This is a genomic window from Kitasatospora sp. NPDC015120 (assembly GCF_043080305.1).
Classification (GTDB): domain Bacteria; phylum Actinomycetota; class Actinomycetes; order Streptomycetales; family Streptomycetaceae; genus Kitasatospora.
This window is the reverse complement of sequence record NZ_JBIBVJ010000005.1, coordinates 389417-445547: the sequence shown is the minus strand read 5'-3', so window position 1 is coordinate 445547 and position 56131 is coordinate 389417. Positions and strand designations below refer to the sequence as shown.

Here is a 56131-nt window from a genome sequence, read left to right as displayed (position 1 = left end):
CGCCGAACTCGCCCTCCACGAACTGTTCGTGAATGCCTGGAAGCACGCGGGGACCCAGGCGCCCCATGTCATCGCCGCCCTCTGCCCCCGCACCCTGCGGGTCTCGGTCTGCGACGACAGCCCGGACCTGCCCGAACTGCGCACCTGCACCGACCCCTACGCTGTCACCGGCCGGGGGCTCCACCTCGTCCAGGCCCTCACCGACCGCTTCGGCGCCGAGCCCGCGAAGCACGGCAAGGTGGTCTGGTTCGAGCTGGAGGCCACCGCGTGAACGCCCCGCTCGAACCCCACGACAGGATCCTGCGCACCTACACCGAGCCCGAGGTCACTGCCCTGCTCCGTGAACTCCACGAGCGCGGAAAGCCGTTCGGCATCCAATGGGGATCCGCCGCCGTCAACGGCTCGACCATCGACGGCCGGCTCCTCGTCTCCTTCGGCGACACCTCCGTCGCCACCCTGCTCAACCTGCTTGCCCTCCTCCGCGAGGGGCTCAGGACCTCGTGAACTTCTTCATCGGCGCGGCCTTCGCCATCCTCCTCGCCCTCGCCGTCGCCACCGTCATCACCGGTGTCATCACCGCGCTCAAGGTCCACGGCAACGAGGAGAACGAGCACAACTGCTGAACGTTACGGCGGCTGCCGCCCCAGCCGCCGTCACCACACAAACAGGAGCAGTGTTGCTACTCCTACCCTGCTGCCCCCGGCCGGGGTACTGCGGGGCCGCGGGGTGCGAGGGGGCGGCTCAGGACCAGATGGGTCGTGGTGTTCCCCAACTGCGCCAACTCGTCGACGATCTCCTCCAGATGCCCCAGCGACGTGGTCGCGATCTTCAGCGCATAGCAGTCGTCCCCCGTGGTCCGCAGACACTCCAGGATCTCCGACCGCTCCTCCAGCAACCGCCGCAGCGGCTCGTGCCGCACCGCCGGCCCCGGGTACTTCAACCGCACGACCGCCGTCACCGGATACCCCGTGCGCTCCAGGTCCACCTCGGCCCGGTACCCCGTGATCACTCCCGCCGCTTCCAGCCGCCGCACCCGCTCCGTCGTCGCCGACGCGCTCAGGTTCACCCGCCGCGCCAACTCCGTGAAAGCGATCCGCCCGTCCTCCTGGAGCTCGGCCAGGATCGCCCAGTCCGTCGCGTCAAGAATCTCGGTCATGCGCCCAGATTGCCGGTGATTCCACGGCTGAACAACCCCCCGACCGGTAGATGTCACACCAGTCAATCCAGCCGACATCGCCGCTTGCCCCTGCCCCAAGGACAGGGAGCAGAGTGGCCCCCGTGCACGAGGACCTGATCACCATCGGCGAGCTCGCCGCCCTCACCCGGCTCAGCCCCAAAGCCCTGCGCCTCTACGGCGACCGCGGCCTGCTCCCACCCGCCGACGTCGACCCCCGCACCGGGTTCCGCCGCTACGGCCGCGCCCAGGTCGAACGGGCCCGCCGGATCGCGCTGTTGCGCGCCGTCGGCATGCCGCTCGCCCGGATCGCGGTCGTACTCGACGCGGACGGCGACGACGCGCCCCGCCTGCTCGACGCCTACTGGCGCGAGCAGGAACGCGCGCACACCGCCCGCCGCGAGGCGGCGGGCTACGCCCGCACCGTACTCACCGGAAGGACCCCCAGCATGTACGAGATCGCCGAACGCGAAGTCCCCGAGCAGAAGGTGCTGTTCACCCGGCGCCACGTCACCCTCGCCGAGCTGCCCGCCTTCCTCGGCGAGGCGAGCGAACAACTCCTCGCCCACCTGCGGAGCACGGATGCGTGCCCGTCCGGCCCCCTCTTCGCGATCTACCACGGCGTGGTCAGCGAGGACTCCGACGGCCCGGTCGAGGTCTGCGCACCGACGGCCGCCACCGTCGAACCGGCCGGCCCGATCGGCGTCCGCATCGAGCCCGCCCACCGCGAGGCGTACACCGAACTCACCAGGTCCCACCCCGGCTTCGGCGCGATGGCGACCGTCCACGACGCCGTCGTCGCCTGGCTCGGCGAGCACGGCCACGCCCGAAGCGCGTCCAACCGCGAGGTGTACTACCCGAACCACCTGACGGCCGCCGATCACGAGCACATCGCCGACGTGGCCGTCCCGTTCACGCCCCGTCCCACCGCGTAGCGGCTACGCCCCCGCCTCGTGCAGCCGCCCGAGCAGCGTCATCAACTGCCGCTGCTCATCGGGGTTGAGCGGCGCCAGCAGCTCCGCGTTGGCCGCCTCCGCCAGCTCCGCGCAGCGGGCGAGCACGGCGACGCCCTCCTCGGTGACGGTGACGGCGTTCTTGCGCCGGTCGACCGGATCCGGCGCGCGCAGCACGTAGCCGGACCGCTGGAGGTGGTTGAGCACGCCGACCATGTCCTTGGGGTCGACGGCCAGGCGGCGCCCCAACTCCGCCTGGGCCACGGGCCCGTACTCGGCGACACCGGCGAGCACGGCGTGCTGGAGGAGCTTCAGCCCCTCCGCCGCGATCGCGTCGGCGACCAGGCCCCGGCCGCGCGCCGCGACACGGCCGGTGAGCCAGCTCGGCAGGGTCTGGATGTGCTGGAGGGGCGTGGTCATGGGCCCAGCCTACTCCGATTTCCATTGGACAGCCCAACGGTTCCCGCCATACCGTTGGGCTGTCCAATGGATCCACCGGATCGGGGAGGTCCTGTGCTGCGCGTCCGCCATGAGGTCGACGGCTCGCCCGAACTGCTGCGCACCGAGGAGGCACCGGTGCCCGAGGCCGGCGCCGGGGAGCTGCTCGTCCGGGTGCAGGCCATCGGCGTCACCCTGCCCACCGTCCGCAGGCTCCGCGACAGCCGTGAGCCCCTCCCCCTCGGCGGCGAGATCGCCGGCCGCGTCGTCGCCACCGGCCCCGGCGCCACCGGCTTCGCGACCGGCGACCGCGTCACCGGGCTCTGCTTCACCGATGCCTACGCCGAGTACGCCGTGCTTCCCGTCGCGATGGCCTCCCGTGTCCCGGACGACGCCACCGCCGTCGAGGCCGTCGCCCTGGTCCGCAGCGGCCTCGTCGCGCGCGGCGCCCACGAGGCGGCGCGCGTCGGGCCCGGCGAGTCCGTCCTGGTCACGGCCGCCGCGAGCGGGGTCGGCACGCTCGCCCTCCAGTACGCCGGGGCCGGCGGCGCGGGCCGTGTCGTCGCCGCTGTCGGCAACGGGGCCAAGGCCGGCTTCGTCCGCTCCCTCGGCGCCGACGAGGTCGTGCTCTACCGGGACCTCGACCGGAGCGGCCCGTACGACGCGATCCTCGACGGCGTCGGCGGCGACCTCCTCCCGAGCGCCGTGCGCGCCCTCGCCACCGGCGGCCGACTGGTCGCCTACGGCTCCGGCGGCGGCACCGTCGAGGCGTACGAGCTCCTCCTGCGCGGCGCCTCGGTGACCGGCTTCCAGATCCGCGCGATCGCCACCGGCCGCCCCGACCTCTACGCCCGCTGGCGCGACGACCTCTGGCGCCGCCGCGCCGCCGGCACCCTGCGCGCCGCCGTCCACGCCGAGCTCCCCCTCACCGCTGCCGCCCACGCCCACGCCGTCATCGAGCAGCGCCGCAACCTCGGCAAGGTGGTCCTGGTGCCCTGACCCACCCGGGGCACCCCGCAGAACAGAAAGTCGGCCCCACCGACTTCCCACTCCACAGGCCCCACACGACGACCCCGCCACCCCCACCCCGGCAACCCTCCCCGCACCCGACACCCCGCAGAACAGAAAGTCGAACCCGCCGACTTCCCACTCCGCCACCCCAGCGCCCCGCCACCTCCGCACCCCTCCCGGCACGGGGCACCCCGAACACCGAACGCCCCCACAACACGAAAAGTCGGCCCCACCGACTTCCCACTCCACAGGCCCCGCACGACGACCCCGCCACCCCGACCCCGGCAACCCTCCCCCGCACGCGACACCCCGCAGAACAGGAAGTCGGGCCCGCCGACGCCACGGGCCCCACCCACACGAGGCACCCCACAACACGAAAAGTCGGCCCCGCCGACTTCCCACTCCGCCACCCCAGCGCCCCGCCACCTCCGCACCCCTCCCGGCACGGGCACCCCGAACACCGAACGCCCACAACACGAAAAGTCGGCCCCACCGACTTCCCACTCCACCGGCCCCGCAATCTCCGGGCCGACCCTGAGCGGAACCCTGAGAGCCGTCATGCCTGCTCAGGAGCAGGCTCGGGGGCGGGATCGACTTGTGGGCTGAGGCTTTCGACGGCGCGACGGCGCAGCATGGAAGTACGCCAGCCGGAGGGACCGGCCAACGGCTTCACCACAGCAACGGAGTTCGCCATGAGCCGCCTCGCCCGCCCCCGCCACAACCGCGTCATCGCCGGCGTCTGCGCCGGGCTCGCCGAGCGCTTCGGGCTCACGCCGTGGACCATGCGCGTGATCTTCCTGGCCTCCTGCCTGCTGCCCGGCCCGCAGTTCCTCATCTACCTGGCGCTCTGGCTGCTGCTGCCCCAGGAGCCGTGACGCCGGACCACGTCGGCAGGCGCCGCAAAGCCGCCGAAGGGGCCGCCCCTCCCCCTGCGGGAGCGGGCGGCCCCTCCGGCCGTGCTGCGGACCTGCCGCGGGCGGCGGGCCGGTCAGCCGGTGAGGCCCGGCAGCGGGAGGGTCTGGGTGAGCCCGCCGAGCGGGGTCTTGTCCAGGCCCGGCACGTTCGGCAGGGCGGCCCGGTTGCTGGTGACGCCGGCGAGCGGGGCGGCCGGCTGGCCCGCGGTGGGGGCGAGGCTGCCGAGGGTGCTGCTGACCTTGTCGGCAACCGGCAGCTTGCCCGCGGCGTCGGTGAGGGCGTTGGTGGCGGCCGGGTTGGTCAGCAGGCTGGTCGGAAGCCCCAGCCCCCCGGCGGCGGCGGCCGGAGCGGCGGACGCGCCGCCGGCGCCGACCGCGGCGATCGCGAGGCCGAGCGCGGCGGTGCCGGCGGCCTTGAGAGTGGCCTGCTTCATGTGGTTCCCCTTGGATCCTCGTCCGGTGGCCGACACGCGCGGCCGACGCGACGGGGCCCGCCGCCACGGCCTGTCAGCAGTGACGCGCACACCGTAGTGAGGGAATCGGGCGGGATTCAACGCGATTCACCCGCCCGAGCGAGAAGTCGGATGAACGCCAACTCCCTTGGCGGCACGTGGCGTTCATCCGACCCCGACCGGAACGGCCGCGCTCAGCCGCCGGCGCTGAACAGCCACTCGGCCTTGAGCTCGGCGTAGCCCGGCTTGATCACGTCGTTGATCATCGCGAGCCGCTCGTCGAACGGGAGGAAGGCCGACTTCATCGCGTTCACGGTGAACCACTCCAGGTCCCCCAGCGTGTAGCCGAAGGCCTCGACCAGGTGCGCGAACTCGCGGCTCATGCTGGTGCCGCTCATCAGCCGGTTGTCGGTGTTCACGGTGACCCGGAACTTCAGCCGGCTGAGCAGCCCGATCGGGTGCTCGGCATACGAAGTGGCCGCACCGGTCTGCAGGTTGGAGGTCGGGCACATCTCCAGCGGGATGCGCTTGTCGCGCACGTACGCGGCCAGGCGGCCCAGCTTGACGGTGCCGTCGTCCTCGACCGTGATGTCGTCGACGATCCGCACGCCGTGGCCGAGGCGGTCGGCGCCGCAGCACTGCAGCGCCTCCCAGATCGACGGCAGGCCGAAGGCCTCGCCCGCGTGGATGGTGAAGTGGTTGTTCTCGCCCTTGAGGTAGTCGAAGGCGGCCTGGTGGCGGGTGGGCGGGAAGCCCGCCTCGGCACCGGCGATGTCGAAGCCGACCACACCGGCGTCGCGGTGACGGTTGGCCAGCTCGGCGATCTCGGACGAGCGCGCGGCGTGCCGCATCGCGGTGATCAGGGTGCCGATCCGGATCCGGCGGCCGGCGGCGCGGGCGTTGGCCTCGCCGAGCCGGAAGCCCTCCTGGACGGCCTCGACGACCTCGTCCAGGGTCAGGCCGCGCTCCAGGTGCTGCTCGGGGGCGTAGCGGACCTCGGCGTAGACGACGCCGTCGGCGGCGAGGTCCTCGGCACAGTCGGCGGCGACCTTGATCAGGGCCTCGCGGGTCTGCATGACGGCGCAGGTGTGGGCGAAGGTCTCCAGGTAGCGGACCAGCGAGCCGGAGTCGGCGGCCTCGCGGAACCAGTCGCCGAGCTCCTCGGGGTCGGTGGTGGGGAGGCCCTCGTAGCCGACGGCCGCGGCCAGCTCGACCACGGTCTCGGGGCGCAGGCCGCCGTCGAGGTGGTCGTGCAGGAGCACCTTCGGCGCGCGGGCGATCTGGTCGGGGGTGGGGATCCGGGGGCCGGTGCCCGCGGTGGTGACGGGGATCTGCTTCTCCATTGCGGGAGTGTAGCTCCTACGCGCGTAGACAGGCCACCGCCCGCAGGGCGAATCGTCCAATGTCCACCGGGAATTCCACCAAAGGGATGATCCGGGCAACCTCTCCGCCCATCACCCCCCCGGGCCGCCCCCGCCCGCGCGCCGACGTTCCCCGGCGGCTCCCCCGCCCCCGGCCGTCAGTCGTGCGCCAGCAGCCGCCCCCGCCGCGACAGCACGAAGTCCCGGAACGCCGCCGCCGGAGGGGTCAGCGGCCGCCCCGCCGCCCACGCCAGCCCGATCGCCCGCCGGGTGCGCGGGGCCGTCACCTCCAGCTCGACCACCCCCGGCCGCGGCACCAGCGCCGGCGGCAGCAGCGCCACCCCCAGCCCCGCCGCCACCAGCCCGCGCAGCGTCTCCGTCTCCTCCCCCTCGAACGCGATCCGCGGCACGAACCCGGCCTCCGCGCAGAAGCCGTCCGTGATCGCCCGCATCCCGTAGCCGGGCTCCAGCCCGACGAACGGCTCCTCCGCCACCTCCGCCAGCCGGATCCGGCGGCGCCCGGCCAGCCGGTGGTCCGCCGGGACGACCAGGTGCAGCCGCTGCTCGTCCAGCCGGCGGGCGGCCAGCGCCGGGTCGTCGTCCGGGACCGGCGCGACCAGGCACAGGTCCAGCTCCCCCGCGCGCAGCCGGTCCAGCATCGCGCCCACGTAGTCCTGCACCAGCTGGAACCGCACCAGCGGGTACGCCGCCCGGAAGTCCCGCAGCAGGGCCGGCACCGCGTCCGTCCCCATGGTGTGCAGGAAGCCGAACGCCACCCGGCCGGTCTCCGGGTCGGCCTCCGCGCGCGCCGCCTCGGCGCCGCGCTCGATCTCGGCCAGCGCCCGTTCCACCGAGGCCAGCAGCAGCCGGCCGGCCCGGGTCAGCCGGACCGTCCGGCCCTGACGCGCGAGCAGGTCGACCCCCAGCTCCGCCTCCAGCCGGGCCACCGCCCGGGACAGCGTCGGCTGCGGCATCGCCAGCAGCGCCGCCGCCTGCGTCACGTGCTCCAGCCGGGCCACCGCGGCGAACTGCGCCAGCAACGGCGCGAGTTGCACCGCGGGAAGCTCCGGCCCCAGCTCCGCGAGCCGGCCCGGCTCCGCACCGGCCTCCATCCTGCCCTCCTGTCACCGCCGCACGCTCGGCTCATACGTTCACGCATGGATTATGGACGGTTGATGCATTGGACGCATCAGCCGGGCGGTTCTAACGTCGACGTCATGCAGCCCTCCAGTACCAGGGCGTCCGCGCCCACGCCGGACGCCCTCACCCAGCCGATGCCGCACCGCGACGACCGCCACCGCCCCGGGCAGCGCTCCTTCCGCCGCGCCAACCTCGCCCTGTTCGCGGCCGGCATCGCGACCTTCGTCCTCCTCTACTCCACCCAGGGCCTGCTGCCGGTCCTCTCCGACGACCTCGGCCTCACCCCCGGCCAGGCCAGCTGGACGGCCTCCGCCGCCACCCTCGGCCTCGCCCTCGCCCTGCTCCCCGCGAGCGCGCTCTCCGACCGGTACGGCCGCACCGCCGTGATGACGGCCTCCACCCTCGGCGCCGCCGCCCTCGCGCTCGCCCTGCCGTTCGCGCCGGACCTCACCACCCTGGTCGTGCTCCGGGTCCTCCAGGGCGCCGTGCTCGCCGGGCTCCCCGCCACCGCGATGGCCTACCTCGCCGAGGAGGTCCACCCCTCCGCGCTGGCCTCCGCGATGGGCCTGTACGTGGCGGGCAACAGCATCGGCGGCATGGGCGGACGGCTGCTCTCCGGCTGGGTCGCGGCGGGCCTCGGCTGGCGCTGGGGGCTCGCCGCCTCCGCCGCCCTCGCCCTGCTCGCCACCCTCGCGTTCCGGCTGCTGATCCCCGCCGCCCGGCACTTCACCCCCGCCCCGGTGGACGCCCGCGCCCTCGCCCGCACCGTCGGCCGGCACCTGCGCAACCCGCTGCTGCTGCGGCTGTACGCGCTGGGGCTGCTGTTCATGGCCGTGTTCGGCGCGGTCTACAACACCGTCGGCTACCGGCTGATCGCCGCGCCCTTCCACCTGCCGGAGTCGGTCGCCGCCTCGATCTTCGTGGTGTACCTGGTCGGCACCGGCACCTCCGCCGCCGCGGGCCGGCTGGCCGCCCGGCTCGGCCGCCGGGGCGCCCTGTACGTCGCGATCGGCACCACCGCCCTCGGGCTGCTGCTCTCCCTCGCCGACTCCCTGGTCCTCGCCCTGCTCGGACTGGTGCTGATCACCGCCGGCTTCTTCGCCGGCCACGCCACCGCCTCCTCGGCCGTCGGCCGCACCGCCACCGAGGGCCGCGCCCAGGCCTCCGCGCTCTACCTGATCGCCTACTACCTGGGCAACAGCCTCGGCGGCACCCTCGGCGCCGACGCCTACCACGCCACCGGCTGGCCCGGTGCCGCCGCCCTCGGCCTCACCGCCATGGCCCTGGCCGCCGCCGTCACCCTCTACGCCACCCGCCGGGCCCACACCACCCGTCGGGCCGACCGCCTGCCGGGCAGGCTCTCCGCGCGGTAGCTTCCCCCCGTGGAGGATCAGGGGTCGGCCTCCGCGGCTCCGGAGGACCAGAGATGGTTCTGGAGTCCGGCCCGGCAGCGCGAGGAGGCCGAGACCGACCGGGCCCTCCGCCGGGGAGAACGCGGCGAGGTGTTCCGGAACGGCGAGGAGTTCCTTCGATCGCTCGCCGACGAGGCCGGACTGGACGTGCGGGAGATCAAGCGACGCGCGGACGATCGCGGGCCGGCGGATGCCTGACGCCCGACTGTCGGCCGCCGTCGCTAGACTCCGGAACATGAGCGTCGATCCTGCCGTGTACGACCGGTTGCGCGAGATCGCCAGTCAGCTGCCGCAGATCCCCGGGATAGGGAAGATCGAGATCGCCGACGGCGAGATCGTCATGATGATGTCGCCCGTGAAGCGCCACGAACTCGCCGTACTCCGCATCGCCCGGCAGCTCAACGCCCAATTGCCGGCCACGCACCCGGGCCACATCGCCTATCACGGCGCGGACCTGGAGGACGCCGGGCTCGGCCGGCTGCGCAACCCGGATCTGATGGTCTTCCCCGAGTCCACCTTGGAGGGCGAGCAGTCGGCGGTCCTCCCGCACGAGGTGCTGCTCGTCGTGGAGATCGTCTCCAAGTCCAACCCCGAGAACGACTACCGGGACAAGGTCCACGACTACTCGACGATGGGCATCCCGTTCTATCTGATCATCGACCCCCGCACGGGTACCGGCATCGTTCACAGCGAGCCCGGCTACACCTCCCGCAAGGAGTTCGCCTTCGGTGACACCGTCGCCGTCGGCCCGTGGACGATCGACACCGGCGGGCTGCTCACGTACGCCTGAGCCGGCGTACGTGAGCAGACCCCCGCAAGCCGTCAGGCGATGCGGTCCAGGACGATCGGGGCCGGGGTGAACGCCGTGCCCGCCGGGGCGACCTCGATGCCGCCGGCGAGCGCCTCGATCGCGTAGTCGAAACGCTCGGGGGTGTCGGTGTGCAGGGTCAGCAGGGGCTGGCCCGCCACCACGGTGTCGCCGGGCTTGGCGTGCATCTCGACGCCCGCGCCGGCCTGCACCGGGTCCTCCTTGCGGGCGCGGCCGGCGCCGAGGCGCCAGGCGCAGACGCCCACCGCGTAGGCGTCGAGGGTGGTGAGGACGCCGGAGGCGGGGGCGGGAACGACGTGCTGCTCGCGGGCGACCGGCAGCGGGGCGTCGACGTCGCCGCCCTGGGCGGCGATCATGCGGCGCCAGTGGTCCATCGCGGAGCCGTCGCGCAGCGCGTCGGCCGGGTCCTTGCCGTGCACGCCCGCGGCGGCCAGCATCTCGCGGGCCAGCGCGAGGGTGAGCTCGACGACGTCGGCCGGGCCGCCGCCGGCCAGCACCTCGACCGACTCGCGGACCTCCAGCGCGTTGCCGGCGGTGCGGCCGAGCGGGGTGGACATGCCGGTGAGCAGGGCAACGGTGTTGACGCCCGCCGAGGTGCCGAGGCCGACCATGGTGCGGGCCAGCTCACGGGCGTCGTCGATGTTCTTCATGAAGGCGCCGGAGCCGACCTTCACGTCGAGGACGAGCGCGCCGGTGCCCTCGGCGATCTTCTTGGACATGATCGAGGAGGCGATCAGCGGGATCGCCTCGACGGTGCCGGTGACGTCGCGCAGCGCGTAGAGCTTCTTGTCGGCCGGGGCGAGGCCGTCGCCGGCCGCGCAGATGACCGCGCCGGTGTCCCGGAGCACCTGCAGCATCTCCTCGTTGGAGAGCAGGGCGCGCCAGCCGGGGATGGACTCCAGCTTGTCGAGGGTGCCGCCGGTGTGGCCGAGGCCGCGGCCGGACAGCTGCGGGACGGCCGCGCCGCAGGCGGCGACCAGCGGGGCGAGCGGCAGGGTGATCTTGTCGCCGACACCGCCGGTGGAGTGCTTGTCGCTGGTGGGCTGCGCCAGCGAGGAGAAGTCCATCCGGACGCCGGAGCGGATCATGGCGTCCGTCCAGCGGCTGATCTCGTGCGGGTTCATGCCGTTCAGCAGGATGGCCATGGCCAGGGCGGACATCTGCTCGTCGGCGACCTCGCCGCGGGTGTAGGCGTCGATGACCCAGTCGATCTGAGCGTCGCTCAGCTCTCCGCGGTCGCGCTTGGTCCTGATGACGGAGATGGCGTCCATGGTTGCTCCATTGCTCCCGGATGGGTTTCGGAAAAGCGAAGAGTGTCGCGAAGCGGGGGCGGAAACCCCCCGCTCGCGACACTCTACGCGCGTAACAAACGCGAGTGCTAGAGCCGCTCGGGCCCGAACGCGTCAGGCAGCACGTCACTCATCGGACGCACGCCGGACGGCAGCTCGATCAGCAGATCGGGGCCGCCGTGCTCGTACAGCAGCTGGCGGCACCGGCCGCACGGCATCAGCAACGCCCCGGCGCCGTCCACACAGGTGAACGCGGTCAGCCGGCCGCCGCCGCTCGCGTGCAGCGCGGAGACCAGGCCGCACTCGGCGCACAGCCCGAGCCCGTACGAGGCGTTCTCCACGTTGCACCCGGTGACCACCCGCCCGTCGTCCACCAGCGCGGCGGCACCGACCGGGAACCTGCTGTACGGCGCGTACGCGTGAGTCATCGCCTCGCGCGCCGCCGTCCGCAGCGCGGCCCAGTCCACCGCCTCGGCGGGGGCCGTCACTTGCCCTGCCCCTTGCGGTAGATCTGGCCGTCGGCCTTCGGCGGCCGCAGCCGCTGCGAGGCCAGCGAGAGCACCACCAGGGTGATCACGTACGGCGTGGCGACGATCAGCGGACGCTGCACCTCGTCGGTGGTGAAGTACCAGGCGAACAGGCCGCCGGAGACCACCACGGAGATCAGCGCCGGCGTCGGCTTGCGGCGGTACGCCTGCCACGCCGCCAGCAGCACCATCGCGATGGCGACCACCAGGATCAGCACGTGGACCGACTCCGGGTCACGCAGCTGGAGGCTGTCGGTGAAGCCGAACAGGCCGGCGCCGACGGCGAGGCCGCCCGGCATCCAGTTGCCGAAGATCATCGCGGCGAGGCCGATGAAGCCCCGGCCCAGGGTCTGGCCGTCCTTGTAGAAGTGCGCGGCGACCAGCGAGAGGTACGCGCCGCCGAGGCCCGCGAAGGCGCCCGAGGCGATGACCGCCAGGTACTTGTACTTGTAGACGTTGACGCCCAGCGACTCGGCGGCCGTCGGGTTCTCGCCGCAGGAGCGCAGCCGCAGGCCGAAGACGGTCCGCCAGAGCGCGAAGTAGCTGGCGACGATCAGCACACCGGCCAGGATGACGACGACCGACAGGTTGGTGACCAGACCGCCGAGCACGCCGGCGACGTCGGAGACCAGGAACCAGTGGTGGGACTCGATGTCCTTCAGCCAGGAGGACAGGCCGGGCACGGTCAGGTACGGCAGCGGATCGGCCGGCGGGGACTGGTTCGCACCGGCGCCGAAGGCGATGTAGTCCTTGTAGTAGATCCGGTTGACGTACGCGCAGATGCCGGGGATCAGCAGGTTGATGCCGACGCCGGAGACGATGTGGTCGACGCCGAAGGTCACCGTGATGACCGCATGCAGCAGACCGCCGAGCGCACCGCCGAGCATGCCGGCCAGCAGGCCGAACCAGGGGTTGACCAGGTAGCCGCCCCAGGCCCCGGCGAAGGTGCCGGCGACCATCATGCCTTCGAGACCGATGTTGACGACACCGGCCCGCTCGGACCAGAGACCGCCGAGACCGGCCATGCCGATCGGGACCGCCGCGCCCAGCGCCGCGGTGATCTGACCGGAGGAGGTCAGCGCGTGGTTGTCGGTGATCATGCCGACGGCGGAGAACAGGACGAGGGCGCCGGCGATCAGCAGCAGCACCACCGGCCAGGACATCTTGCGCTTCCCGGCGGGCGCGCCGCCGGGCGTCTTCGCGCGAACAGCGGTGGCCGTACTCACGCCGACACCTCCTTCTTCTGGGCGGCCGCGGCGGCAGCCTGGGCGGCGAGCTCGGCGCCGACCTTCTGCTGCTGGCGCTTCAGGCCGTAGCGGCGCACCAGCTCGTAGGCGACGACGACGCAGATGACGATGGTGCCCTTCATGACGTCGACGATCTCGAACGGGAACTCACCGTTCTGCGGCAGCGGGAGCTGCGAGCCGGTGGCGTCGAGGAAGGCGAAGAGCAGGGCGGCGAAGACCATGCCGACCGGGCTGTTGCGGCCGAGCAGGGCGACCGAGATGCCCAGGAAGCCGAGGCCGGCCTGGAAGCTCTGGCCGAAGTAGTAGGAATTCTGCATCAGCTCCGGCAGGCCGATGAGGCCGGCCAGCGCGCCGGAGACCACCATCGAGGTGACCACCATGCGCTTGACGTTGACGCCGGACGCGGTGGCCGCGCTCTCCGAGCGGCCGGTGGCGCGCAGGTCGAAGCCGAAGCGGGTGCGGTTCAGGGTGAACTGGAAGGCCACGCCGACCACGATCGCGATGACCACGAAGCCCCAGAGCGGGCCGCCGTCGGTGTCGATCGAGAAGAACCGGCTGGACTCCGAGATCGGGTCGGTCTGGATCGAGTTGCTGGTGGTGCCCTTCTCCGGCGCGAAGATGCCGGGGACGAGCAGCAGACCGACCACCGCGGTGGCGATCGAGTTCAGCATGATGGTCGAGATGACCTCGCTGACGCCGCGGTAGACCTTCAGCAGGCCGGCCACGGCCGCCCACATGCCGCCGACCAGCATCGCGGTCAGCAGCAGCAGCGGGATCTGGATGACCGCCGGGAGGTCCAGCCGGCTGCCGACGAACGCGGCGAACAGCGCGGCGAGCTTGTACTGGCCCTCGACACCGATGTTGAAGAGGTTCATGCGGAAGCCGAAGGCGGCGGCCGCGGCGGCGAGGTAGTAGGTGGTGGACCGGTTGAGGATGGCCACCTGGCCGTCCGACTTGGTGCCGTACGTGATCATCACGTTCCAGGCGTCGAACGGGTTCTTGCCGGAGGTCGCCAGCAGCAGCGAGCAGATGACGACGGACAGCACGACGGCGAGCACCGGCGCCGCGAGGGCGAGCACGATCTTCTCGCCGCTGAACCGCTGCGCCAGGCCGCCCTTGGCGGCGGCCGCGGGCGCGGCGGGAGCGGGCTTGGGACTGGTCATGTGGCTACTCCCCCGCCTGCTGGTCGTCGGCGGTGTCGGTGGGGGTGTCGGACGGCGCGGCCTCGGTGCCCTCGGCCGCGAGGGCCTGCGCCCGGGCGACCGCCTCCGGCTCGGACTCGATGTGGCCGCTGGCGGCGCCGGTCATCGCGGTGCCGAGGTCCTCGGCGGTCACGGTCTCCGGGTCGGCGTCGGCGACCAGCCGGCCGCGGTAGATCACCCGGATGGTGTCGGAGAGGCCGATCAGCTCGTCCAGGTCGGCCGAGATCAGCAGCACGGCGAGGCCGGCCCGCTGGGCGGTCCTGATGTGCTCCCAGATCTGTGCCTGGGCACCGACGTCCACGCCGCGGGTGGGGTGGGCGGCGATCAGCAGCTTGGGGTCGTGGCTCATCTCGCGGCCGATGATCAGCTTCTGCTGGTTGCCGCCGGAGAGGGAGGCCGCGGTGACCTCGATGCCGGGGGTGCGGACGTCGTACTCCTCGACGATCCGCTGGGTGTCCCTGCGGGCGGCGGCCGGGTCGAGCAGCACGCCCCTGGAGTTGGGGCGCTCGGTGACGTGCCCGAGGATCCGGTTCTCCCAGAGCGGGGCCTCCAGCAGCAGGCCGTGCCGGTGACGGTCCTCGGGGATGTAGCCGATGCCGGCCTCGCGGCGGGCCCGGGTGAGGGTGCCGGAGAGGTCCTTGCCGTCCAGCGTGACGCTGCCGGCGTCCAGCGGGAGCATGCCCATGATGGCCTCGACCAGTTCGGCCTGGCCGTTGCCCTCGACACCGGCGATGCCGAGGATCTCGCCCTTGTGGATGCGCAGCGAGATGTCGTCCAGGACGACGCGCTCGATGCCCTCGGCGTCGGTCTTGGCGATCCGCAGGCCGTCCACGCGCAGCATCTCGGTGGTGGTGACGGTCGACTCGCGGCTCTCCGGGGAGGGCAGCTCGGTGCCGACCATCAGCTCGGCGAGCCGGGGGGCGGTGACCTGCTTCGGGTCGGCGTCGCCGACGGTGGTGCCGCGGCGGATGACGCTGATCGCGTCGGCCACCGAGAGCACCTCGTGCAGCTTGTGCGAGATGAAGATGACGGTGACGCCCTCGGACTTCAGCTCCCGCAGGTTGTCGAACAGGGCGTCGACCTCCTGCGGGACGAGCACGGCCGTGGGCTCGTCGAGGATGAGGATCTTGGCGCCGCGGTAGAGCACCTTGAGGATCTCGACGCGCTGGCGGTCGGCGACTCCGAGGTCCTCGACCAGCGCGTCCGGGCGCACGCCCAGGCCGTACTGCTCGGAGATCTGCGCGATCTTCTCCTTGGCCCTGGCCCCGATGCCGTACAGGTGCTCGCCGCCGAGGACGACGTTCTCCAGGACGGTGAGGTTGTCGGCGAGCATGAAGTGCTGGTGCACCATGCCGATGCCGCGCGCGATGGCGTCGCCCGGGGTGTTGAACTCGCACAGGTCGCCGTTGATCGCGATGGTGCCCTCGTCCGGCTTCTGCATGCCGTAGAGGATCTTCATCAGCGTCGACTTCCCGGCGCCGTTCTCGCCCATGAGGGCGTGCACGGTGCCGGTGCGGACGGTGAGGTTGATGTCGCGGTTGGCCACGACGCCGGGGAAGCGCTTGGTGATGCCGCGCAGTTCGACGGCCGGTGTCGCCGTCCCCGCGCTGGGGTTACCGCCCGTCGTCGGGGCGGGGTCGGATGCGGTGATGGCGGTCTCCTGGTGGTCTGGAGGCGCGTCGTTGCGCTGGAGGGCCAAAGCGGGAAGGGGGGAGAGACGGGACGGGGCCCGGGGGTACGCACTGAGCGCACCCTTCCGGGCCCCTCCCTGAGTTGCGTCCATCATGGCGTCGCCGGGCAGGCGGCAGCGGCAATGACGTCCGTCGAGCCCGGGAGCCTTACAGCTTCGACGGGTCGGTCGGGATGGTGGTCTGGCCGCTCTTGATGGTGTTGGCGGCCTCGTCGAGCTTGCCCTTGATGTCGTCGATCTTGCCGCCGGTGGTGGCGAGCGAGACACCGTCGACCTTGAGGTCGAAGTTCTTCACACCGGTGAAGGGCTGGCCGTTCTTGACCGACTCGATGTAGGCGAAGACCGCCTTGTCGACGTTCTTGACCATCGAGGTCATGATGCTGTTCTTGTACTTCGCCAGGGCCGGCTGGGCGGCCTGGTCGGAGTCGACGCCGATGGCCAGGGCGCCCTGCTTGTTGGCGACGGCCTCGATGGCGCCGTTGCCGGAGGAGCCGGCGGCCGTGTAGATGACGTCCGCGCCCTTGTCGAGCTGGCCCTGCGCGGCCTCCTTGCCCTTGTCGGGGGCGGCGAAGCCGGTGAAGTCCGGCGGGGTGGTCAGGTAGGTGACCTCGACCGGCATCTGCGGGTCGACGGACTTGACGCCCGCGCGGTAGCCGGCCTCGAACTTCTTGATCAGCTCGGACTGCACACCGCCGATGAAGCCGACGTGCTTGGACTTCGACTTGTTGGCGGCGGCGACACCGGCCAGGTAGGAGCCCTCCTGCTCGGCGAAGAGCAGCGAGGTGACGTTCGAGGGCTGCTCGGCGTCGGTGGAGTCGATGATCGCGAACTTGACGTTCGGGTTCTCCTTGGCGATCTTGTTGACCGCCGGCTGGTAGACGAACCCGACCGCGATGATCGGGTTGTAACCCGCGGAGACCAGGTTCTTGAGGCGGGTCTCCTTGTCGGCCTCCGCCTCACCGGTCTTGGCGTCGGCCTCGGTGACGGCGACACCCAGCTTGCTCTTGGCCTCGTCGAGGCCGCGGGCGGCGGAGTCGTTGAAGGACTGGTCGCCACGGCCGCCGATGTCGTAGGCCATGCCGACCTTCAGGCCGCCCTCGGAGGAGCCGGAGGAGGCGGTGGTGTCGTTGCTCTTTGCGCCGCAAGCGGCGAGCGAGGCGATGCCCAGGGAACCCGAGAGCACAACCGCGGCGAGCTTAGTGGAACGGCGCAAGGGAGTTTCTCCTTCTCACACGCAACCGATTTAGCGTGGTCGGACGCCACCGTAACGCGCGTAGAACACGGTTGTGTTACGGGCCGCCGGAGCATTCGGGTTGTTATCAAACCGTGGTCTGACAGCCGCCCCGACGCTCCTTTCCCTTGCGCGAAAGGTGCTTTGGGCCGGTCCGACCCCGTGGACGGAATCTGAATTATCAGGACATCGACGACGAAACCGGACACCTTCGGCAGGTGTCCGGTTCCGACCGGTGGCGGTGCCGGTGTCAGAGCGTGCCGGGCTCCAGGGCCAGCGCGGCGAAGAGCTCCACGCCGATCGCGATCGCGCGCTCGTCCACGTCGAAGCGGCCCTGGTGCAGGTCGCGGACGGTGGTGTCGCCGGGGGCCCGCACCCCGAGCCGGGCGAGCGCGCCGGGGGCGTGCTCCAGGTACCAGGAGAAGTCCTCCCCGCCGAGCGACTGCTCGGTGTCCTCGACCACCTCGGTGCCGGCCCGGCCGAAGCGCGCGGTCATGCCGGCCTCCAGCAGCCCCACCGAGACCGCCTCGTTGACCACCGGCGGCACGCCCCGGTGGTAGTCGAGCGTCCACTTCGCGCGGTAGGTCTCGGCGAGCCGGGCGATCAGCTCATGCAGCAGGTCCGGCGCCTCCCGCCAGCCGGCCAGCTCCAGGCAGCGGACCGTGCCCTCCAGCTCCGCGTGCTGCGGGATGACGTTGGGCGCGGAGCCCGCGGCGATCCGGCCCCAGACCAGCGAGACGCCCCAGCGCGGGTCCATCCGGCGGGCCAGCGCGGCCGGCAGCTCGGCGGCGGTGCGGGCGACCGCGGTGATCAGGTCGGTGGTCAGGTGCGGGCGCGCGGTGTGGCCGCCGGGGCCGTCCAGGTGGAGCACCAGCCGGTCGCAGGCGGAGGTGATCGCCCCGACCCGCAGGCCGATCCGGCCCACCTCCACCTTGGGGTCGCAGTGCACGGCGAAGATCCGCCCGACGCCCTCCATCCCGCCGGCCGCGATCACGTCCAGCGCGCCGCCGGGCATGACCTCCTCGGCGGGCTGGAAGACCATCCGGACCGGGCGCCGCAGCTCGCCGGAGCGGGCCGACGCGGCGAGCACCAGCGCGGTTCCGAGCGCCACCGAGGTGTGCACGTCGTGGCCGCAGGCGTGGGCCCGGCCGGGGACGCTCGAACGGTAGGGGACGTCGGTCTTGGCGTCGTCGATCGGCAGGGCGTCGATGTCGGCGCGGAAGGCGAGGAACTCCGCCCCGCGCGGGGCGGACTCGGGAACGATGTCGACGAGCATTCCGGTGCCGCCCGGAAGGATCCGGGGAGTGAGGCCCGCGGCGACCAGGCGGTCGCGCAGCAGGCCGGTGGTTCGGAACTCCTGGCGGCCCAGCTCCGGGTGCCGGTGCAGGTCCCGCCGGAAGGCGATCAGCTCGGGCTCCAGCTCCCGTACCCGGTCGCGGAGACCGGCGGCGGGGCGGGCAGCGGTGAGGGTGACGGCCGACTGGGCGGACTCACGACGGTTCATCTCAACAAGGGTAGGCCTGTTGGGGGGATTTGGCCCGACTTCCCGCGAAGAAGTCCCCGGATGGGCGCATACCGGCCGCGCTGGTGGGTATGACATCTTGTTTCAGCCGCCTTCCCCGTGGTGCCTGCTCTGTGCAACGACCATCGACGATCAAGGTCACGGCATGCTCCACCGGCCGGTTGACGGACCCCCGGACGGCTCCGCACGGGCCCCGGCCGCCCCGCACATTGGCTCAAAAGCGTTCGACCGGGACGTGCCGGCCCCACACCTCGCGCAGCGCGTCGCAGACCTCGCCGACGGTGGCCCGCGCGGCCAGCGCCTCGCGCATCGGGTACAGCACGTTGTCCCGCCCCCCGGCGGCCCGGCGCAGCGCGTCCAGCGCCCGTCCCACCGCGGCGCCGTCCCGGGCCGCCCGCAGCCGGGCCAGCCGCCCGGCCTGCCGGGCCTCGATCGCCGGATCCACCCGCAGCGGCCGGTACGGCTCCTCGGCCGCCAACTCCCCCGGCCCGAGCCGGAACCGGTTGACCCCGACCACGGTGCGCGTGCCCGCCTCGGTCTCCCGCTGGATCCGGTAGGCGCTGCGCTCGATCTCCGCCTTCTGGTAGCCGGCCTCGATCGCCGCCACCGCCCCGCCCAGTTCCTCGACCCTCGCCATCAGGCCGAGCGCCGCGGCCTCCACCTCGTCGGTCAGCGCCTCCACCGCGTAGGAGCCGGCGAACGGGTCGACGGTGGCGGTCACGTCGGTCTCGTGGGCGAGCACCTGCTGGGTGCGCAGGGCGAGCCGGGCGGCCTTCTCGGTGGGCAGCGCCAGTGCCTCGTCGAAGGAGTTGGTGTGCAGCGACTGGGTGCCGCCGAGCACCGCCGCGAGCGCCTGCACCGTGACCCGGACCAGGTTCACCTCGGGCTGCTGGGCGGTCAGCTGGACGCCCGCGGTCTGGGTGTGGAAGCGCAGCCGCTGGGAGCGCGGGTCCCGGGCGCCGAACTCCTCGCGCATCACCCGGGCCCAGATCCGGCGTGCGGCGCGGAACTTGGCGACCTCCTCCAGCAGGGTGGCGCGGGCCACGAAGAAGAAGGACAGCCGCGGCGCGAAGTCGTCCACCGCCAGACCGGCGGCCAGCGCGGCGCGCACGTACGCGATGCCGTCGGCCAGGGTGAAGGCGATCTCCTGCGCGGGCGTGGCCCCGGCCTCGGCCATGTGGTAGCCGGAGATCGAGATGGTGTTCCAGCGCGGGATCTCGGCCCGGCAGTACCGGAAGAGGTCGGCGACCAGCCGCAGCGAGGGCTGCGGCGGGAAGATGTACGTCCCGCGGGCGATGTACTCCTTCAGCACGTCGTTCTGCACCGTGCCGGTGAGCCCGGCCGGCGGGACCCCCTGGGCCTCGCCGACCAGCTGGTAGAGGAGCAGCAGCACCGCGGCCGGGGCGTTGATGGTCATCGAGGTGGAGACCTCGCCGAGCGGGATCCCCGCGAACAGCTCGGCCATGTCCTCCACGCTGTCGACCGCCACGCCGACCCGGCCGACCTCGCCGGCGGCGAGCGGGGCGTCCGAGTCGTAGCCCATCTGGGTGGGCAGGTCGAAGGCGACCGAGAGGCCGGTGGAGCCGCCGGCGATCAGCTGCCGGTAGCGGGCGTTGGACTCGGCGGCGGTGCCGAAGCCCGCGTACTGCCGCATCGTCCACGGCCGGCCGGTGTACATGGTCGGGTGGATGCCCCGGGTGAACGGGTACTCCCCCGGACGGCCCAGCCGCTCCTCCGGGGACCGGCCGGCCAGGGCCTCGGGGCCGTACACCGGCGCGAACGGGAAGCCGGACTCGGTGCGGCGCGGCCCGGGGGCCGGCTCGGCGGGCGGATCGGCGGTCACGGGGTCCTCCGCGGGGTCGGCGGGCGGGTCCACTCCTCTCGCAATGTAGCGCCGGAGGCCTTGAGATGATCGGTCGAACCGACCGGGATATCTCAGGAGTGGCAATGACCGAGCAGAAGGTGGCCGTGGTCACCGGTGCGAGCAGCGGGATCGGCGCGGCGACCGCCCGCCGCCTGGCGGCCGAGGGCTTCGAGGTGGTGCTGACCGCCCGCCGGACCGAGCGGATCGAGGCGCTGGCGAAGGAGACCGGCGGCCGGGCGTACACCCTGGACGTCACCGACCGGGCCGCCGTGGACGCCTTCGCCGCGGCGATCGGCCGGGTGGACGTGCTGGTGAACAACGCCGGCGGGGCGATCGGCGCGGAGAGCGTGGAGACCGGGGACCCGGCCGACTGGCTGGCCATGTACCAGGTCAACGTGCTCGGCGTGCTGCACATGACCCAGGCGCTGCTGCCGGCCCTGCGGGCGAGCGGCGACGGCACCGTCCTGGTGCTCTCCTCGACCGCCGCGCTGGCCGCGTACGAGGGCGGCGGCGGCTACGTGGCGGCCAAGCACGCGGCCCACACCATCGCCGCGACGCTGCGCCTGGAGCTGTGCGGGGAGCCGATCCGGGTGATCGAGATCGCCCCGGGCATGGTGAAGTCCGAGGGCTTCGCGGTGACCCGGTTCCGCGGCGACGAGGAGAAGGCCGCCGCCGTGTACGCGGGCGTCGCCGAGCCGCTCACCTCCGAGGACATCGCCGACACCGTCGCCTGGGCGGTCACCCGGCCGTCGCACGTCAACGTCGACCTGCTGGTGGTCCGGCCGCGCGCGCAGGCGGCCAACCACAAGGTGCACCGCGAGCTCTGACGCACCGGCAGTCCGGGACGGCGGCCCGGGAGGGTGCGGGCGGTGGGGCGACAGGGGGGTCAGCATCCGAACTGTCACCCATGAGTGGTACATACGTGCGATGAACATTCACCGGGCCACCCGCCCGCGCCTTCTGCTGGCCGCCTTCGCGGCCGGCAGCCTGCTCCTCGCGACCGCCTGCGGAGGAGACAAGAAGCCGGCCCAGGAGCAGGCCGCCCCCGCACCGTCGAGCGCCGCCGCCGAGACCGCCGCCGCGACCCCGGCCGCGACGCCCACGCCCACCCCGACGGTGAAGCCCACCGGCGCCGACGACCCGGCGCTCAAGCCGTTCTACGGCCAGCAGATCGCCTGGGCCGCCTGCCCGCCGGACGCCAAGGCCGCCGAGCAGAAGATCGACCTCTCCCTGATGAAGTGCGGCAAGCTGCACGTCCCGCTCGACTACGCCAACCCGGCGGGCGAGGCGATCGATCTCGCGCTGATCAAGAACCCGGCCGCCAAGCAGGACCAGAAGCTCGGCTCGCTGGTCATCAACCCCGGCGGCCCCGGCGCCTCCGGCGTGGAGACCGTCAAGTACGGCGAGACGCAGTTCGAGGGCACCCTGCACAACCGCTTCGACGTGATCGGCTTCGACCCGCGCGGCACCGGCGAGAGCTCCCCGGTCACCTGCCTGGACGACAAGCAGCGCGACGCGCTCAACGCCGAGGACGGCCCGCTCGACCCGGCCGCGGCCAAGGCCCGGTCGGAGAAGCACGCCGCCGACTTCATCGCCGCCTGCCAGGCGAAGTCCGGCAAGCTGCTGCCCTTCGTCGGCACCCGCAGCACCGCCCGCGACCTGGACGTGCTGCGTGCCGCCGTCGGCGACCAGAAGCTCAACTACCTCGGCATCTCCTACGGCACCTACCTCGGCGCGCTCTACGCCGAGGAGTTCCCGAAGAACGTCGGGCGGCTGATCCTCGACGGCGCCGTCGACCCCGCCGAGCAGGGGCTGGACAAGAGCGTCAACCAGATCATCGGCTTCGAGAAGTCCTTCGAGCGCTTCGCCGTGGACTGCGTCGAGAACCACGCCGACGAGTGCCCGCTCGGCAAGAGCAAGGACAAGGCCGCCAAGAAGGCCGCCGACTTCCTCGACGGGCTGCGCGACAAGCCCCTGCCCACCAAGGACGGCCGCAAGGTCGGCAGCGGCATGGGCTGGACCGGCGTCACCGCCCTGCTCTACGGCGACGAGAAGACCATGTGGCAGTACCTGCGGATGTCGCTGGCGCTGGCGATGAAGGCCGGCCAGGGCGACGGCCTGCTCGGCTTCGCCGACATGTACAACGGCCGGGACGAGAAGGGCCACTACTCCCCCGAGTCGGAGGCCCTGGTGGCGATCCGCTGCGCCGACGGCGCCTCCCCCGCCCCGTCCGCCGAGGCGGCGCAGCAGGCGGTGCAGAAGCTCCAGCAGGAGGCGCCGCTGCTCGCCAAGGACGTCACCGTCGAGGACTTCAGCGAGGGCTCCTGCGTCAACTGGCCGTTCAAGACCCCCGAGAAGCCGCACACCGTCCGGGCCGAGGGCGCCGCCCCGATCCTGGTGGTCGGCACCACCGGCGATCCGGCCACCCCGTACGCCGCCGCCGAGTCGCTGGCCAAGGGCTTCGCCAGCGCCACCCTGCTCACCCGGGTGGGCGAGGGCCACGGCGCCTTCGGCTCCGGCAACGGCTGCATCGACGCCGCGTACGCCGCGTACCTCACCGAGGGCACGCTGCCGGCCGCCGGGACCACCTGCAAGTGACGCGTCGCGCGCCGTAGCCGGTGAGGACGGGGAGGGCGCTGACACCGGGGTGTCAACGTCACAACTTGATAGCTCGTTCGGATGAAATCCGCGCGCGCCCTCCCCAACTGATGAGCGCTCAACTACCTTTGAGCCACAGCCGGACGGGCGTTGGATGCCGTTCCGCAGCCTCGTACTTCACCGGGCTTCACCGTCGCGTCATCCATCACTCCCACCGCCCCCCTTCACCGGCACCTTCCCGCCCTCACGAGGAGGACCCGCTGGCCAGCGACATCCCGTCACCGAGGCTCGATCCCCGGGACGAGCCGACCCTCCTCGGGTTGCACCGGTTCAACGAGGCCGACGCCGGAGCCGCGGAGGAGGCCCTCCTGGCCTGCTGCGGCAGCCACCGCTGGGCCCTGCGGCTCACCGCGCACCGGCCCTACCCCGACATAGAGTCCCTGCTCGCCGCCGCCAGCGAGGCCTCGTACGACCTGCGTCCGGCCGACCTGGCCGAGGCGCTGGCGGACGAGAGCTGGATGCCGCAGCCGCTCCTCGGCATGCGCGCACCCGGCAGCCAGGCGGCGCACACCGCGTTGCGGGCGGCGCACGCCGCGTACGAGGCCCGGTACGGCCACGTCTTCGTGGTCTGCCTGGAGGGCATCGACCCCGAGGAGATGCTCGACGCCGTCCTCGGTTCGATCCGCACCCGTCTCGCCAACGATCCCGACGAGGAGCGCCTGGTCGCCGCCGACGAGCTGCGCCGGATCGCCCTCACCCGCCTGGAGCACCTGGTCGCCACCCATGCGCGGGCCGCGGCCCGCTGAACCGGGGGCGCTCAGCCCAGCTGGGCCGCACGCAGCTTGGCCACCTGCCGCCGGACGACCCGCTCGTCCGGCGCAGGGGCCGGCTCGGCGCCGACGCCCACCGTGCTGAACACCACCAGGGCCGGGCCGACCCTCGCCAGGACGGCGCGCTGCGCGAGCACCACCGAGCCCGATTCATTCGTCAGGGTGAAACCCGTCGCCGCATCGGCTCCCTCGGGCGTGGGCGTGTCGTTGCGGCTCAGCCGGTGCGTGGTGCGGGTCACGCCCCGGCCCTTCTCCGCCGGGGGCGGCGGGGCCGTCGAGAGGAACTCCGCGCACGGGCCGAAGAGGCTCTCCAGCTCCTCCTGCAGCCGGGCCGCGCGGTCGCCCCGGTAGCCGAGCAGCCCGCCGTAGAGGCTGCCCGCCGGGTCGGCGGCCAGCGCCACGCTCAGGTCGGTCTCCGCGTAGGGCACCGCCGGCACCGGCGCGGCGGAGGCCGACGCGCCCGCCCGGCCGGCGGCCGCCGGGGCCACCGCGTCCAGCAGCGGCTGGCAGGCCGGCTTGTCGGCGGCCTCCCGGCCGCCGTCCGGGCCGGTCTCGCCCCGACCGGGGGTGATCACCGTCACGGTGAAGCCCGCTCCGAGCTCGGCGTCGGTCACCGCGGCGGCCCGCAGCTCGGCGGCGGAGAGTTCGCGGGGCGCGGCGGCGGGGGACGCCCGGTCGGCCGAACCGCCGACGGGGGCGGCGCAGCCGGCGGCGAGGAGCAGGGCGGCGGACAGCAGCAGGGGGCGGGGCGGGCGCGGAGCGGGATGCGGCACGGGGGCCTCGGCGGGGGTGTCGGCGCGGACGGGGGCCGCCCACCGTAGCGCGACTTTCCGACACCGATCGGTCACTCCCTGTCGCAAATCGCACGGCGGTTCCCGGTCAGCTAGGCCAGAAGTGCCTGTTTGATCACACCTCGGGCCCCCGGAGGCGGTTCCCGACAGCGCGTCGATAGGATGCTCGCGGCCGGTGGACCGTACCCGGCCGGGCTGACCGACACCGAAGCCGGCCGAGCCCCCAATCGCTTCCGGAGGGTTTTTCCGTGCCGGCTGGAACGCTGTACCGCGGCCGGGAAGGCATGTGGAGCTGGGTGGCTCATCGAGTCACCGGCGTCCTCATCTTCTTCTTCCTGTTCGCCCATGTCCTGGACACCGCCCTGGTGCGGGTGTCTCCCGAGGCGTACGACACCGTCATCCAGACGTACAAGACGCCGCTCGTGAACCTGATGGAGTACGGCCTGGTGGCCGCCATCCTGTTCCACGCCCTCAACGGCCTGCGTGTCGTCGCCGTCGACTTCTGGTCGAAGGGTCCGAAGTACCAGAAGCAGATGCTCTGGTCCGTGGTCGGAGTCTGGGTCGTCCTCATGGCCGGCGCCTTCTACCCGATCCTGCAGCACACGCTGACCTCCTGGTTCGGGAAGTGATCTGAGACATGTCCACGGAAATCTCCGACGCTGTGGCGGTCCCCTCCGCGCAGGCGCACACCGGCAAGGGCCTCGGCACCGGCAACCCGGCCGACGCCTTCGTGATCGAGCCGGCCCGCCAGCGGACCAAGAAGACCCCGCGCCGCACCCGCACCAACTTCGAGATGCTGGCCTGGCTCTTCATGCGCCTGTCCGGCATCGTCCTGGTGGTGCTGATCCTCGGCCACCTGCTGATCATGCTGGTGCTCGACGGCGGCGTCTCGAAGATCGGCTTCGCCTTCGTGGCCGGCCGCTGGGCCTCGCCGTTCTGGCAGGTCTGGGACCTCACCATGCTCTGGCTGGCCATGCTGCACGGCGCCAACGGTATGCGCCAGGTCATCAACGACTACGCCGAGAAGGACTCCACCCGGCTCTGGCTGAAGGGCCTCATGGGTACCGCCACGGTCTTCACCGTGCTGCTCGGAACCCTGGTGATCTTCACCTTCGACCCGAACATCTAATCGGACATCGACAGAGGCCAGAGGCGAGTTAGAACCCCCATGCAGATTCACCAGTACGACACCGTCATCGTCGGCGCCGGCGGCGCCGGCATGCGCGCCGCCATCGAGTCGACGCAGCGCAGCCGCACCGCCGTCCTGACCAAGCTCTACCCCACCCGGTCCCACACCGGCGCGGCCCAGGGCGGCATGTGCGCCGCCCTCGCCAACGTCGAGGAGGACAACTGGGAGTGGCACACCTTCGACACGGTCAAGGGTGGTGACTACCTGGTCGACCAGGACGCCGCCGAGATCATGTGCAAGGAGGCCATCGACGCCGTCCTCGACCTGGAGAAGATGGGCCTGCCCTTCTCCCGCACCGAGCAGGGCCGGATCGACCAGCGCCGCTTCGGCGGCCACTCCCGCAACCACGGCGAGGCCCCGGTCCGCCGTTCCTGCTACGCGGCCGACCGCACCGGCCACATGATCCTGCAGACGCTGTTCCAGAACTGCGTCAAGCACGGCGTCGAGTTCTTCAACGAGTTCTACGTCCTCGACCTGCTCATCAACGAGGGCCGCACGGCCGGCGTCGTCGCCTACGAGCTGGCCACCGGCGAGATCCACGTCTTCCAGGCCAAGGCCGTCGTGTTCGCCTCCGGCGGCACCGGCAAGATGTTCAAGGTCTCCTCGAACGCCCACACCCTCACCGGTGACGGCCAGGCGGTGGCCTACCGCCGCGGCCTGCCGCTGGAGGACATGGAGTTCTTCCAGTTCCACCCGACGGGCATCTGGCGGATGGGCATCCTGCTCACCGAGGGCGCCCGCGGCGAGGGCGGCATCCTGCGCAACAAGGACGGCGAGCGCTTCATGGAGCGCTACGCCCCCGTCATGAAGGACCTCGCGTCCCGTGACGTCTGTTCCCGCGCGATCTACACCGAGATCCGCGAGGGCCGCGGCTGCGGTCCGGACGGCGACCACGTCTACCTGGACCTCACCCACCTGCCGCCGGAGCAGCTGGACGCCAAGCTCCCGGACATCACCGAGTTCGCCCGCACCTACCTCGGCATCGAGCCCTACACGGACCCGATCCCGATCCAGCCCACCGCGCACTACGCCATGGGCGGCATCCCGACCAACGTCGAGGGTGAGGTGCTGCGCAACAACACCGAGGTCGTCCCGGGCCTGTACGCGGCCGGCGAGGTCGCCTGCGTGTCCGTGCACGGCGCCAACCGCCTGGGCACCAACTCGCTGCTGGACATCAACGTGTTCGGCCGCCGCGCCGGCATCGCCGCCGCCGAGTTCGCCGAGGCGAACGAGTTCGTGCCGCTGCCGGAGAACCCCGAGCAGCTGGTCCAGAACATGGTCGACGGCCTGCGCGAGGCCACCGGCACCGAGTCCGTGGCGCAGATCCGCAAGGAGCTGCAGGAGACCATGGACACCAACGCGATGGTGTACCGCACCGGCGCCACCCTGAAGCAGGCCGTCGAGGACGTCGCCGCGCTGAAGGAGCGCTACAAGAACGTCTCCATCCAGGACAAGGGCTTCCGGTACAACACGGACCTGCTGGAGGCCATCGAGCTGGGCAACCTGCTCGACCTGGCCGAGGTCCTGGCGGTCTCCGCGCTCGCCCGCGAGGAGTCGCGCGGCGGTCACTACCGCGAGGACTTCCCGACCCGTGACGACGTGAAGTTCATGCAGCACACCATGGCGTACCAGGAGGTCGCCGAGGACGGCAGCACCTCCATCCGCCTTGACTACAAGCCGGTCGTGCAGACCCGCTACCAGCCGATGGAGCGTAAGTACTGATGAGCACTCCGACCGTGGAGAAGCACTCGGCCGCTCTGGACGCGGTCGAGGCCGGTGGCGTCAAGCTGATCACCGTCACCTTCCGGATCCGCCGGTTCAACCCGGAGGAGCACCCGGAGCCGGTGTGGGTCGACTACCAGCTGGAGATGGACCCGAAGGAGCGCGTCCTGGACGCGCTCAACACGATCAAGTGGGAGCAGGACGGCACCCTCACCTACCGCCGTTCCTGCGCCCACGGCATCTGCGGCTCCGACGCGATGCGGATCAACGGCCGCAACCGGCTGGCGTGCAAGACCCTGATCAAGGACGTCAACCCGGAGAAGCCGATCACGATCGAGGCCATCAAGGGCCTGACGGTCCTCAAGGACCTGGTCGTGGACATGGACCCGTTCTTCCAGGCGTACAAGGACGTCATGCCGTTCCTCATCACCAAGGGGAACGACCCGACCCGCGAGCGCCTGCAGTCCGCCGAGGACCGCGAGCGGTTCGACGACACCACCAAGTGCATCCTGTGCGCCGCGTGCACGTCGTCCTGCCCGGTGTTCTGGAACGACGGCCAGTACTTCGGCCCGGCCGCGATCGTCAACGCCCACCGCTTCATCTTCGACTCGCGCGACGAGGGTGCGGAGCAGCGTCTGGAGATCCTGAACGACCGTGAGGGCGTCTGGCGCTGCCGGACCACCTTCAACTGCTCGGAGGCCTGCCCGCGCGGCATCGAGGTCACCAAGGCGATCCAGGAAGTGAAGCGGGCCCTGGTGACCCGCCGCTTCTGATCCCGGAGCAGCCCCGCACGACGAAGGCCCCCGTCCGCCGTGGACGGGGGCCTTCGGGCTGCCCGGCGCGGGCCGCCGGGGCGGGCGCGTCAGCCGGCGGCGGTCTCCCGCCGGGCGGCGCGCAGGCCGCGGACGCCGATGCCGCCGATCGCGAGGCCGAGGACGAAGGAGGTCACGGCGAGCAGGAGGTGGACCCAGAAGAAGGCGGTCGGCTGGGAGTGGTCCCCGTCGGTGAAGGCCTGGCCGCCGGAGTCCTTCCAGAGGTTCTTGACGAAGGTGGTCCAGATGATCATGGACCAGACGCCGAAGGCGGTCAGGAACCAGGAGGTGCGGCGGCTGAGCTTCATGGGGGGGTCCTCGGTGCGGCGGGGAGGTGAAGACGGTGTGCCCTCCCAGTATGCGGGGCGTCCGTTCGGCGTACGGCGGGGCCCTCCTTGCGGTCCGGCCGGGCAACCGGGCGGACGGCGGGGGCCCGGACTGGGTACCGTCTGCTGGTGCCCACTCGCTCGAAGCTCGCACGTCTGCTCGCCGCGCCCGTCGCGGCCCTCCCCCTCCTGATCGCCGCCCCGGCGGCCGTCGCGGCCCCGTTCGAGCCGCCGCCCCCGCCCGCCGTGATCGGCGGGGAGCGGCTGGGACTGCCCGGGGTCCAGGTGAACCCGCTGGCGGGCGCCCCGGCGCTGCCGGGCGACCTCACCGGGCAGTCCTGGATCGTGGCCGACGCGGCCTCGGGAGAGGTCCTGGCGGCCAGCAATCCGCACCTGCGGCTCGCCCCGGCGTCCACCCTGAAGATCCTCTTCGCGGACACCGTGCTGCCCAAGTTCGACCGCAACACCGTGCACCGGGTGGCGCCCGAGGAGATCCAGGGGATCGGCGCGGGCAGCAGCCTGGTCGGCATCAAGGAGGACCTCGACTACAAGGTCGAGGACCTCTGGCGCGGGGTCTTCCTGAGTTCGGGGAACGACGCGGTGCACGTCCTCGCCCACATGAACGGCGGCGTGCAGCAGACCGTCACCGAGATGCAGGCGCGGGCCGAGGCGCTCCAGGCCCGGGACACCAGGGTGGTCTCGCCGGACGGCTACGACTCGGACGGCCAGGTCTCCTCGGCGTACGACCTCACGCTGTTCGCCCGGGCCGGGCTGCGCAACCCGGACTTCCGGGCGTACTGCGCGACCCGCGACGCGCTGTTCCCCGGCGCGGTGGACAAGAACACCGGGCAGCGCGGCAGCTTCGGGATCGCCAACACCGACCGCCTGCTCGGCAAGTACCCCGGCCTGATCGGCGTGAAGAACGGTTTCACCACCAACGCCGGCTCCACCTTCGTCGGCGCCGCCGAACGCGGCGGGCGCACCCTGCTGGTGACGGTCATGCACCCGTCCAGCTACCAGAAGGTGTACGACGAGACGGCCGCGCTGCTGGACTGGGGGTTCGCGGCGGCCGGCAAGGTCACCCCGGTCGGGAAGCTGGTCGAGGAGGGCGAGAGCGTCACCTCGGCGCCGACCGGCCAGGCCGGCGGCACGGCCGGGGCGCCCGCCCCGCCGCCGCACCCCACGGCCACGGCCACGGCCACGGCCACGGCCACGGCCACCGCCGACGCCGGCCCGGCCACCACCGACGCCGCGGACGGGGACGACGGCGGGCCCGGGCCGGCCGGCTGGGTCGCCGTCGGGCTGGCCCTGGCGGCGGGCGGCGCGGGCGCCCTGCTGCTGCTCGGCCGCCGGCGCGCCGCCCGGTGATCCGGGGCGCGACCGGGCCCGGTCTCAGTCCTCCTGGGGCCGGGCCCGCGTCGTGCCGCCGGCCCGGGGCGCGCCGTCCGCCTCGCCGGCCTCCCGGTCGGCGGCCTCGACCATGGCCCGGGCGCGCTCCCTGGCCCGCTCCCGGACGGCCTCCGGGTCCGCGGTGGCCGTCCAGGCCACGCAGAACATCAGCAGCCGGCAGACGAAGTTGATCCAGAGCAGCAGCGCCACCGGCACGCCGAAGGCGCCGTAGAGGCTCCGCCCGGCGACCGAGCCGAGGTACGAGGAGAGCAGGATCTTCAGCAGCTCGAAGCCGACCGCGCCGATCAGCGCCGCCTCCAGGACGTCCCGCCGGTGCTGGTGGCCGATCCGCGGGAACGGCGCCAGCAGGTAGGCGAAGAGCAGCATGTCCGAGGCCACCGCGATCAGCAGGCCGGCCGCGCTGAGCAGGTGGCCGGCGGAGCCCAGGCCCGCCCAGTCGGCGATCCGGCCCGCCAGTGTGGTCCCGGCCGCCGAGGCGCCGAGCGAGACCAGCGAGACCGCGCCCAGGCCGCCGAGCACCACGAAGTCCCAGGCCTTGCGCAGCAGCGGGTTGCCCTCCTCGTCGGGCAGCTGCCACAGGTCCCGGATCGAGGTCCGCATGGTGTCCACCCAGCCGAGCCCGGACAGCACCAGCAGCACCCCGCTGACCAGGCCGACCGTGCCCGCGTTGGCCACCAGCGAGGGCAGGTTCAGGGCGTCCGAGATGCCGGGCAGCTGGTCGGAGATGCGGTGCTGGATGTCCTCGACCCGGCTGTCGCTGAGGGTCGCGACGGCGATCGCCAGCGCGACCGTCAGCAGCGGGAAGAGCGCGAGGAAGCCGAAGAAGGTGACCGCGCCGGCCAGCCGGTTGCCGCGCAGCGCGGTGAAGTGCTCGTAGGCGCGGTACGGGCGGCTGCGCAGCACCCGCGCGACGAGCGGGCCGATCACCGGAAGACGGGTCAGGAAGTCCACCGTCCGGTTATACCCGCGTATCCCCCGAACAGCCGTCAGGCTCGGCCGGGGCCGGCGGCCCCTCAGGGGCGGCGGACCCTCAGGGCCGGCGGCCCCTCAGGGGCGGCGGCCCCTCAGGGGCGGCGGACCAGCCGCCGGGCCCGGGCCAGCGCCCGGACCGCCTGGTAGGCGGTGTACCGGCCGTGGCCGAGCAGTTCGGTGCGCAGCCCCGCCACCCCGCCGGACGGCCGGTAGCCGGACGGCCGCAGCCGGGCGCAGTGCTCGGCGGCACGGCGGAAGAACTCCCGGCGGTCGCCGGGCGGGACCCGGCCCGGCCGGGAGACCACGGTGTTGAGGTGGTGCAGCATCCGGCCGTAGACCACCGGGCGCCAGCGCTCCAGGTCGGGGCGGCCGTCCAGGAACGCGAAGACCAGGTCGTACTGGCCGAAGACGTCGAAGTGCTTGCGGCTCGCGGTGGCCAGGATGTTGCCGCCCTCCTGGCGCTGGCGGTAGTGGACGCCGACCCGGTCGAGCAGGGTGATGCTCCGGGCGGCGAGCAGCGCCGGGTACGTCCAGGGGGTGTCCTCGTAGTAGCCGGCCGGGAAGGTGAGGCCCTGGGCGGTGACGAAGTCGCGGCGGTAGGCCTTGTTCCAGACCACCTGGAGCAGTTCGAGCAGATCGGGGCGGTCGGCGAGGCCGAAGACGTCCCGGGAGGGGGCGCCGAAGACCTTCGCGGAGGCGGCCCGCACGATCCGGCCGTCGGCGTAGGTGCGGGCGTAGTCGTAGACCAGGACGTCCGGGTCGCCGCCGGCCGCGAGCCGGTCGTCCACCGCCGCGAGCAGACCGGGTGTCAGGGTGTCGTCGCTGTCCAGGAAGAGCACGTAGTCGCCGGTGGCGGCCTCCAGGCCGGCGTTGCGGGCCCGGCCGAGGCCGACGTTCTCCTCCAGGTGCAGCACCCGCACCCGGGCGTCACGGGCGGCGGCCTCGTCGAGCAGGGCGCCGCAGCCGTCCGGGGAGCGGTCGTCCACCGCGATCAGCTCGAAGTCCGGGCCGTCCTGGCCGAGCACCGAGGCGAGGCACTCGGGGAGGTACTCCTCGACGCCGTATACCGGGACGATCACACTGAAGCGGGGCATGGGCCCCAGGGTAGTGGGGAGGGACGACCGGGGGCCCCGGGGGTCCGCGGGCCGGACGGTAGGATCGACGGGCACGTACGCACCGATCAAAGTGCGGTCAGACCCCGAACGGGCTGCCACGCTCCTTCCCGAGAAAGGCCTGCGTAGCCGATGGCTCCCCGCCTCTCCATCGTCGTCCCGATCTACAACGTCGAGCGCTACCTCGTGGAGTGCCTCGACTCGATCGCCGCCCAGACGTTCACGGACTTCGAGTGCGTCATGGTCGACGACGGTTCGAAGGACAACAGCGCCGCACTCGCCGAGGCGTACGCCGCCAAGGACTCCCGCTTCCGGCTGGTGCGCCAGGTCAACAAGGGCCTCGGCGCGGCCCGCAACACCGGCATCCGGCACATCGACCCGGACGCCGAGTTCCTCTGCTTCGTCGACAGCGACGACTCGATGCCGCCCAGCGCGTACGAGCTGATGATCAACACGCTGGACGAGACCGGCTCGGACTTCGCGACCGGCAACGTGCTGCGGTTCCGCGCGATCGGCTACTACCAGTCCGGCGGCCACAGCCGTCCGTTCGCCAAGACCGTGCTCAAGACGCACATCACCGAGATCCCGTCGCTGGTCACCGACCGCACGGCGTGGAACAAGGTGTACCGCCGCTCGTTCTTCGACGCGGCCGGCATCCTCTACCCCGAGGGCATCCTGTACGAGGACGCCCCGGTCAGCGTGCCGCACCACTACCTCGCCAAGAGCGTGGACGTGCTCTCCGAGCCGATCTACCACTGGCGCGAGCGCGAGGTCGGCGAGATGTCGATCACCCAGATGCGCACCAACCCCAAGGGCCTGATCGACCGCGTCACCTCGGTCGAGCTGGTCCGCGGCTGGCTGAAGAAGCAGACCGAGCCGCGCTTCGCGGAGTACCTGAAGTCCTACGACGAGAACACCCTCGTCGAAGAGATCCCGATGTTCTTCTGGTCCGTCGTCGACGGCGACAAGGAGTACCGGGACGCCTACATCCGCTGCGTCAGCCGGCTGCTGCGCGCGATCGGCCCGGAGCAGGTCAAGAAGCTGCGCGCGCCGCTGCGCCTGAAGTACCACCTGACCCTGCAGGGCCGGATCGACGAGTTCGTCGAGCAGATCAAGTACGAGGGCGAGAGCAACGGCGGCGTCGTCGCCAAGGGCCTGCTGCGCCCGTACGCCGACTACCCGTTCCTGCGCGGCGGCCGCAAGAGCGTGCCGCCGGGCCTGCTCAGCCTGCGCAACTCCACCGTCATCCGCAGCCGGCTCTACGAGTCGCGCTGGGAGGGCGGCCGGCTGCGGCTGACCGGCCACGCGTACCCGGAGCAGCTGGGCGCGGCCAACAAGCACGACATGGTCCGCACGCTGGTGCTGCGCGAGGCCAAGGGCCGCCGGGTCATCGCGGTGCCGATGAAGACCCAGTACAGCCCCGAGGCCACCGCCACCAACCACCACGACCTCTACAACTGCGACTGGGCCGGCTTCACCGTCGCCGTCGACCCGGAGAAGCTCAAGCACCGCGGCCAGTGGAAGGACGGCAACTGGCGCGTCCTGGTCGCCGGCGCCGGCAAGGGCGGCGTCTACAAGGGCCGGATCTGGGCCGGCTGGGCGGACACCGCGCTCTACCTGCCCTCGCACTGGGTCGAGCCGGACGTGCGGATCGTGCCGTTCGTCCGCGACGGCAGCGTCTACCTGCGGGTGGAGAACGTGCGGGTCCGGGTGACCGGGCTCACCGCGCAGGACGGCACCGTCGAGGTGGCCGGCGCGGCCCGCTCCGGCGTCCGGCTGGCCGGCGCCAAGCTGCGGCTCACCCATGTGGAGTCCGAGCGCGAGCTGTTCTTCCCGGTGTCCGCGGACGCCCCGGTCGGCAGCCTGCAGCAGTTCCGCGTCTCCTTCCCGGTCGCCGAGCTGACCGAGGTCCGCGAGGGCTGGGCCGAGCTGGACCCGATCGCCGAGGAGCGCGCCCGCGACCGCTGGGACACCACCCTGGTGCTGGCCGACGGCACCACCACCTCGCTCGCCTGGGACGACCGCAACGCCCCGGAGCAGCTCAACCTGGTGCTCAACGCGGACGCCGCGCCCGAGCAGCGGCGCGCCCTGTACACCAAGCCCTCCCCGGGCGGCTACCTGCAGTTCCTGGACCAGCTGCTGCAGCCGATCGTGCACGAGGTCACCGCGCGCGGCGCGGACGGCTTCCTGCTCAGCGGCACCTTCCCGCTGCCCGGCACCCACCTCTGGGAGCTGGTGGTCCGCCACCACTGGGGCGAGGAGCAGCACGTCTACCCGGTGGAGATCTCCGACGGCCGGTTCCGCACCGCGCTGCCCGCCGTGCCGACCGCGTCCTTCGCGGGCAACGTGCCGCTGGCCCAGGGCGGCTGGAACATCTCCTTCCGCCCGGTCGGCGCCACCTTCCACCCGGACATGGCCTCCTACGCGCTGATCTCGCCGACGTGCTGGAACGCGCTGCCGCTGGAGGTGGAGGCCCGCGGCAAGCGGATCGTGCTGGAGCGCCGCCACCACGACGGCCTGCAGCTGGAGGCGGAGAACATACTGCTTCCGGAGGAGCGCAGCGGCTGGCGCCAGCGCCAGCTGCGGACGGTCGACTACCCGGCCGCCCGCCGGCTGCCGCTGCGCGACACCGTGCTCTACAACGTCGCGCTCGGCGGTCTCTACGCGGACTCGCCGCGGGCGATCCACGAGGAGCTGGTGCGCCGCGGCCTGCCGCTGGAGCACCTGTGGGGCACCGACGACCTCCAGGCGGACCTGCCGCAGTCGGCGGGCGCCGTCCGGCTCTGGAGCCCGGAGTGGTTCGAGGCGCTGGCCACCGCGAAGTACGTCGTCACCAGCGCGCACCTGCCGGACTTCTTCGTCCGCCGGCCCGGCCAGATCGTCCTGCAGACCTGGCACGGCTCGCCGCTGAAGCAGGTCGGCCACGACTTCGAGAAGGTCTGGTTCACCGACGCGCACTACCTGAAGGGCCTCGCCAAGGAGGTTCCGAACTGGAGCATCCTGCTGGCCGGCAGCACCTGGGCGGCCCCGGTGCTGCGCCGGGCCTTCGACTTCAAGGGCGAGATCCTGGAGAGCGGCCTGCCGCGCAACGACCTGTTCTTCTCCGCCGACAAGGAGAAGACCGCGGAGCGGGTGCGCGAGCGGCTCGGCCTGCCCGAGGGCAAGAAGGTCGTGCTGTACGCGCCGACCTGGCGCGAGGACCGGCGCCGCCACTACGGCGGCTACCAGCTGAACCTCCAGCTGGACCTGGAGGCGGCGCGGGCCGCGCTCGCCGACGACCAGGTGCTGCTGGTCCGCCGGCACGCCAACGTCCGCGAGCAGATCGCCGAGGCCGGCAACGGCTACGTCTGGGACGTCAGCAGCTACCCGGACATGGCCGAGCTGCTGCTGGTCGCCGACGTCCTGGTGACCGACTACGCGGCGTCGACCTTCGACTTCGCCGCGACCGGCAAGCCGATGCTGTTCTTCACCTACGACCTGGCGCACTACCGCGACAACCTGCGCGGCTTCTCGCTGGACTTCGAGGCGGAGGCGCCCGGCCCGCTGCTGGCCACCTCCGAGGAGCTGGTCACGGCGCTCGGCCAGGTGGACCGGATCACCTCCGAGTACGCCGGGAAGTACGCGGCGTTCCGCGCGAAGTACTGCGACCTGGACGACGGCCACGCCGCCGCCCGGGCCGTGGACGCGATGCTGAGCCGCGAGGCCTGACCGGCCCCGCCGGCACCGGAGGCGCCCGACGCGAACACCGCGCCGGGCGCCTCCGGCGTTTTCCGGACCGGCCTCGCACGATATTCCGGAATTTCGAACTCGCGTTTCCCGGAGGAACTTTTCAGCTAATTACAACGCCATTCCCAAATTGACCTCGGATGCTTTTCCGGGTGAGATGGAAATTCTCGCCGAGAAAGGTTCGTGGAAATGGCTGTCCTCACCCGCTTCGTCCTCCCGCACGCCGCGCCGCGCTTCGGCGACGCCCGCTTCGGCGCCCCGCTGCCGAGCGAGGAGGAGAACGCCTCCCTCGGGCTGCTGCGCGCCCGCTGGAGCGGCCGCGGCCTCGAACTCACCGGCTTCGCCCGCCCCGACGACCGGCCCACCGCCCACCCCGGCTCCGCCTGGACCTGGCTCACCCTGCGCCGCCACCACCAGGACGAGCCCGTCCACGTCCCCACCCGGCCCCGCCGCTTCCCCGAGATCACCGACGACAGCGCCCAGCCCGAGCACAACCACGACTGGGCCGGCTTCACCGCCCTGGTCGAACCCCGCCGGCTGCGCGGCGCCGACGGCTGGCTGCTCGGCGACTGGAGCGTGGAGGCCACCCTGTTCACCCTCGGCCGCCCCACCCGGCTGCGCCGCCAGTACGGCGGCCTCGCCCCCTACTGGTGCGGCTCCGGCGAGTACCCGCCCGCGCGCTGGGTGGACCACGACGTCCGCCTCCAGCCGCACTTCGCCGACGGCCGGCTCGTCCTGCGGCTCGAACGCCCCGCCGTCCGCCTCGACGGGGCCGAGCCCGGCCCCGACGGGATCGGCCTGCACCTCACCACCGCCGACCCCGGCCAGGCCCGCACCGTGCTGCGGCTGCGCCACCGCGAGAGCGCCACCGTCCTCACCGAGCCCGCCCACCGCACCGGACGGACCGTCACCGTGCGCCTGCCGTACGCGCTGTTCACCGCGGAGGGCCGCGGCACCGGCGAGCTGGAGCACTGGGACGCCGACCTGGTCGACCCCGACGGCGCGGTCGAGCAGCTCGTCCTGGACGAGCGCGGCGGTCCGATCGCCGGTCAGCACCCGCTGCCCGGCGCCGAGGACCGGGTGCTGCACCTCAAGCACCTCGCCGACGGCCGGCTCCAGCTGTGCGTGCGGCCCGCCGCCGGCTGGGTCGAGCGGCTCGCCGCCCGGCCCGGCGGCTTCGAACTCTCCGGCCACTGCCCCGCCCCCGGCCCGCTGGAACTCGTGCTGCGGCACAGCGGCAGCGGCACCGAGGTCCGCCACCCGGTCGAGCTCGGCCCCGACGCGCGGTTCACGGTCCGGCTGCCGGTCACCCGCACCGGCTCCGACGGCACCGCGCTGCCGCTGCGCAAGGGCCTGTGGGAGGCCGCCCTGCACCCGGTCGGCGGAACCGGCCCGGCCCGGCCGCTGACCGCCGCGCCCGCCGTCCTGGCCGCGCTGCCCGCCGCCACCCAGGCCGGCGGCAAGCGGATCGTGCTGGAGCGCCGCTGGCACGACACCCTGCTGCTGGACTCCACGCCCGTCCTCAGCGCCACCGAGCGCAGCGCCTGGACGCAGGCCCGCCAGCGCACCGCCGGCTACCCCGCCGCCCGCCGCGAGCCGCTGCGCGAGGCCGTGCTGTACGACGTGTTCGGCGGCCGCGGCTACGCCGACTCACCGCGCGCCGTGCACGCCGAACTCGCCCGCCGCGGCACGCCGTTGGAGCACCTGTGGGTGGTCGACGACGCCCAGGCCGAGCTGCCGCCCGGGGTCCGCGCGGTCCGGGTCTGGAGCCCCGAGTGGTACCGGGCGCTGGCCACCAGCCGCTACCTCGTCGGCAACACCCACTTCCCGGACTTCCTGCGGCGCCGCCCCGGCCAGGTCGTCGTCCAGACCTGGCACGGCGCCCTGCTCAAGCGGATCGCCCACGACGTCGAGAACACCTGGCTCGCCGACCACGGCTACCTCGCCGCCCTCGACCGGGAGACCCCGCACTGGAGCCTGCTGCTCTCCCCCAGCCCCTTCGCCACCCCGATCCTGCGCCGGGCCTTCCGCTACCGCGGCGAGATCCTGGAGTCCGGCTACCCGCGCAACGACGCGCTGGCCCGCCCCGACCGGCGGCGGGCGGCCGCCGTCCGCGAGCGGCTCGGCATCCCCGAGGGCCGCCGGGTGGTGCTCTACGCGCCGACCTGGCGGGAGGACCGGCCGCGCCCGGACGGCGACGGCTTCCGGCTCGACCTGCGGCTGGACCTCGACCGGGCCCGGCAGGCGCTCGGCGACGACCACGTCCTGCTGCTGCGCCCGCACGCGCACGTCCGCGAGCCGCTGACCGGCACCGGGGACGGCTTCGCGGTGGACTGCGCCGACTACCCGGACGTGCAGGAGCTGCTGCTGATCGCCGACGTGCTGGTGACCGACTACTCGTCGATCCTCTTCGACTTCGCCATCACCGGCCGCCCGGTGCTGTTCTTCACCTACGACCTGGCGCACTACCGGGACACCCTGCGGGGCTTCGCCTTCGACTTCGAGGCGCAGGCCCCCGGCCCGCTGCTGGAGGACTCGGCCGCGCTGGTCGCGGCGCTGCGCGCACTCGCCGACACCGGGGGCGCCGTGCCCGCCGGGTACGCCGAGCGCTACCGGCGCTTCCAGGAGGTGCACTGCGCGCTGGACGACGGCGGCGCCGCCCGCCGGGTGGTCGACCGGATGCTGGAGCTCGGCGGTCCCGCCGGGCGCGCGGGTCAGCCGAAGCCGTAGACCCGCCAGGGGCGCCAGACCTCGTCGGCGTCGAACCGGGACAGCCCGAAGCCGGGCACCGTGAAGGCCGCGTGGAAGGACCGGGCCTGTTCGAGGGCCTGGTCCAGCACGTCGTCCGTGAGACCGTGCGCCACCGTCACGTGCGGGTGGTACGGGAAGGCCAGCTCCCGGGCCAGCGGGCCGGAGCGGATGTCCGCCTCCAGCAGCCGGCACTCCTGCTCGCCCTCCTCGACCCGGACGAACACCACGGGGGAGACCGGGCGGAAGCTGCCGCTGCCGCGCAGCACCATCCGGAACGGCCGGTGCGCGGCGGCCACCGCCGCCAGGTGCTCCTCGATCTTCGGCAGCGCCTCGGCGGGCACGTCGGTGGGCGGCAGCAGCGTGACGTGCGTGGGTATCGACCGGGCCAGCGGATCGCCGTGCCCGGCCCGCGCGTCCTGGATCGCGGTGCCGTACGGATCCGGGACGCTGACGGACACGCCGATGGTGAGGGTCTCCGGGAGACCCTCACCACCGGGCAGGCGCGTCAGCGGAGTCACCGCTTGGCGGCCGGGAGGAAGCCGATCCGGTCGTACACCTGGGCCAGCGTCTCGGACGCCACCGCGCGGGCCTTCTCGGCGCCCAGCGCGAGGACGCGGTCCAGCTCGGCCGGGTCGTCCAGGAAGGCCCGGGTGCGCTCCTGGAACGGCGTCACCCACTCGGTGAACAGGTCGGCCAGTTCGGTCTTCAGGGCCCCGTACATCTTGCCCTCGAAGTGCGCCACCAGCTGCTCGATCGACTGCCCGCTGAGGGCGGAGTGGATCCGCAGCAGGTTGGAGACGCCGGCCTTCTCCTGCTCGTCGTAGGAGACCACGGTGCCGGTGTCGGTGACGGCGCTGCGGAACTTCTTGGCGCTGGCCTTCGGCTCGTCGAGCAGGCTCACCAGGCCCTTGGTGGAGGACGCCGACTTGCTCATCTTGATCGCCGGGTCCTGGAGGTCCTGGATCTTGGCCGTCTCCTTGAGGATGTACGGCTTCGGGACCGTGAAGGTCGGGCTGTAGCGGGTGTTGAAGCGCTCCGCGAGGTCGCGGGTGAGCTCCACGTGCTGGCGCTGGTCCTCGCCCACCGGGACGGCGTCCGCCTGGTACAGCAGGATGTCGGCCACCTGGAGGATCGGGTAGGTGAACAGGCCCACCGAGGTCCCGGCGGCGCCCTGCTTGGCCGACTTGTCCTTGAACTGGGTCATCCGGGAGGCCTCGCCGAAGCCGGTGAGGCAGTTCATCACCCAGCCCAGCTGCGCGTGCTCGGGCACGTGCGACTGGACGAACAGGGTGCAGTGCTCCGGCTCCAGGCCCGCGCCGAGCAGCTGGGCGGCGGAGACCCGGGTGTTCTGGCGCAGCGTCGCCGGATCCTGCTCGATCGTGATCGCGTGCAGGTCGACGACCATGTAGAAGGCGTCGTTCTCCTTCTGCAGGTCGACCCACTGGCGCACCGCGCCCAGGTAGTTGCCGAGGTGGAACGAGCCGGAGGTGGGCTGGATGCCGGAGAGCACCCGGGGACGGTCCTTGACCGGACCAGTGACCGCTGCGTTGACCATGCGGGCCATTGTTCCAGCTCCACCGACCGGTCAGGAAACCTCCGGCCCCGGCGGCCCGGCCAGTGTGACCGCACTCACCCCGACCCGGGCGATCCGTCTGCCCTCCAGCTTGGCCACCGTCAGCAGCACCTCCTCGCCGGGGCCGGCCGGGATCCGCACCCGGTCGCCGTCGGCGGGCAGCCGGCCGAGCGCGGCAACCAGGCAGCCGGCCACCGTCTCGTACGGCCCCTCGGGGAGGGTGACGCCGGTCTCCTCGGCGAAGTCGGCCAGGTTGAGCAGGCCGTCGAGCTCCATGCCGCCGCCGGCCAGCCGCCGGGTGGGGACGGGCTCGGGCGTGTCGTACTCGTCGCGGATCTCGCCGATCACCTCCTCCACGAGGTCCTCCAGGGTGACGATGCCGGCGGTGCCGCCGTACTCGTCGGCCACGATCGCCAGGTGGTGGCCCTCGCGGCGCATCTCGCCCATCGCCTCCAGCACCCGTTTGGTGCCGGGCAGCAGCTTGACCGGGCGGGCGAGGTCGCGGACCTTGACCGCGCGTTCGCCGCGCGCGCCGTACAGGTCGCGGACGTGCACGAAGCCGGTCACCGCGTCGTAGCTGCCCTCGATCACCGGATAGCGGGAGTGCGGCGAGGAGTCCGCCTGGGCGCGGACCTCGGCGAGCGGGCGCTCGGCGTCCAGGAAGGTCACCTCGGTGCGCGGGACCATCACCTCGCGCAGCTGGCGCTCCCCGGCGGCGAACACATCGGCGATCAACGTCCGCTGGTCGCTGCCGAGTTCGGTGTTCGCGGCGACCAGGCCGCGGAGTTCCTCGGAGCTCATCGAACCGCGCCCGGCGGCCGGGTCGCCGCCGAACAGCCGGACCATCAGATCGGTGGAGCGCCCGAGCAGCCAGATCGCCGGGCGCAGCACCACCGACATGACGTCGACCACCGGCGCGGCCAGCACGGCGATGGAGTCGGCCCGCTGGAGGCCGATCCGCTTGGGGGTGAGTTCGCCGAGCACCAGCGAGACGTAGCTGATCACCAGGGTGAGGCCGACCAGCGCGGTGGCGTCGGCGACGCCCTCGGAGAGCCCGGCCCGTACGAACAGCGGGGCGACCTTGCCGGCCAGCGTGTCGGCGCCGAAGGCCGCGGAGAGGAACCCCATGCAGGTGACACCGACCTGGACGGCCGCCAGGAAGCGGTTGGGGTCGGCCGCGAGGTGCGCGGCCCGGGCCGCCCGCCGGGTGCCGCGGGCCTCCAGCGTCCGGATCTGGCCCTCGCGCAGCGAGATCAGCGAGATCTCGGCGACGTTGAACAGGCCGCCCAGGACGATGAAGACGAGGACGAGCGCGGCGTCCTCGAAGGTTTCGTTCACAGCGGGAGTGTAGGGCGACGGCCCGCCGTCCCCGGGGAGGGAACGACGGGCCGTCGCGGGGCGCCGGGGGCGCGGTGGCTCAGATGAGGCCGAGCTCCTGGACCGCGTCGCGCTCCTCGGTCAGCTCCTTGACCGAGGCGTCGATGCGGGCGCGGGAGAAGTCGGAGATCTCCAGGCCCTGGACGATCTCGAACCTGCCGTCCTTGGTGGTGACCGGGAAGGAGGAGATCAGGCCGGCCGGGACGCCGTAGGAGCCGTCGGAGACGACGCCCATGGAGGTCCAGTCGCCCTCGGCGGTGCCGTTGACCCAGGTGTGGACGTGGTCGATGGCGGCGTTGGCGGCCGAGGCGGCCGAGGAGGCGCCGCGGGCGTCGATGATGGCGGCGCCGCGCTTGGCGACGGTCGGGATGAAGTCGTTCTCCAGCCAGGCCTGGTCGCTGCCGACGGCCTCGAAGGCCGGCTTGCCGGCGATCTCGGCCTGGAAGATGTCCGGGTACTGGGTGGCGGAGTGGTTGCCCCAGATGGTGACGCGCTTGATGTCGGAGACCAGGGCGCCGGTCTTGGCGGAGAGCTGGCCGACGGCGCGGTTGTGGTCCAGGCGGGTCATCGCGGTGAAGCGCTCGGCCGGGACGTCCGGGGCGTTGCGCTGGGCGATCAGGGCGTTGGTGTTGGCCGGGTTGCCGACGACCAGGACCTTGATGTCGTCCGCGGCGTGGGCGTTGATGGCCTTGCCCTGCGGGCCGAAGATGCCGCCGTTGGCCGACAGCAGGTCGCCGCGCTCCATGCCGGCGGTGCGCGGACGGGCGCCGACCAGCAGCGCGACGTTGGCGCCGTCGAAGGCCACGTTCGGCTGGTCGGTGATGGTGATGTCGCGCAGCAGCGGGAACGCGCAGTCGACGAGCTCCATGGCGGTGCCCTCGGCGGCCTTGAGGCCCTGCGGGATCTCCAGGAGGCGCAGGTTCACCGGGACGTCGGCACCGAGCAGGTGGCCCGAGGCGATGCGGAAGAGCAGCGCGTAGCCGATCTGGCCGGCGGCTCCGGTGACGGTGACGTTGACGGGGGTGCGGGTCATTTCTACCTTCTCCAGCAAATCGCCAGGTGCCCCAGGCACGTTCGGCGCGCCGGAGCCGCGGACGGTCTCTCGACATCGAGAGAACCGGCGTCAGGGTATCGCAAAGGGAAGCGTACGCCTCGGGCGAGGTCGTGACTGGTTGGTCACAGACGATGACGGCCCCCGCCCGGACGTCGGGCGGGGGCCGTGCACGACCGGCCGGACGGCGCTGCGGGCGGCGGTGCGCTAGCGGCGCGGGCGGCCGATCAGCTGGCCGATGTTGTCCAGCAGCGGGAACTCCAGCCACGGGTTGGGCTGGGCCATCAGGGTCAGCAGCACGATCGACACGCCGAGGAAGGTCAGCACGATCACGTCGGTGAACCGGCTGCGGACCGCCAGCATGCCGACCTCCGGCAGCACCAGCCGCAGCAGCGCGCCGAGCAGCACCCCGCCGCCGACGACCAGCAGCCCGTACTTGAAGCCGTCCTGGAAGTCGGCGAACCAGGTGATCGCGAGACCGGCGCCGACCACCAGCAGGACCACCGTTATCGGCCACTGCCGCACCGGCAGCGCGTGGTCGCGCCCGAGCGCGGCCGACGAGCCCTCGGGGGGCAGGGTGCCGGTGGTCCTCACCGGCCTGCGCCGGGTCCGCCGCGGTTCGGTCATGGCTTCCCGTCCTTCGGGATCGTCGTTCGTCGGGCGGGTCGGGTCAGACGCCGGCGTGGCGCTCGGCCGCCACCACGATGTTGTTCAGCAGCATGGCGCGGGTCATCGGGCCGACGCCGCCGGGGTTCGGGGAGATCCAGCCGGCCACCTCGGCCACGCCCGGGTGGACGTCGCCGACGATCTTGCCCTCGCTGCGGCTGACACCGACGTCCAGCACGGCCGCGCCGGGCTTGACGTCCTCCGGCTTGACCAGGTGCGGCACGCCGGCGGCGGCCACGATGATGTCGGCCTGGCGCAGGTGGTGGGCGAGGTCGCGGGTGCCGGTGTGGCAGAGGGTGACGGTGGCGTTCTCGCTGCGGCGGGTGAGCAGCAGGCCGATCGAGCGGCCGACGGTGACGCCGCGGCCGACCACGACCACCTCGGCGCCGTCGATCGGCACGTCGTGGCGGCGCAGCAGCTCGACGATGCCGAGCGGGGTGCAGGGCAGCGGGCCCTCGATGCCCAGCGCGAGGCGGCCGAGCGAGGTCGGGTGCAGGCCGTCCGCGTCCTTGTCCGGGTCCATCAGCTCCAGGACCGGGTTCTGGTCGAGGCCCTTGGGCAGCGGCAGCTGGACGATGTAGCCGGTGCAGGCGGGGTCGGCGTTGAGCTCCCGGACGACGTTCTCGACGTCCTCCTGGGTGGCGGTGGCGGGCAGCTCGCGCTGGATCGAGGCGATGCCGATCTCGGCGCAGTCCCGGTGCTTGCCGTTGACGTACCAGCGGCTGCCCGGGTCGTCGCCGACCAGGACGGTGCCGAGGCCGGGCACGACGCCCTTCGCCTGGAGGGCCGCCACCCGGGCGGCGAGTTCGGACTTGATCGCGGCCGCGGTGGCCTTGCCATCGAGAATCTGGGCAGTCATGACCCCATTCTCCCGGATCCGGACCGGCGCGTGCGCCACCGGTCCCCGGGGCGGCGGAGGCCGGCCCGGGGAGCGGGTCCGGGCGGAACGGGGGGTGGACGAACGGGTACGGAACGTCCGGCTCGTATTGCGGTTGCGCCACAGTCCGGCCCGACGCGCGGAGGCGGCTGGACAGGGCCGGGCCGGGCGGTCGACGATATGCGGGCATTCCCCGCCGCTTCCGGCCCGGTGACGGGCCGACGGACAGAGCCGGCGGGGCGTACCCGGGGGAAGAACGAAGTGAGCCGACCAGACCGCACCGCGCCGACGACCGACCGCCGCCGCGGCACGCCCCTCACCGGCAGAGCGTCCCGGCTCCCGTCCGCCCGTCTCCCCCGGTCCTGAGCGGGGGCGCGCACCCGGACGCTCATGCTCCCGGTGTCAGTGCGCCCCGCTAACGTCCCGTCCGACCGGCCACCCGACCCGCCGGTCCGTTCCGGGTCCGCTGTCCCGTCCCCACCCGTCCCCATCTGCCCGGAGGCATCGATGAGCTACCCGCCCGACCCGAACACCCCGCAGCAGCCCCAGCAGCCGCCGCAGCAGGCCTACGGCTACCCGCAGCAGGCCCCGCCGGCCGCCGGGTACGGCTACCCCCAGCAGCCGCCGGCCGCCCCCGGCTACGGCTACCCGCAGCAGCAGCCGCCGGCCTACGGCGTGCCGCCGCAGCAGGCGTACGGGTACCAGCCGATGCCGGGCACCATCCAGGCGAACAACGGCTACATCAACATCGCCCACCTCGGCACCGTGAAGATCGCCTCGATGGGCCAGCGCTTCCTGGCCCGGCTGATCGACGGTCTGGCGGTCGGCGCGGTCATCGCCCTGGTCATGGCGCTCGGCCTGGCCGGCACGCTCGGCATCGTCAAGGACACCGACGACTGTTCCCAGTACTCCTACGGCAGCCTCAGCTACAGCGACTGCATCCAGCAGCAGAACGACGCCGCGGCCGGCGTCTTCGCCACCATGATGATCATGATGGGCGTGCTGTCGCTGTTCAACCTGCTCTACGAGTGGCTGATGGTCTCCTTCGCCGGCGCCACCCTGGGCAAGATGGCCATGGGCCTGCGCGTGGTCAAGGAGAGCAACGGCCAGACCCCGGGCCTGGGCGGCGGCTTCATCCGCTTCATCATCCCGATCGTCGGCGTCTTCCTCTGCTACATCGGCGCGCTGCTGGTCTACCTGTCGCCGTTCTTCGACAACTCCGGGAAGCTGCAGGGCTGGCACGACCGTGCCGCCGGCACTCTGGTGATCAAGAAGTAACGCGGGCGGTACGCGACGACGGAGCGGCCCGGCCCCCTCGGTGGAGGGAGCCGGGCCGCTCCGTTCGTTCCGTCGCCCCGTCAGCCGGTCAGCCGGCCGTGGTGCCGGCCCGGCGGCCGGTCAGTGGAAGAAGTGCCGGGTGCCGGTGAAGTACATGGTCACCCCGGCCTCGGCGGCGGCCGCGATCACCTCTTCGTCGCGGATCGAGCCGCCCGGCTGGACGATCGCCCGGACACCGGCGGCGATCAGGATCGCCGGGCCGTCCGCGAACGGGAAGAAGGCGTCGGAGGCCGCGTACGCGCCCTTGGCCCGCTCACCGGCCCGCTCGACCGCGAGCTTGCAGGAGTCCACCCGGTTGACCTGGCCCATGCCGACGCCCACCGAGGCGCCGTCCTTGGCCAGCAGGATCGCGTTGGACTTGACGGCCCGGCAGGCCCGCCAGGCGAAGGCCAGCTCGGCCAGCTCGGCCTCGGACAGCGCCTCACCGGTGGCCAGCGTCCAGGTCGCCGGGTCGTCGCCCTCGGCGTGCACCCGGTCGGCGTCCTGGAGCAGCGCGCCGCCGGAGATCGGGCGCACCTCCTGGCGGTTCGCCGGGGCGTCGGGGGCGAGCAGCACCCGCAGGTTCTTCTTGCGGGCCAGCACCTCGACGGCGCCGTCCTCGTAGCCGGGGGCCACCACGACCTCGGTGAAGATCGGGGCGATCTGCTCGGCCAGCTCCACGGTGACCGGGCGGTTGACGGCGATCACGCCGCCGTACGCGGAGACCGGGTCGCACTCGTGCGCCTTGCGGTGCGCCTCGGCGACGTCGGCGCCGGTCGCGATGCCGCACGGGTTGGCGTGCTTGATGATCGCGACGGCCGGGCCGGCGTGGTCGTAGGCGGCGCGGCGGGCGGCGTCGGTGTCGACGTAGTTGTTGTACGACATCTCCTTGCCGTGCAGCTGCTGCGCACCGGCCAGGCCACCGCTGCCGTCGGTGTACAGCGCGGCGCCCTGGTGCGGGTTCTCGCCGTAGCGCAGCACGTTCTGGCGCTCGAAGGCCGAGCCCAGGAACGCCGGGAAGGCGTCCTCGGTCCCGGTGTAGCCGGACTCGTCGAACCAGTTGGCCACCGCGACGTCGTAGGCGGCGGTGTGCGCGAAGGCCTGGGCGGCCAGCCGCTTGCGGGTCAGCAGGTCGAAGCCGCCCTGCCGGACGGCCGCCAGCACGTCCTGGTAGCGGGCCGGGTCGACCACCACGGCCACCGAGGGGTGGTTCTTGGCGGCGGCGCGGACCATGCTCGGGCCGCCGATGTCGATCTGCTCGACGCACTCGTCCGGGGTGGCGCCGGAGGCGACGGTCGCCTTGAACGGGTAGAGGTTCACCACGACCAGGTCGAAGGGCTCGACCCCCAGCTCGGCCAGCTGCGCGCGGTGCGACTCCAGGCGCAGGTCGGCCAGCACACCGGCGTGCACGCGGGGGTGCAGCGTCTTGACGCGCCCGTCCAGGCACTCGGGGAAGCCGGTGAGCTCGGAGACCTCGGTCACCGGGACGCCCGCGGCGGCGATCCGGCCGGCGGTGGAGCCGGTGGAGACGATGGCGACCCCGGCGGCGTGCAGGCCCTGGGCCAGCTCCTCCAGGCCGGTCTTGTCGTACACGCTGATCAGGGCGCGGCGCACCGGCCGGACGTTCTCGGAGACGGGAGGGGTGGTGGTGGGGGCGGCGCTCATGCCGGAATCCATACCTTTCGGTCCTCGATGCGGTGACCCTCGCGGGCCAGCCGGCCCACGACGTCGACGAGCAGCTTGCGCTCGACTGTCTTGATGCGCTCATGCAGCGCCTCGCCGCCATCGGCGTGATCGGCGTCGAGGACCTCCACGACGCCCTGCGCGATGATCGGCCCGGTGTCGACGCCGGCGTCGACCAGGTGGACGGTGCAGCCGGTGACCCGCACCCCGTACGCCAGCGCGTCGGTGACGCCGTGGGCGCCGGGGAAGGAGGGCAGCAGCGCGGGATGGGTGTTGACGATCCGTCCGGCGAAGGCCGCGATGAACTCGGGGCCGAGGATCTTCATGAAGCCGGCCGTGACGACCAGGTCCGGCTGGTACCCGGCCACGGAGGCGGTCAGCGCGCGGTCCCAGTCCGCGCGGTCCGGGTAGTCCTTCACCCGGTGCACGAACACCGGCAGGCCGGCGCGCTCGGCGCGCTCCAGGCCGGCGATGGCGTCGCGGTCCGCACCGACGGCGAGGATCCGCGCGCCGTACGCGGGGTCGGCGGCGGCCTCGATCAGCGCCTGGAGGTTGGTGCCGGAGCCGGAGACCAGCACCACCAGACGGGCCGGTCCGGGCGTGCGGGGCGGGAAGAGCTGGGCGGGGGCGGCGGCCACTGCGCGATTCTCCGTAGGTCGGGCGCCGTGCGCTGGTACGTCCACCGGCGGTGGGGCCACTACGAACGGCAGGTCGAGCGAGGGGGAACTCCTGGAGAACCCGCCGCGACGCGGGCGCCCGGGGAACCCGTGGGAGCTGCTGACCGTCACCACCATAACGGCTGGTCGGACGGCCTCCGAAACACCGTCGAGGGCTACGCGCGTAGCTGAGACGGGGATCTCGCCGGGCCGTCCGCCCGCCGCCGCCGGGCCCCGACCGGGCCGCGGCGGCCGGCCGTCGCCGGCAACCCCGGACGCGCCCGGAGCCCCCACAGGGGCCTGCGGGATCATAGGGTGGCGCGGGCACCCGCCCCACCGACCGAGAAGGAATGGCTGAACCATGAGCAGCGGTGACGACACCGGCGAGCGCAACCCCTTCGCGCCGCCGCCGGCGGATGCCCCCGACCAGCCGTGGCGACCGCGCGCTCCCCACCCCTCCGACGGTTCCGACCGCCCCGAGGGCCAGGACGGCGACCCGGACGAGCGCCCGCTCGTCCCGCCGCCGCACCCCTGGAGCCCCGGCTACCGGGGCGGCGGCTGGCAGCCCCGCCCGCCCGCGCCGCAGCCGCCCCGGCTCGACCCGGCCGACCCCGCCCAGCGCAAGGCCCGCAACGCCGCACTGGCCGGCATGGGCGCGCTGGTCTGCGCCTTCGCCTCGCTGCACTACGTCGCCCTGTTCGTCGGCGCGCTCGCCATCGCCTGGGGCGTCTCGGCCATGCGCGCCCCCAAGCCGGCCGGCGCCGACGCCGCCACCGGCACTCCGGCCGCCGCGCCCCCCGCACCGAACCCGCTCACCCCGGCCGCCCTGGCCGGCATCCTCACCGGTGCCATGACGGTGGTCTTCGTCTCCGCCGTCCTCGGACTGGCGCTGTACTACAACGACTACGTCACCTGCGTGCAGGACTCACTCACCGCCAGCGGCGCCGACGGCTGCGAGCGGCTCGCGCCGCAGTGGTACGTGGACATCACCAAGCAGAGCGAGTAGGCGCGGTCAGCCGGCCGCGCCGCCGGGGGTCGCGCCGCCGGCGCCGCTGCCGCCGTCGGTGCTGCCGGGGGTGCCGGGGGTGCCGGCCGGGGCGCCCGACAGCAGGGTGACCGCTCGGTACGCGCGGGCGCGCAGCAGGAGTACGCCCCGGCGCGTGGTCACGGCGAGCGCCCCGGGCACCGGCGGCACCCGGCCGCCGGCCGCCCGCAGGAACCGGAAGCGGGCCAGCAACGCGGTCGGGGTGGCCACCGCCGCCACCCAGGCCGCCGCGGCCAGGCCCGTCCACCACGGCACCGGCCCCAGCCAGGCCATCCGCCCCGCCGCCAGCGCCCCGCCGGAGAGGCCGCCGAGCGCCGCCGCCCCGGCCCCGACCAGCAGCGCGACCGCCAGCGCCGCCGCCCCGGTCGCCGTCACCGGCCACGGGCGCCGCGGACCGGGCCGCCCCGCCGCCCGCCCGCCGCCGACGGCCGCCGCCCGCCCCAGCAGCAGCCCCGGCACCACGCCCGCCAGCGCCGGCAGCACACACACCACCAGTCGCCAGCCACCCGCCCCGGGCTCCGGGAACAGCGCGAACAGCGGGAACTCCGGCACCGGCCCGAGCACCGTCCGCACCGGCGACACCACCGCCCCCTCCCCCGCCGCGAACCCCGGCCCGAGCGCGTACGCCGCACCCCACAGCACGGCGTTCGGCAACAGCACCAGGCTCACCAGCAGCACCCCCGCCACCGCCGCCGGCCCGCCCGCGAACACCTGCGACGCCCCGCTCGTGGACACCGCGGCCAGCAGCGCCGCCCCCGCCACCACCAGCCCGCCGGCCGCCAGCAGCCCGGCCCCGGCCGCCAGCCCCGCCGCCCGGACCACCACCGCGCCGCCCGCCGGCCGCAACGCCCCCGGCAGCCGCGCCAACGCCCGTTCCAGCAGGCCCGTCACCACCGGGACCGCCCCGCGCCCCCGGGCCCCGGCCGCCACCGCCGCCCCGGCCACCAGGGCGACCACGACGAGGTCCGGCAGCACCCGGGCCCGGAACTCCCCCGCCCCCGCGCACTGCGCCACCACCCCGCACGCCACCGCGCAGTACCCCGCCCACACCGCCGCCGCACCGCCCTGCCCCGGCCGCCCCGCCACCCGGGCGGCGGCCCGGGACAGCTGGCCCACCGCCAGCAGACCGAGCAGCAGCGGCGTGACCGACAGCGGCGCCTCCGCCGCCCCGCGCAGCACCGGCGCGCCGTGCCCGAGCAGCCACAGCGCCGTCACCAGCCGCAGCGCACCGGCGGCGCCCCCGTCCGCGTACGGCGTCACCACCCAGAGCCCGAGCACCGGGACGGTGATGACGCAGAGTCCGAGCAGGGCCGTCCGGACCCCGGCGAGCAGGGCGGACAGGACGGGCCTGGCCCCCGGTCCGCCCGGCGCCCCCAGAATCGGACGACCCGTCAGCTGCGTCATGGCCCACATCGTGCCAAGGCGACTCGCCATGCTCCATGAAGCGGCAAACCGCCGGGGTGTCCCAGATTATTGGCTTATGCGCATTTTCGGACCATGTCCTCTCGCCGCCGCGACCGACCCGGCCAGGAGCGTCTGATGACCAGGCCCCGGACCGCCGAACACCCCGGGAACCAGCCCGCGCCCGCGACGCAGCGCCGCAACGGCAAGGGGCGCCCCGCCAAGGCCCGGACCGGGCGCGGCCGCGCCGCTCCCGAGGCTTCCGCCGCCGGGAAGGACGAGGCCGCCGAACTGCTGCGCCGTCTGACGGCACGTGAGGCACAGGCCTTCGCCCACCTCGCGGCCGGCCGGGACCTCGCCGAGACCGCCGCCGCCCTCGGCGTCACCCCCGCCACTGCCCGCGGCTACCAGCACCGGGCCCTGCGCAAACTCGGCACCCGCACCCAGGACGAGATCACCGCCCTCGCCGCCCTGCTGCCCCCGACGGTCGACGGCGGCAGCCGGCCCGCGAGCACCCCGCGCAGGGAACCGGCGAAGGCGCCGGCCCCGCAGCAGGCCACCACGGCCGACGGGGGTGAGCAGCCGCCGGGCGGCTCGTGCACGGAACCGGCGGCCACCGGTGCCCCGCACCGGGCGGGCGCGGCCGACGGCGACAAGCAGCCCACCAACGAACCGACGACCACCCGGACCCCGCCACGGGCGGGCACGGCCGACGACGACAAGCGGATCGCGATCGTTCCGCCCACGGAACCGGCAACCACCCGAATTCCGCAACGGGCGGGCACCACCGCGAGCAAGCAGCCCCCGCGCGACCCGCACGCCGATCCCGGAAGCACCGCGGCCCCGCCGTCCCGGCAGCGGGCAGACCGTCGCCCGGTGGCGAACGCCGCCCACGCGAACCGTCCGCAGGGCGTGCGCCCCGGGCGAGCCGCCGACGCGGGCGTGGGAGCGGGAGCGGGAGCAGGAGCGGGAGCAGGAGCAGGAGCAGGAGCAGGAGCAGGAGCAGGAGCGGGAGCAGGGACGCCGCCGCAGACAGGCCGGGCGGCCGGGCCGTCGTCGACGCATCAGCCGTCGGGTGCAGCGCCGACCCTCGACGGGGCGGCAGCCGGTCGAACCGTCGGGAGCGACGCCGAGCGGACGCCCGTGGGACACGACGACCGGCGGGCCGGCGACGAGATGACAACGGCACACCACAGCCGGCCGGCCGCACAGCAACCCGCCCACAGCACCACCGCGCGGACGCTGGCCGATCAAGCCGTCCGGCGAGAGCCGGCCGAACGGGACGGCCGACCGACTGCCCACGAGACGCGGGCCCACCTCGACGGGGCGTCGGCGAGGCCATCCGCCGACAGCGCCAACGCGGGGACAGCCGATCAAGCCGTCGGACGCGACGGCCAACGGACCGCCAACGGGCCGACGGCCAAGCAACCCACCGGGAGCGGCAGCGACCGGACGGCGGCAGGCCATGCCGGCCGAAGCGACAACAAACCCGCCGACCACCAGGGCACCAACGGACCGACCGCCAAACAACCCACCGGGAGCGGCAGCGACCGGGCGGCGGCGGGGCGGGGCGGACGGCAGGGCGCCAAGGGGCGGGCGCCGGGGGCGGGCGCCGCGGGGCGCAGCGGCGACCGGGCGGCGGGGCGGGCCGCCGGGCAGTCGTCGGCCGGAACCGTCGGCAGGTCGCCGATGGCTGCGGGCCCCGGTGGCGGGGCGGAGGCGGGGTTCGAGGAGGTGTACGAGGCGGCGTACACCCGGTTAGTGCAGCAGGTGTTCCTGCTCACCGCGTGCAAGCACCGGGCCGTGCACTGTGTGGGGCGGGCGTTCGCGGAGGCCCGGCTGCGCTGGGCGGAGGCCGCCGCCGGGGGCGAGCCGGAGGCGTGGGTGCGGGCGCGGGCGTTCGAGTCGGCGCTGTCGCCGTGGCACCGGGGCGGCCCGCGGCGCACGCATGTGTGGCGCTTGCCGTACCGCCGGATCAAGGTGCGGCCGGCGGACGAGGCCCAGGCGGTGCTGCCGGACCACGACCGGCTCACCGACCGGGACCGCGCGCTGCTCAAGGCGCTGCGGCGGCTGTCGCGGCCGCAGCGCCGGGCGCTGGTGCTGCACGACGGGCTGGGGATGCCGGCCGCCGCGGTGGCGCTGGAGGTGGAGTCGACGGTGGCGGGAGCCGAGGGGCGGGTGTGGGCGGCGCGGGCGGCGCTGGTGCACTGGGTGCCGGAGCTGGTCGGGCCGGATCCGGCGGCGGACGGGTTCGCCGACCGGCTGTGCGCGCTGATGCACCGGGCGGCGGTGCGCGGGGTGCCGCAGCCCCACCGGCCACCGGTGCCGGTGCTGCGGGCCCGGCACCGGCTGGTGAACGCGGGCCGGACGGGGGCGGCGGCGCTGCTGACGGCGGCGGTCGGCGGTGCGGTGGTGGCGACGTTGGCGGGGGGCGGGCCGGGCGAGCTGTTCCGGCCGCCCGGGCCGCCGCCGCCCTCGCTCTGCGCGCCGGTCCCGACCTCGGCGACCGGGCCGGACGCGCTGCTGCCGCTGCTGGCGGACGGGCCGCCGTCGGGGATCCAGAGCCTGTGGTGCTCGCCGACGCCGGGGCTGGAGCCGGTCGTGCTGGATCCGCCGCCGCCGCGCGCGGACGGGCCGTACCGGCCGCCGGCGGGCGGGCGGGCCACCGAGGCGCTGCCCCCGCCCGGTGCGGTGGCCGCCGCACCGCCGCACGGCTGCGGCCCGGCCTGGGCCCTGCACCCGTGCGCGGCGGACCGCTGAGGCAGCAGCACCGCGCCCCCGTCCCGGAGGTCCGGGCGGGGGCGCGGTGCTGCTGCGAGCGGGGAGGGCGTCAGCCCTTGATCAGCTCACGGGCCAGGCGGGCGGTCTCGGACGGCGTCTTGCCGACCTTGACGCCGGCGGCCTCAAGGGCCTCCTTCTTGGCCTGCGCGGTGCCCGAGGAGCCGGAGACGATGGCGCCGGCGTGGCCCATGGTCTTGCCCTCGGGGGCGGTGAAGCCCGCGACGTAGCCGACGACCGGCTTGGTCACGTTCTCCTTGATGAAGGCCGCGGCCCGCTCCTCGGCGTCGCCGCCGATCTCACCGATCATGACGATGAGCTCGGTCTCCGGGTCCTCCTGGAACGCCTTGAGGGCGTCGATGTGGGTGGTGCCGATGACCGGGTCACCGCCGATGCCCACGGCCGAGGTGAAGCCGATGTCCCGCAGCTCGTACATGAGCTGGTAGGTCAGGGTGCCGGACTTCGAGACCAGGCCGATCTTGCCGGCCTTGGTGATGTCGGCCGGGATGATGCCGGCGTTCGACTGTCCGGGGCTGATCAGGCCGGGGCAGTTCGGGCCGATGATCCGGGTCTTGTTGCCCTTCGAGCCGGCGTAGGCCCAGAAGGCGGCGGTGTCGTGCACCGGGACGCCCTCGGTGATCACGACGGCCAGGCCGATCTCGGCGTCGATGGCCTCGACGACGGCGCTCTTGGTGTGCGCCGGCGGGACGAAGATGACGGTGACGTCGGCACCGGTCTTCTCGATGGCCTCGGCGACGGAGCCGAAGACGGGCACCTCGGTGCCGTCGACGTCCACGGTGGTGCCGGCCTTGCGCGGGTTGACACCGCCGACGATCTGGGTGCCGGAGGCGAGCATGCGGCGGGTGTGCTTCATGCCCTCGGAACCGGTCATGCCCTGGACGATGACCTTGCTGTCCTTGGTAAGGAAGATAGCCATGGTGTGAAAGTCCCCTTCCTTACTTGTTGGCCAGCTCGGCGGCGCGGTCGGCCGCACCGTCCATGGTGTCCACCTGCTCGACGAGCGGGTGGTTGGCGTCGGTCAGGATCTGCCGGCCCAGCTCGGCGTTGTTGCCGTCGAGGCGGACGACCAGCGGCTTGGTGACCGCCTCGCCCTTCTCCTCCAGCAGGGCGAGGGCCTGCACGATGCCGTTGGCGACCGCGTCGCACGCGGTGATGCCGCCGAAGACGTTGACGAAGACCGACTTGACGTCGGTGTCGCCGAGGATGATCTCCAGGCCGTTCGCCATGACCTCGGCGGAGGCGCCGCCACCGATGTCGAGGAAGTTGGCGGGCTTGACGTTGCCGTGCTTCTCACCGGCGTAGGCGACCACGTCGAGGGTGCTCATGACGAGACCCGCGCCGTTGCCGATGATGCCGACCTCGCCGTCGAGCTTGACGTAGTTGAGGCCCTTGGCCTTGGCGGCGGCCTCCAGCGGGTTGGCGGCGGCCTTGTCCTCCAGCGCCTCGTGCTCCGGCTGGCGGAAGTCGGCGTTCTCGTCCAGGGAGACCTTGCCGTCGAGCGCGACGATCTTGCCCTCGCCGGTCTTGACCAGCGGGTTGACCTCGACCAGGAGGGCGTCCTCCTTGATGAAGACGGTCCACAGGGTCTGCAGGACGTCGACGATCTGGTCGGCGACCTCGGCCGGGAACTTCGCCGCCTCGACGATCTCGCGGGCCTTGGCCTCGGTCACGCCCTCGTTGGCGTCCACCGCGATCTTCGCGAGGGCCTCGGGCTTGGTGGCCGCGACCTCCTCGATGTCCATGCCGCCCTCGACGCTGGCCATGGCCAGGAAGGTGCGGTTGGCGCGGTCGAGCAGGTAGGAGACGTAGTACTCCTCCTTGATGTCCGCGGTCTGGGCCAGCATCACCTTGTGCACGGTGTGGCCCTTGATGTCCATGCCGAGGATCTGCCCGGCCTTGGCGACGGCGTCCGCCGGGTCGGCGGCGAGCTTCACGCCGCCGGCCTTGCCTCGGCCACCCACCTTCACCTGAGCCTTGACGACGGCGCGGCCGCCGAAGCGCTCCGCGATGGCGGCAGCGTCTGCGGCGGTCTCGATGACATCGCCGTCAAGCACGGGAACACCGTGCTTGGCGAAGAGGTCCCTCGCCTGGTACTCGAACAGGTCCACGTGTTTGTCCTTGTTCGTGGTCGCGGATTGTGTCTCTACGAGCGTGCCACGGCAGGATCTTCGCTGCGGGTCGTCGGGGCGGTGCGGGTACGCAGAAGTACGGCCTTGCGGCCCACACAGCCACGGGCGCTCACGTCAATCAACACGCGCGTCACGTCCGTCTGGCAGGTTATCCCCGGACGACGGGCGTGTTTCGCCCGGGGCCTGCCCGTCTTTGGTGAGAACCGTCACAGACAGCTTAGGGGGCGTACGCCGGGCGCCCGGACCGGCGGGCCCGCTCGGTCGCGCCCCGGGTTCCGCCGTTCGGGTGAGCCGGAGGGCTCCGGGTGGACGGGCGCGGGAACGGCTCCGTTCACGCCCCCTGCTCCGGGACCGGGATCGGGCGCTTCTCGATCGCCGCCGCCATGATCTCCGGGAAGACGTCGGGGGTGCAGGCGAAGGCCGGGGCCCCGAGGGCCGCCAGCGCGGCGGCGTGCGCGTGGTCGTAGGCCGGCGCGCCCTCGTCGGAGAGCGCCAGCAGGGCGATGAACTGGACGCCGGCCGCCTTCATCGCGGCCACCCGCTTGAGCATCTCGTCGCGGATGCCGCCCTCGTAGAGGTCGCTGATCAGGACCACGATCGTTTCGGCCGGCCGGGTGATCCGGGACTGGCAGTAGGCGAGCGCCCGGTTGATGTCGGTGCCGCCGCCGAGCTGGGTCGCGAAGAGCACGTCGACCGGGTCGGTGAGCTGCTCGGTGAGGTCGACCACCGAGGTGTCGAAGACCACCAGCCGGGTGTCCAGGCTCTTCATCGAGGCGAGCACCGCGCCGAACACCGCCGAGTGCACCACGGACGGCGCCATCGAGCCGGACTGGTCGATGCAGAGGATGACGTCCTTCTTCACCGCGCGCTGGGCGCGGGCGTAGCCGACCAGCCGCTCGGGGACGACCGTGCCGTGTTCCGGCAGGTAGTTCTTCAGGTTGGCCCGGATGGTGCGGTCCCAGTCGATGTCGCGGTGGCGCGGGCGGTTGACCCGGGCGCTGCGGTCCAGCGCCCCGCCCAGGGTGGCCCGGGTGCGGTCGGCGAGCCGGCGCTCCAGGTCGG

At 73.1% G+C, this 56131-nt stretch carries 51 protein-coding genes (2 of these 51 cut by a window edge); 22 read left to right on the top strand and 29 right to left on the bottom strand.

From position 1 onward, the window contains the following. The 3 genes in view from ACF1AK_RS16230 to ACF1AK_RS16220 are tightly spaced (each overlapping or abutting the next) and all read left to right on the top strand, a layout consistent with a single transcriptional unit that may run on beyond the window. Window positions 1–271 carry the 3' portion of an ATP-binding protein gene (locus ACF1AK_RS16230; protein WP_391499396.1) on the top strand. It extends 95 nt beyond the left edge of the window, so the window shows 271 of its 366 coding nt (coding positions 96–366); its start codon lies off the left edge, out of view; the stop codon is at window positions 269–271. Further along, complete coding sequence (locus ACF1AK_RS16225; RefSeq protein WP_391499395.1) at window positions 268–504, top strand: hypothetical protein; 237 nt, start codon at window positions 268–270, stop codon at window positions 502–504. Before ACF1AK_RS16230 ends, ACF1AK_RS16225 begins: the two co-directional genes overlap by 4 nt. After that, a complete protein-coding gene (locus tag ACF1AK_RS16220; RefSeq protein ID WP_391499394.1) occupies window positions 501–623 on the top strand; it encodes a hypothetical protein in 123 nt (40 codons plus the stop codon). The genes ACF1AK_RS16225 and ACF1AK_RS16220 overlap by 4 nt, the downstream gene beginning before the upstream one ends. A 62-nt stretch (window positions 624–685) precedes the next feature. Here the strand turns inward: ACF1AK_RS16220 and ACF1AK_RS16215 are convergent, their stop codons facing one another. Then, on the bottom strand, window positions 686–1156 hold the full coding sequence (locus ACF1AK_RS16215) for an Lrp/AsnC family transcriptional regulator (RefSeq protein WP_391499393.1): 471 nt from the start codon (window positions 1154–1156) through the stop codon (window positions 686–688). Window positions 1157–1278: 122 nt separating this feature from the next. On the opposite strand from ACF1AK_RS16215, the gene ACF1AK_RS16210 reads away from it, so the two are divergent. Further along, the gene (locus ACF1AK_RS16210) at window positions 1279–2109 is read left to right on the top strand and encodes a MerR family transcriptional regulator (RefSeq protein WP_391499392.1); all 831 of its coding nucleotides are present in this window, start codon (window positions 1279–1281) and stop codon (window positions 2107–2109) included. 3 nt (window positions 2110–2112) lie between these two features. Here ACF1AK_RS16210 and ACF1AK_RS16205 read toward each other — a convergent pair whose 3' ends face one another. Continuing rightward, on the bottom strand, window positions 2113–2547 hold the full coding sequence (locus tag ACF1AK_RS16205) for a MarR family winged helix-turn-helix transcriptional regulator (RefSeq protein ID WP_391499391.1): 435 nt from the start codon (window positions 2545–2547) through the stop codon (window positions 2113–2115). Window positions 2548–2640: 93 nt separating this feature from the next. Between ACF1AK_RS16205 and ACF1AK_RS16200 the strand changes: the two genes are divergently transcribed. Further along, entirely contained in the window at window positions 2641–3564 is a 924-nt protein-coding gene (locus ACF1AK_RS16200; RefSeq protein WP_391499390.1) for a zinc-binding alcohol dehydrogenase family protein, read from the top strand. A gap of 704 nt (window positions 3565–4268) precedes the next feature. Continuing rightward, window positions 4269–4451: a PspC domain-containing protein gene (locus tag ACF1AK_RS16195; protein ID WP_350554659.1), complete on the top strand. Its 183-nt coding sequence runs from the start codon at window positions 4269–4271 to the stop codon at window positions 4449–4451. A 113-nt stretch (window positions 4452–4564) separates the two neighbouring features. Here the strand turns inward: ACF1AK_RS16195 and ACF1AK_RS16190 are convergent, their stop codons facing one another. The 3 genes from ACF1AK_RS16190 to ACF1AK_RS16180 form a co-directional block, all read right to left on the bottom strand. Further along, the gene (locus ACF1AK_RS16190) at window positions 4565–4924 is read right to left on the bottom strand and encodes a hypothetical protein (RefSeq protein WP_391499389.1); all 360 of its coding nucleotides are present in this window, start codon (window positions 4922–4924) and stop codon (window positions 4565–4567) included. Between the two features lie 212 nt (window positions 4925–5136). Next, window positions 5137–6285 carry an adenosine deaminase gene (locus ACF1AK_RS16185; RefSeq protein ID WP_391499388.1) on the bottom strand — a complete coding sequence of 383 codons (1149 nt, stop codon included), beginning with the start codon at window positions 6283–6285 and terminating at the stop codon, window positions 5137–5139. Window positions 6286–6461: 176 nt separating this feature from the next. After that, window positions 6462–7415, bottom strand: coding sequence for a LysR family transcriptional regulator (locus tag ACF1AK_RS16180; protein WP_391499387.1), 954 nt, complete (start codon window positions 7413–7415; stop codon window positions 6462–6464). A 105-nt stretch (window positions 7416–7520) separates the two neighbouring features. On the opposite strand from ACF1AK_RS16180, the gene ACF1AK_RS16175 reads away from it, so the two are divergent. Genes ACF1AK_RS16175 through ACF1AK_RS16165 form a run of 3 tightly spaced genes read left to right on the top strand, consistent with a single transcriptional unit; the run spans window position 7521 to window position 9645 of the window. Continuing rightward, complete coding sequence (locus tag ACF1AK_RS16175; protein WP_391499386.1) at window positions 7521–8816, top strand: MFS transporter; 1296 nt, start codon at window positions 7521–7523, stop codon at window positions 8814–8816. A 9-nt stretch (window positions 8817–8825) separates the two neighbouring features. Further along, window positions 8826–9053, top strand: a complete 228-nt coding sequence (locus ACF1AK_RS16170; protein ID WP_391499385.1) for a hypothetical protein — start codon at window positions 8826–8828, stop codon at window positions 9051–9053. Window positions 9054–9090: 37 nt separating this feature from the next. Further along, window positions 9091–9645 (top strand): Uma2 family endonuclease, encoded by a 555-nt coding sequence (locus ACF1AK_RS16165; RefSeq protein ID WP_391499384.1) that lies wholly within the window; start codon window positions 9091–9093, stop codon window positions 9643–9645. A gap of 32 nt (window positions 9646–9677) precedes the next feature. Here the strand turns inward: ACF1AK_RS16165 and ACF1AK_RS16160 are convergent, their stop codons facing one another. The 8 genes from ACF1AK_RS16160 to ACF1AK_RS16125 all read right to left on the bottom strand — a co-directional run bounded on the left by ACF1AK_RS16160 (window position 9678) and on the right by ACF1AK_RS16125 (window position 20235). Then, window positions 9678–10955 (bottom strand): thymidine phosphorylase, encoded by a 1278-nt coding sequence (locus tag ACF1AK_RS16160; protein ID WP_391499383.1) that lies wholly within the window; start codon window positions 10953–10955, stop codon window positions 9678–9680. A 107-nt stretch (window positions 10956–11062) separates the two neighbouring features. Then, complete coding sequence (locus ACF1AK_RS16155) at window positions 11063–11461, bottom strand: cytidine deaminase (protein ID WP_391499382.1); 399 nt, start codon at window positions 11459–11461, stop codon at window positions 11063–11065. After that, the gene (locus ACF1AK_RS16150; RefSeq protein ID WP_391499381.1) at window positions 11458–12726 is read right to left on the bottom strand and encodes an ABC transporter permease; all 1269 of its coding nucleotides are present in this window, start codon (window positions 12724–12726) and stop codon (window positions 11458–11460) included. Before ACF1AK_RS16150 ends, ACF1AK_RS16155 begins: the two co-directional genes overlap by 4 nt. Next, a complete protein-coding gene (locus ACF1AK_RS16145) occupies window positions 12723–13910 on the bottom strand; it encodes an ABC transporter permease (protein ID WP_391499380.1) in 1188 nt (395 codons plus the stop codon). The genes ACF1AK_RS16150 and ACF1AK_RS16145 overlap by 4 nt, the downstream gene beginning before the upstream one ends. Window positions 13911–13914: 4 nt before the next feature. Then, window positions 13915–15441 carry an ABC transporter ATP-binding protein gene (locus tag ACF1AK_RS16140; RefSeq protein WP_391499466.1) on the bottom strand — a complete coding sequence of 509 codons (1527 nt, stop codon included), beginning with the start codon at window positions 15439–15441 and terminating at the stop codon, window positions 13915–13917. 346 nt (window positions 15442–15787) lie between these two features. Beyond that, complete coding sequence (locus ACF1AK_RS16135; protein ID WP_391499379.1) at window positions 15788–16852, bottom strand: BMP family protein; 1065 nt, start codon at window positions 16850–16852, stop codon at window positions 15788–15790. 268 nt (window positions 16853–17120) lie between these two features. Beyond that, window positions 17121–18374 (bottom strand): amidohydrolase, encoded by a 1254-nt coding sequence (locus ACF1AK_RS16130; RefSeq protein ID WP_391499378.1) that lies wholly within the window; start codon window positions 18372–18374, stop codon window positions 17121–17123. A gap of 232 nt (window positions 18375–18606) precedes the next feature. Next, window positions 18607–20235 (bottom strand): methylmalonyl-CoA mutase, encoded by a 1629-nt coding sequence (locus ACF1AK_RS16125; RefSeq protein WP_391499377.1) that lies wholly within the window; start codon window positions 20233–20235, stop codon window positions 18607–18609. Window positions 20236–20339: 104 nt separating this feature from the next. Here ACF1AK_RS16125 and ACF1AK_RS16120 point away from each other — a divergent pair, with 104 nt between their 5' ends. From ACF1AK_RS16120 to ACF1AK_RS16110, 3 genes are all read left to right on the top strand, one after another. Next, the gene (locus tag ACF1AK_RS16120) at window positions 20340–21083 is read left to right on the top strand and encodes an SDR family oxidoreductase (protein ID WP_380291470.1); all 744 of its coding nucleotides are present in this window, start codon (window positions 20340–20342) and stop codon (window positions 21081–21083) included. Between the two features lie 100 nt (window positions 21084–21183). Further along, complete coding sequence (locus tag ACF1AK_RS16115) at window positions 21184–22854, top strand: alpha/beta hydrolase (RefSeq protein WP_391499376.1); 1671 nt, start codon at window positions 21184–21186, stop codon at window positions 22852–22854. A gap of 320 nt (window positions 22855–23174) precedes the next feature. Then, window positions 23175–23660 (top strand): 2-oxo-4-hydroxy-4-carboxy-5-ureidoimidazoline decarboxylase, encoded by a 486-nt coding sequence (locus ACF1AK_RS16110; protein WP_391499375.1) that lies wholly within the window; start codon window positions 23175–23177, stop codon window positions 23658–23660. 11 nt (window positions 23661–23671) lie between these two features. Here ACF1AK_RS16110 and ACF1AK_RS16105 read toward each other — a convergent pair whose 3' ends face one another. Beyond that, on the bottom strand, window positions 23672–24457 hold the full coding sequence (locus tag ACF1AK_RS16105) for a hypothetical protein (protein WP_391499374.1): 786 nt from the start codon (window positions 24455–24457) through the stop codon (window positions 23672–23674). Window positions 24458–24723: 266 nt separating this feature from the next. Here ACF1AK_RS16105 and sdhC point away from each other — a divergent pair, with 266 nt between their 5' ends. Genes sdhC through ACF1AK_RS16085 form a run of 4 tightly spaced genes read left to right on the top strand, consistent with a single transcriptional unit; the run spans window position 24724 to window position 28159 of the window. Continuing rightward, complete coding sequence (gene sdhC, locus ACF1AK_RS16100) at window positions 24724–25104, top strand: succinate dehydrogenase, cytochrome b556 subunit (protein WP_093861779.1); 381 nt, start codon at window positions 24724–24726, stop codon at window positions 25102–25104. Between the two features lie 8 nt (window positions 25105–25112). Then, complete coding sequence (locus ACF1AK_RS16095) at window positions 25113–25604, top strand: succinate dehydrogenase hydrophobic membrane anchor subunit (RefSeq protein ID WP_391499373.1); 492 nt, start codon at window positions 25113–25115, stop codon at window positions 25602–25604. Between the two features lie 39 nt (window positions 25605–25643). Then, window positions 25644–27386 (top strand): succinate dehydrogenase flavoprotein subunit, encoded by a 1743-nt coding sequence (gene sdhA, locus ACF1AK_RS16090; RefSeq protein ID WP_391499372.1) that lies wholly within the window; start codon window positions 25644–25646, stop codon window positions 27384–27386. After that, the gene (locus ACF1AK_RS16085; protein WP_391499371.1) at window positions 27386–28159 is read left to right on the top strand and encodes a succinate dehydrogenase iron-sulfur subunit; all 774 of its coding nucleotides are present in this window, start codon (window positions 27386–27388) and stop codon (window positions 28157–28159) included. The genes sdhA and ACF1AK_RS16085 overlap by 1 nt, the downstream gene beginning before the upstream one ends. Window positions 28160–28248: 89 nt before the next feature. Here the strand turns inward: ACF1AK_RS16085 and ACF1AK_RS16080 are convergent, their stop codons facing one another. After that, complete coding sequence (locus tag ACF1AK_RS16080) at window positions 28249–28506, bottom strand: SCO4848 family membrane protein (protein ID WP_391499370.1); 258 nt, start codon at window positions 28504–28506, stop codon at window positions 28249–28251. A gap of 147 nt (window positions 28507–28653) precedes the next feature. Here ACF1AK_RS16080 and ACF1AK_RS16075 point away from each other — a divergent pair, with 147 nt between their 5' ends. Next, window positions 28654–29892: a D-alanyl-D-alanine carboxypeptidase family protein gene (locus ACF1AK_RS16075; RefSeq protein WP_391499369.1), complete on the top strand. Its 1239-nt coding sequence runs from the start codon at window positions 28654–28656 to the stop codon at window positions 29890–29892. Window positions 29893–29916: 24 nt separating this feature from the next. On the opposite strand, the gene ACF1AK_RS16070 is transcribed toward ACF1AK_RS16075, so the two are convergent. Continuing rightward, window positions 29917–30885 (bottom strand): YihY/virulence factor BrkB family protein, encoded by a 969-nt coding sequence (locus ACF1AK_RS16070; protein ID WP_391499368.1) that lies wholly within the window; start codon window positions 30883–30885, stop codon window positions 29917–29919. A 113-nt stretch (window positions 30886–30998) separates the two neighbouring features. Beyond that, complete coding sequence (locus ACF1AK_RS16065; RefSeq protein WP_391499367.1) at window positions 30999–32000, bottom strand: glycosyltransferase family 2 protein; 1002 nt, start codon at window positions 31998–32000, stop codon at window positions 30999–31001. A gap of 150 nt (window positions 32001–32150) precedes the next feature. Here ACF1AK_RS16065 and ACF1AK_RS16060 point away from each other — a divergent pair, with 150 nt between their 5' ends. Beyond that, window positions 32151–35726 (top strand): CDP-glycerol glycerophosphotransferase family protein, encoded by a 3576-nt coding sequence (locus tag ACF1AK_RS16060; protein WP_391499366.1) that lies wholly within the window; start codon window positions 32151–32153, stop codon window positions 35724–35726. A 207-nt stretch (window positions 35727–35933) separates the two neighbouring features. After that, entirely contained in the window at window positions 35934–38474 is a 2541-nt protein-coding gene (locus ACF1AK_RS16055; protein ID WP_391499365.1) for a CDP-glycerol glycerophosphotransferase family protein, read from the top strand. On the opposite strand, the gene ACF1AK_RS16050 is transcribed toward ACF1AK_RS16055, so the two are convergent. The 6 genes from ACF1AK_RS16050 to ACF1AK_RS16025 all read right to left on the bottom strand — a co-directional run bounded on the left by ACF1AK_RS16050 (window position 38459) and on the right by ACF1AK_RS16025 (window position 44021). Then, window positions 38459–38953 (bottom strand): 2'-5' RNA ligase family protein, encoded by a 495-nt coding sequence (locus ACF1AK_RS16050; protein ID WP_391499364.1) that lies wholly within the window; start codon window positions 38951–38953, stop codon window positions 38459–38461. The two genes, ACF1AK_RS16055 and ACF1AK_RS16050, sit on opposite strands and share 16 nt — an antisense overlap. Before the next feature lie 56 nt (window positions 38954–39009). Next, window positions 39010–40050 carry a tryptophan--tRNA ligase gene (gene trpS, locus ACF1AK_RS16045; RefSeq protein WP_391499363.1) on the bottom strand — a complete coding sequence of 347 codons (1041 nt, stop codon included), beginning with the start codon at window positions 40048–40050 and terminating at the stop codon, window positions 39010–39012. A gap of 30 nt (window positions 40051–40080) precedes the next feature. Continuing rightward, the gene (locus ACF1AK_RS16040) at window positions 40081–41406 is read right to left on the bottom strand and encodes a hemolysin family protein (RefSeq protein ID WP_391499362.1); all 1326 of its coding nucleotides are present in this window, start codon (window positions 41404–41406) and stop codon (window positions 40081–40083) included. A 79-nt stretch (window positions 41407–41485) separates the two neighbouring features. Further along, window positions 41486–42478 carry a malate dehydrogenase gene (locus tag ACF1AK_RS16035; RefSeq protein WP_391499361.1) on the bottom strand — a complete coding sequence of 331 codons (993 nt, stop codon included), beginning with the start codon at window positions 42476–42478 and terminating at the stop codon, window positions 41486–41488. 225 nt (window positions 42479–42703) lie between these two features. Beyond that, a complete protein-coding gene (locus ACF1AK_RS16030) occupies window positions 42704–43123 on the bottom strand; it encodes a DUF3017 domain-containing protein (protein ID WP_380298462.1) in 420 nt (139 codons plus the stop codon). A 43-nt stretch (window positions 43124–43166) separates the two neighbouring features. After that, entirely contained in the window at window positions 43167–44021 is an 855-nt protein-coding gene (locus ACF1AK_RS16025; RefSeq protein WP_391499360.1) for a bifunctional methylenetetrahydrofolate dehydrogenase/methenyltetrahydrofolate cyclohydrolase, read from the bottom strand. A 525-nt stretch (window positions 44022–44546) separates the two neighbouring features. Between ACF1AK_RS16025 and ACF1AK_RS16020 the strand changes: the two genes are divergently transcribed. Continuing rightward, complete coding sequence (locus ACF1AK_RS16020) at window positions 44547–45317, top strand: RDD family protein (RefSeq protein ID WP_391499359.1); 771 nt, start codon at window positions 44547–44549, stop codon at window positions 45315–45317. 120 nt (window positions 45318–45437) lie between these two features. On the opposite strand, the gene purH is transcribed toward ACF1AK_RS16020, so the two are convergent. After that, a complete protein-coding gene (gene purH / locus ACF1AK_RS16015; RefSeq protein ID WP_391499358.1) occupies window positions 45438–47021 on the bottom strand; it encodes a bifunctional phosphoribosylaminoimidazolecarboxamide formyltransferase/IMP cyclohydrolase in 1584 nt (527 codons plus the stop codon). Then, the gene (purN, locus tag ACF1AK_RS16010) at window positions 47018–47677 is read right to left on the bottom strand and encodes a phosphoribosylglycinamide formyltransferase (protein ID WP_391499357.1); all 660 of its coding nucleotides are present in this window, start codon (window positions 47675–47677) and stop codon (window positions 47018–47020) included. Before purN ends, purH begins: the two co-directional genes overlap by 4 nt. A gap of 379 nt (window positions 47678–48056) precedes the next feature. Between purN and ACF1AK_RS16005 the strand changes: the two genes are divergently transcribed. Next, window positions 48057–48701: a hypothetical protein gene (locus tag ACF1AK_RS16005; RefSeq protein WP_391499356.1), complete on the top strand. Its 645-nt coding sequence runs from the start codon at window positions 48057–48059 to the stop codon at window positions 48699–48701. A 6-nt stretch (window positions 48702–48707) separates the two neighbouring features. On the opposite strand, the gene ACF1AK_RS16000 is transcribed toward ACF1AK_RS16005, so the two are convergent. Continuing rightward, window positions 48708–50144 (bottom strand): DUF6350 family protein, encoded by a 1437-nt coding sequence (locus ACF1AK_RS16000; protein WP_391499355.1) that lies wholly within the window; start codon window positions 50142–50144, stop codon window positions 48708–48710. Between the two features lie 135 nt (window positions 50145–50279). Here ACF1AK_RS16000 and ACF1AK_RS15995 point away from each other — a divergent pair, with 135 nt between their 5' ends. After that, window positions 50280–52901 carry a hypothetical protein gene (locus tag ACF1AK_RS15995; RefSeq protein ID WP_391499354.1) on the top strand — a complete coding sequence of 874 codons (2622 nt, stop codon included), beginning with the start codon at window positions 50280–50282 and terminating at the stop codon, window positions 52899–52901. Between the two features lie 70 nt (window positions 52902–52971). On the opposite strand, the gene sucD is transcribed toward ACF1AK_RS15995, so the two are convergent. The 3 genes from sucD to ACF1AK_RS15980 all read right to left on the bottom strand — a co-directional run. Further along, the gene (gene sucD, locus ACF1AK_RS15990; protein ID WP_391499353.1) at window positions 52972–53856 is read right to left on the bottom strand and encodes a succinate--CoA ligase subunit alpha; all 885 of its coding nucleotides are present in this window, start codon (window positions 53854–53856) and stop codon (window positions 52972–52974) included. Between the two features lie 19 nt (window positions 53857–53875). Further along, window positions 53876–55048, bottom strand: coding sequence for an ADP-forming succinate--CoA ligase subunit beta (sucC, locus tag ACF1AK_RS15985; protein ID WP_380762668.1), 1173 nt, complete (start codon window positions 55046–55048; stop codon window positions 53876–53878). Window positions 55049–55400: 352 nt separating this feature from the next. Next, a protein-coding gene (locus ACF1AK_RS15980) for a VWA domain-containing protein (protein WP_391499352.1) crosses the window boundary here: on the bottom strand, window positions 55401–56131 show its 3' portion. Its footprint extends 472 nt past the window's final position; only the last 731 of its 1203 coding nucleotides appear in the window; its start codon lies beyond the right edge, outside the window — the gene reads right to left on this strand; its stop codon occupies window positions 55401–55403.

Excerpts from the sequence above, each read along its gene's own strand:
- ACF1AK_RS16215 (WP_391499393.1), bottom strand. The coding sequence starts at position 1,156 with ATGACCGAGATTCTTGACGCGACGGACTGGGCGATCCTGGCCGAGCTC.
- ACF1AK_RS16205 (WP_391499391.1), bottom strand. The coding sequence starts at position 2,547 with ATGACCACGCCCCTCCAGCACATCCAGACCCTGCCGAGCTGGCTCACC.
- ACF1AK_RS16195 (WP_350554659.1), top strand. The coding sequence starts at position 4,269 with ATGAGCCGCCTCGCCCGCCCCCGCCACAACCGCGTCATCGCCGGCGTC.
- ACF1AK_RS16190 (WP_391499389.1), bottom strand. The coding sequence starts at position 4,924 with ATGAAGCAGGCCACTCTCAAGGCCGCCGGCACCGCCGCGCTCGGCCTC.
- ACF1AK_RS16185 (WP_391499388.1), bottom strand. The coding sequence starts at position 6,285 with ATGGAGAAGCAGATCCCCGTCACCACCGCGGGCACCGGCCCCCGGATC.
- ACF1AK_RS16180 (WP_391499387.1), bottom strand. The coding sequence starts at position 7,415 with ATGGAGGCCGGTGCGGAGCCGGGCCGGCTCGCGGAGCTGGGGCCGGAG.
- ACF1AK_RS16175 (WP_391499386.1), top strand. The coding sequence starts at position 7,521 with ATGCAGCCCTCCAGTACCAGGGCGTCCGCGCCCACGCCGGACGCCCTC.
- ACF1AK_RS16165 (WP_391499384.1), top strand. The coding sequence starts at position 9,091 with ATGAGCGTCGATCCTGCCGTGTACGACCGGTTGCGCGAGATCGCCAGT.
- ACF1AK_RS16160 (WP_391499383.1), bottom strand. The coding sequence starts at position 10,955 with ATGGACGCCATCTCCGTCATCAGGACCAAGCGCGACCGCGGAGAGCTG.
- ACF1AK_RS16145 (WP_391499380.1), bottom strand. The coding sequence starts at position 13,910 with ATGACCAGTCCCAAGCCCGCTCCCGCCGCGCCCGCGGCCGCCGCCAAG.
- ACF1AK_RS16140 (WP_391499466.1), bottom strand. The coding sequence starts at position 15,441 with ATGGGCGAGAACGGCGCCGGGAAGTCGACGCTGATGAAGATCCTCTAC.
- ACF1AK_RS16130 (WP_391499378.1), bottom strand. The coding sequence starts at position 18,374 with ATGAACCGTCGTGAGTCCGCCCAGTCGGCCGTCACCCTCACCGCTGCC.
- ACF1AK_RS16120 (WP_380291470.1), top strand. The coding sequence starts at position 20,340 with ATGACCGAGCAGAAGGTGGCCGTGGTCACCGGTGCGAGCAGCGGGATC.
- ACF1AK_RS16115 (WP_391499376.1), top strand. The coding sequence starts at position 21,184 with ATGAACATTCACCGGGCCACCCGCCCGCGCCTTCTGCTGGCCGCCTTC.
- ACF1AK_RS16095 (WP_391499373.1), top strand. The coding sequence starts at position 25,113 with ATGTCCACGGAAATCTCCGACGCTGTGGCGGTCCCCTCCGCGCAGGCG.
- sdhA (WP_391499372.1), top strand. The coding sequence starts at position 25,644 with ATGCAGATTCACCAGTACGACACCGTCATCGTCGGCGCCGGCGGCGCC.
- ACF1AK_RS16085 (WP_391499371.1), top strand. The coding sequence starts at position 27,386 with ATGAGCACTCCGACCGTGGAGAAGCACTCGGCCGCTCTGGACGCGGTC.
- ACF1AK_RS16080 (WP_391499370.1), bottom strand. The coding sequence starts at position 28,506 with ATGAAGCTCAGCCGCCGCACCTCCTGGTTCCTGACCGCCTTCGGCGTC.
- ACF1AK_RS16065 (WP_391499367.1), bottom strand. The coding sequence starts at position 32,000 with ATGCCCCGCTTCAGTGTGATCGTCCCGGTATACGGCGTCGAGGAGTAC.
- ACF1AK_RS16060 (WP_391499366.1), top strand. The coding sequence starts at position 32,151 with ATGGCTCCCCGCCTCTCCATCGTCGTCCCGATCTACAACGTCGAGCGC.
- ACF1AK_RS16055 (WP_391499365.1), top strand. The coding sequence starts at position 35,934 with ATGGCTGTCCTCACCCGCTTCGTCCTCCCGCACGCCGCGCCGCGCTTC.
- trpS (WP_391499363.1), bottom strand. The coding sequence starts at position 40,050 with ATGGTCAACGCAGCGGTCACTGGTCCGGTCAAGGACCGTCCCCGGGTG.
- ACF1AK_RS16035 (WP_391499361.1), bottom strand. The coding sequence starts at position 42,478 with ATGACCCGCACCCCCGTCAACGTCACCGTCACCGGAGCCGCCGGCCAG.
- ACF1AK_RS16030 (WP_380298462.1), bottom strand. The coding sequence starts at position 43,123 with ATGACCGAACCGCGGCGGACCCGGCGCAGGCCGGTGAGGACCACCGGC.
- ACF1AK_RS16025 (WP_391499360.1), bottom strand. The coding sequence starts at position 44,021 with ATGACTGCCCAGATTCTCGATGGCAAGGCCACCGCGGCCGCGATCAAG.
- ACF1AK_RS16020 (WP_391499359.1), top strand. The coding sequence starts at position 44,547 with ATGAGCTACCCGCCCGACCCGAACACCCCGCAGCAGCCCCAGCAGCCG.
- purH (WP_391499358.1), bottom strand. The coding sequence starts at position 47,021 with ATGAGCGCCGCCCCCACCACCACCCCTCCCGTCTCCGAGAACGTCCGG.
- ACF1AK_RS16005 (WP_391499356.1), top strand. The coding sequence starts at position 48,057 with ATGAGCAGCGGTGACGACACCGGCGAGCGCAACCCCTTCGCGCCGCCG.
- ACF1AK_RS16000 (WP_391499355.1), bottom strand. The coding sequence starts at position 50,144 with ATGACGCAGCTGACGGGTCGTCCGATTCTGGGGGCGCCGGGCGGACCG.
- ACF1AK_RS15995 (WP_391499354.1), top strand. The coding sequence starts at position 50,280 with ATGACCAGGCCCCGGACCGCCGAACACCCCGGGAACCAGCCCGCGCCC.
- sucD (WP_391499353.1), bottom strand. The coding sequence starts at position 53,856 with ATGGCTATCTTCCTTACCAAGGACAGCAAGGTCATCGTCCAGGGCATG.